The sequence below is a fragment of the Natronoarchaeum rubrum genome (assembly GCF_024494695.1).
The window spans coordinates 274,812-329,778 of sequence record NZ_JANHDP010000004.1 but is presented as its reverse complement, the minus strand read 5'-3'; the positions used below and the strand labels follow the sequence as shown (position 1 = coordinate 329,778).

The following is a 54,967-nucleotide window of genomic DNA, read 5'->3' as shown; positions in this document are numbered from 1 at the left end:
CCAGCGGTTCGGCGACGACGCCGTCGCGCTGGACGAGCGCCCGGGCGTGGGCGACGCACAGCTCGCGGTCCTCGGCCCAGGGGACGTGCAACCGGACGGCGGCCGGGTCCGTACAGCCGTCCTCCGCGCAGGCGTCGGGCATCGTTCGTGGTACGCTGCGGGCCCACAACAATCCCCCGGCGACCGTCGGCGTCGACGCCCTGGGGTCTGGGACCGCCCCTTCCGGTTTCGGGATGCTACCCGTTCGTGTGACTGTTACGCCCCGGCTATTCCAACATTTAAGTAGGCTCCCGAGTTGGTACTAGATAGCAATGGCCATTGACTCGAACTTCGAGGAGAACCGAGAGATCGTCGACGAACACGAGGGCCACGACGTGTGGGGTCCCGTCGACGAACCCGAACAGCTGGGCATCCACGGGACGCACGTCGCCGTGGACTTCGACATCTGTCTCGCCGACGGGGCGTGCCTGGAGGACTGCCCGGTCGACGTGTTCGAGTGGGTCGACTCGCCGGACCACCCCGAGAGCGAGATCAAGGCGGATCCCGCCAACGAGGCCCAGTGCATCGACTGCATGCTCTGTGTCGACGTCTGTCCGGTCGACGCGATCGACGTCGACGCCGGGCGCGCCGGGCGGACGTAGAGCGGACGGAGAGCGAACGATCGCAGCGAGAGCGACCGACGAGTTGTCGTGGGGGCGATGGGGATCGCCGGGGAACGGACACGACGATCGCACGCGGACACCGACGGTACGACAACGGAGAGAGGACACACGTATGTACTCACTGGTTCTGACCAAGGGCGTCCCGGACTTCCGGGAAGGACAGGTATCGTTCGACGAAGACGGGCATTTAGAGCGCGGCGAGACGCCGACCGTGATGAATCCCAACGACGAGTTCGCGCTGGAGGCAGCGCTCCAGACGAAGGTTCGCAACGGCGGTCGTGTGGGGGTGATGAGCATGGGGCCGCCGGGCTACGAGGACGTGCTCCGGGAGGCGATGGAGACGGTGTACGCCGACGAGCTGTTCCTGCTTTCCGATCGCGAGATGGCCGCCGCGGACACCTGGGCGACCGCGATCACGCTCGCGACGGGCATCGAGAAGCTCGCCGAGACCGAGCGCGGCGCGCCCGACCTCGTGTTCGCGGGGTTCAAGACCGCCGACGGGGAGACGGGCCACACCGGCCTGCAGACCGCCTGGGGTCTGGACCGGCCGATGATCACCCACGTCATCGCGATGGAGGTCGACGAGGACGACGGGCGGGTCCGCGCCAAGCGGCTCGTCGAGGGCGACGTCGAAGAGATCGAAACCGTCGAGGCGCCGCTGCCGGCCGTAATCGTCGCCGATCCCGAGTTCGAGCCCAGCTATCGCCGGGCCGAGCACCGGCTGACGCTGAAGGATCTGCAAGCGGAGACCGCCGAGCGGGCCGAGGACTACGAAGAGCACCTCACGACCTGGAGCCAGCAGGAGCTCAACCTCGATCCCGACTACATCGGGCTGGACGGCTCGCCGACGATCGTCGAGTCGGTCGACCCGATCCCGAAGGCGCCGGCCGAGCGCGAGGCCACGATGATCGACCCCGAGGAACCCGACCAGCTCGGGGAGGTGCTCGAAACGATGCAGCCGTACGCGGGGGGTGACTGACATGCCCGAAATCGATCCCAGCGACCACGACATCGCCGAACTCGGACCGAAGCTGACGGAGATCGAGGACGTCGAAGAACTCGAAGCGATCCTCGACGCCGAGCGCGAGGGCGAGGACCGTTCGAACGTCGTCACGCTGATCGAGGACCGCATCGAGAAGCTCGAAGACGAGGGCGACGACGCCGACGCCGGGGAGCTCGATCCGACCGAGCTGTCGACCGCCGAACTCGGCAACGCGATCCGCGATATCGAGGACGCCGCGGAGCTCGAAGCCGTCCTCGAAGCCGAGGAGGCCGGCGAGGATCGGTCGAGCGCCAAGAGCCTGATCGAGAAGCGCATCGACTCGGTCCGGGGGAGCGGCGAGGACGAGGACGACGAGGCGGCGCTCCCGCCCGAGGAGAAACATCCCGAGCTCGATCACCCGACCGCGGACAAGAAGCACGTCCGGTCGCTCGACGACGGCGTCTACGAGGACATGTGGGTGTACTGCGAGACCCAGCAGGGTCAGCTCATCGACGTCTCGAAGGAGATGCTCGGGAAGGGCCGCGAGCTGATGGACGGGTACAACGACGAGTACGTGGACGCGGAGGAAGACGAGGAGAAAGTCGTCGCGGTCGTGATCGGCGACGACATGCAAGAGCAGGCCGAGCTGGCGATCGAGTACGGCGCCGACGTCGCCGTCCACTACGACGACGAGCGCCTGGATCGGTTCCGCCACAAGCCCTACACGGAGCTGTTCGCGGAGATGGCCCGCGCGGAGTACGACTGGAAGGGGTACGACGAACCGCGGTACGTCCTGTTCCCGGCGACGAACAACGGGCGGGACCTCTCGGCGCTCGTCCAGGCGGAACTCGACTCCGGGCTCGCCAGCGACTGTTCGGGACTGTACATCGACGACACGATCATCTCGAACCCCGCGAAAGTCGGCCGGGGCGGCGACAAAAAGGAGTTCCAGCGCGTCCTGCACATGAAGCGCCCGGACTTCTCGGGGTTCGAGTACTCGACGATCCTCTGTCTGGACAACCCCGGCCGGGAGTTCCACCCGCAGGGGGCCTCGGTGATCCCGGGGAGCTTCGAACTGCCCGATCCCGACCCCCAGCGCGAGGGCGAGATCGTTCGCCACGAGAGCGATCTCGACGAAGACTGGCTCCGCGCCTCGGTCACCGATTACGACCAGCTTGAGGGCGGCGTCGATCTCACGGGCAACGAGGTGGTCGTCGCGCTCGGCCGGGGCATCGGCGACGACCCCACTCGCGGGATGGAACTCGGACTGGAGCTGACCGAGGCCTTCGAGGACGCCGATATGGGCATCACGCGCGGGATCGTCACCTCGTCGTACCAGTTCGAGGGCCACGTCGAGCAGTACGCCAAGGAGGAGCGCCAGATCGGCGAGACGGGGCAGGTCATCGAGCCGGATCTGTACATCGCGGCCGGTATCTCCGGGGCGATCCAGCACAAGGTCGGGATGGACGAGTCCGACACGATCGTCTCGATCAACACCGACGCGGACGCCGACATCCGTGACTTCTCGGACTACTTCATCGAGGGCGACCTGTTCGAGGTGCTCCCGACGCTGATCGACGCCGTCGAATCGGGCGAACTGGACGCCGCGGCGCTGGCGGGCGACGCCGAGCCGGCCGGCGCGGAGGGCAGCGAATCGATGGAGGCGGACGAAGCCGCCTCGCCCGCAGGAGGTGAAGACGATGACTGATCAGGCACCCCTCGACGCAGCGACCGACCACGAGCAGTACGGCACCGCGACCGATCACGAACACTACGAGGCGCTCGTCGTCGGCGCCGGGCCGGGCGGCGCCGCTGCGGCGGCGACGCTGGCGCGCAACGGCGTCGAGACGCTCGTGCTGGAACGCGGCACCGAGGCGGGCTCGAAGAACGTCTCCGGCGGGCTGATCTACGCCGAGGAGTCCGCGCCGTACACGATCAGCGATCTGTTCCCCGGCTTCCGCGAGCAGGCGACCGAGCGCCCGGTCACGGACTACTACATCCACAACGTCGCCGGCGACACCGTCAAGACGTTCGACATCACCGACCTCCACGAGCACGACACCGAGTGGTGCGACGCCGTGCTCCGGCGGCCGATGGACTCGTGGCTCGAAGATCGGGTCCACGAGATGACCCGCGAGACGGGCGGCGGCGTCCTGACGGGCGTGCGGGCCAACGGCCTGCTCCGGGAGAACGGCCGGATCGTCGGCGTCACCTGCGACGAACTCGACCCGATCACGGCGGACCTGATCGTCGCGGCCGACGGCGTCAACTCCGAGCTCGCCCGGGACGCCGGGCTGATGGACTGGGAGGAGCCCGACGAGTGGTTCCAGGGCGTCAAGGCGGTCGTCGACATGGAGCCCGACGCGATCGACGAGCGCTTCGACGTCGGCCCCGACGAGGGCGCGGCCCACCTGTTCTCGGGCGACCTGTTCGAGGACGTGCGCGGCGGCGGGTTCCTCTACACGAACGAGGAGTCGCTGTCGATCGGCACGGTGTTCCACCTCGACAGCCTCGCCGCCGAAGAGGCCGAGCCCCACGAGCTGCTCGACTCCTTACTGACTCACCCGCTGCTCGGTCAGTGGCTCGGCGACGAGTACCGCGAGCGCGAGTACTCGGCGAAGCTCGTCCCCGACTCGAAGAAGGTCGCCAGCACCTCGCCCCACCGCGACCGGCTCGTGCTGGTGGGCGACGCCGGCGGCCAGATGCAGGCTCAGGGGCCGATCATCAAGGGGATGAACCACGCCGTCACTGCGGGCGCGCTGGCCGCCGAGGCGTTCGTCGAAGCCCGATCGCGGGGCGACCCCCACAGCGCCGGCGAGCGCTACGAAAAACGCCTCCACGACGAGGGCGTGATGCAGAAGCTCCGACCGCCGCGGTACCGCGCAGTCAGCGCGCTCGGCGAGCGCGACGCGGTCGCGGACCTCACGGATCGGGTGCTGGAATCCTCTATCGGTCGGACGGCCGTCCGGGCGCTCGGCGGGAATCTGGAGCGGCTCTACAGCTCGCCGTACCTCTCGATGATGATCCCCGACACGAAGACGCCGTACGTCACGCTGCCGACCGTCATCGCCGAGGAGCTCGGTGAGCCCGTCGAGACGCGCAATGACGTCGAGCCGCCGGAGCTGGCCGACCGGATCGGCGAACTGACCTACGACACCGACGTCGGCAACCCCCACATCGAGCTGCTGGACAACTCCTACGAGGCCAGCGGAACCGCCGTCACGGCCTGTCCGGTCAGCGCGGAGGACTTCGGCGGCGGCTGCTACCGCGACGAGGAGGTCAAGACCAACGGGTCGACCGAGCGGCTGGTCAGCCTCGACACCCAGCCCTGCGTCGAATGTGGCACCTGCGCGGTCGTCGCCGAGACCGACTGGGAGCATCCCCGCGGCGGCAAGGGCGTCGAGTTCCGGGATGGGTGATCCCGTGGCGGACGCCGACAGACGGGACCGCGAAACCGCCGATCGCGGCGACGAGGCTGTCGAGGCTGCCGACGCGACTGACGAGTCGCCCGCGGAGCGGATCGACCGCCTGCTCGCTTGCGCCCGCGAAGAGCGCGAGAGGTTCGAGCCGCCGGACGACCCCGACGAGCGCGCCCTGGAGTACCTCCGGGAGGGGCTGTGGCCGACCGTCGAGACGTACGTCGACGCCCGAACCGGCGAGTTCCGGCGGTTCGAGCGCGAGGAGTGGGACCGCCTCGAGGCCTCGCTGCACGCCTGGCTCGCGCTATATGCTCGGTGCTACGGCGAGCGGATCGATCCGGACGTGCCGATCCGAACCGCGGCCGAGGCGTTCGTCGACACGTACGACCTGCGCGACACCGCCCGCGTGTTGACGGGCGTCCCGGAGTAGCGGCCCCGAAATCCGCCGACGACAGCGTTTTCATCGTCCTTGTATCGGGAACCCGCCAAAATCACCGCAACCTATTTGCCTTGCTATTCGGTATCATTAATCATGCAACTCTCGGAGACACTGGAGTTCGACCACGAAGATCGCCAGCAGATCTACGACTACGTGGAGCGGCACGGGACAGCAGACCCAGACGATGCCCAGCGCGAGGTGCTTCCCAACGACCGCGGGGGCTTTCGCCACCACCTCGCGATCCTCAAGCGCAACGGCTACCTCGAGCCGACCGCGGACGGCGATCTGAAGGTCGCCATCGAGGAGGAGGGCGAGGAAGAGTTCTCCGGCGAGGAGTTCACGTTCACGGTGCGGCCGGCCCGCCAGAAGGACCTGACCGGGATCGTGGGGGCGATGCGACAGGTCGTCGAGCGGGGCACGTACATCGTCGCCGAGACGGTCGCACAGGAGCTAGATCACCAGGAAGCGCTGTTGCGCCACAACGAGATCGAGTCGCGGATGTTCTTCGTCGCGACGGTCAACGACGAGGTAGTCGGCTGGGTCCACATCAACGCGCCCGAACTGGAGAAGCTCCACCACACCGCCGAGCTGACCGTCGGCGTCGTCGACGAGTACCGCGGGCGCGGGCTGGGCAGCCACCTGCTCTCGCGCGGGCTGGAGTGGGCCGGCAAGAACGGCTACGAAAAAGTGTACCAGAGCGTCCCGGCGACGAACGACGCCGCCGTCGAATTCCTCGAAACCCACGGCTGGGAGACCGAGGCGGTTCGCGAGGACCACTACAAGATCGATGGCGAGTACGTCGACGAAATGATGCTGGCCGTCGAGCTGTAGCCGAACTGTCGACTGCAGCCCCACGGTATCAGCGGTTCGCTTCTCCGAGGACTTCGCCTGCAAACGGTCGTTCGGCAGTGACCGCTCCGGCGCTTTCCGACGTCGTGGCGGGACCTCGTCGCCGCGGATCGCGACGACTTAATTCGGTCCCGAGTCAAAATATCCCGCCGCCGTCCGTCGATTTCGGGGCAAACGATAAAGAGGTCCGGGTGCGTTACATGTTCTCGTATGGGGACCGCCAAGTCGCTGCAGTTCGACCACAGAGATCGCCAGCGCATCTACGAGTACGTCGAGCGACGCGGATCGGTCGACCCCGAGACCGTCCGAGAGGAACTGCTGCCCGAGGACAGCAGGGGCTTTCGTCACCACGTGTCGATGCTCCGGCGCGACGGCCACCTGACGCTGACCGACGACGGCGAGCTGGCGGTCGCCTTCGACGACGCCGGCCACGAGGAGTTCGCCCGCGGCGATCAGGCGTTCGCAGTCCGCCCGGCGCGGCAGGAGGATCTGACGGGGATCGTCGGCGTCATCCGGCGGGTCGCCGAGCCGGGCGACCACATCGTCGCGGAGACGGTCGCCCAGGAGATCGACCGCGAGGACGCCCTGCTGCGGCACAACGAGGTCGAGTCGCGGATGTTCTTCGTCGCCACCGTCGAGGACGAGGTGGTCGGCTGGGCCCACTTCCGGGCGCCCGAGCTCGCCAAGCTGCGCCACACCGCCGAGCTGACCGTCGGCGTCCTGCCTGAGTACCGCGGGAACGGTCTCGGCAGCCACCTGCTCTCGCGCGCCCTGGAGTGGGCCGGCCAGAGCGGCTACGAAAAAGTGTACCAGAGCGTCCCGGCGACGAACGACGCCGCCGTCGAGTTCCTCGAGGCACACGGCTGGGAGATCGAGGCGGTCCGCGAGGACCACTACCGGATCGAGGACGAGTACGTCGACGAGCTGATGCTGGCCGTCGAGCTGTAGGCCGCGGCCCCGAACCGCAGCCGGTCGACGGCGGCGTCGCGAACCGACGGTCGGCGTTCGGTGGCCGCTACCCATTTGTTCGGGGGGTTCGTCGGGTAGCACGATGGCTACTGAGGCGACGTTCACCGTCCCCGCCGACGAGTTTCCGCTGGGGACGATTTTCGAGGAGCTGCCGGACGTGACGATCGAACTGGAGCGGATCATCCCGGCCCAGGACGTCGTGATCCCCTACTTCTGGGTCCGCGGCACGGACGCCGACGACGTGGCGGGCACGTTTCGCGATCATCCGGGCGTGGAGGACATACGGCTGGTCGATTCCGTCGGAGACCAGTATCTGCTGCGCGTCGAGTGGACCCTGAACTACGACGGCATCCTCAGCTCGTTGACGGAGACGGAAATTCCGCTCATCGAGGCCGTCGGCACCAACGAGCAGTGGACGTTCGACGTCCGCGGCGACGACCGGACGGACATCGCGGCGTTCCAGCGGCGCTGCCGGGAGCTCGACATCCCGATTACGCTCACGAAACTTCACGCGCTCACGCCCATCGAATCGGAGACCGAAGCCGCGCTCACCGACGCCCAGCGCGAGGCGTTAGTGCTCGGCTACGATCGAGGGTACTTCGAGACGCCGCGAGCCGTGACGATGGACGAACTCGGGGACGAGCTCGGAATCACCCAGCAGGCCGTCGCGTCCCGGCTTCGACGCGGCATCGAGAATCTCCTCGAGACCACGCTGCCGGAGACCGAACGTCGGGTGTAGTTAAAAACGAGTTGTATGAACAAGGGAAGACCGGAATCTCGCTTGGCCTCTACGGTTGCGTAATGGGAAGGGACGCGCCGACATTCGACGACGTTCTCGATCTGTGTGCCGATAGACGCCGCCGCATCGTGCTCGGCGTGCTGGTGACGCAAGAACGGTCGTTGACGATCAACGACCTGACGAAGGCGATCGTCAAGCACAATCACCACGAGCCGCTGGCAGAGGTCTCCGGCGAGACGCTGACCCAAATCAAGGCGGAACTCCACCACAGACACGCGCCGCGGCTGGCGGACGCCGGACTGATCAAGTACGATCGCGAGCGACAACTTGTCGAACCGACGGACCGGTTCGCTCAGGTGGAAACGCAACTGACGGAGGTTCTCGACGCCGATCCCGCGGCCGCGCCGCCCCTCGATCTCTGACGCGGCGCGTCGACGCCACCTCCCCGTGGCGCGTCTTGCCCCGCCCGCCGCACGATCGGAAGACGCCCGCGATAGGTTAGCGCTGCCGTCGACCGACTGCTCGCTTACTGGAGCGTCGACAGCGCGACGCCGTCGGGCATCGGCACCTCGACCGTCTCGGCGCCGACGTCGCGCGTCTCTGCGGGCGGGAGGTCGCCCTTGCGTTCAAGGAGTCGCGTCAGAAGCCTGGTGCCCGACTCCGTTCCTCGCATCTCAATCCTCGGCGATCTGGATCGCGCGGACGACGACGTACATGAGTATGATGCCGGTCCCGACCGCGAGGACGAACTGCGTCGCGAGCGTCAGCAAGAGCCCGAGCGCGGAAGCGACCCCGAGGAGGTCGGACAGCAGAACTCGCAGAAACACCGGCACGAGCGCGACCAGCCCGACGGCGGCGACGAGCTTCGCGAGCGGGATCGCTTCGTACAGTATCCGGTCGGTATCGAGTTCTCCCGACGACTGGAGGAAAAACGGTCTTGAAGTCGACATGTTCGAAGTGTACTGGCCCGTCTAGGATAAATCTTGCCCGTGGCCTACAGCGAGCCTCGCGGAACCGAAAGGCAATTTTCGGCGACGCGAGTAGGGTGTGCCAATGATCTCCATCGCGCTTGCCGGGAAACCGAACGCCGGCAAGTCAACGTTCTACACGGCGGCCACGCGGGCCGACGTCGACGTCGCGAACTACCCGTTCACGACGATCGACGCCAACCGCGGCGTCACCCACGTCCGAACTGACTGCCCCTGCCTCGATCGCGACGAGCGCTGTGGCAACGAAAACTGCCGCGACGGGAAACGGTACGTCCCGATCGAGCTGCTCGACGTCGCCGGGCTGGTCCCCGGCGCCCACGAGGGCAAAGGGTTAGGAAACCAGTTCCTCGACGAGCTGACCAACGCCGACGCGATCGTCAACGTGATCGACGCCTCCGGCGCCACCAACGAGGAGGGCGAACCCGTCGAGATCGGCGAACACGACCCGATCGAGGACATCGACTTCGTCGAGGAGGAGATGGACCTCTGGCTGGCGGGCATCATCGACGGCAACTGGGAATCGGTCGAGCGCAAGTCCCGCTCGCCTGATTTCGACATCGACGACGCGCTCGCGGACATGCTGACCGGTTTCGGCGCCACCGAGGCCGACGTGGCGGCGAGCCTGCGCAGCCTCGACTACCCGGACGACCCGATCCAGTGGACCGACGAGCACCGCGAGGAGCTGGCCCGCGACGTTCGCGCCCGGACGAAGCCGATCATCGTCGCCGCCAACAAGATCGACGTCGCGCCCGAGGAGAACGTCGAGCGCCTGCTCGAACTGGACAAGCCGGTGATCCCCACCACCGCCGAGGGCGAACTCGCGCTGCGCAACGCCGCCGACGCCGGGCTGGTCGACTACGACCCGGGCGACCACGACTTCGAGATCGTCGGCGACGTCAACGACCAGCAGCGCGACGCGCTGACCGACCTGCGCGACACCATCGCCCACTGGGACGGCACCGGCATCCAGGGCGCGCTGGACTTCGCGGTGTACGACCTGCTCGACCGGCTCACCGCCTACCCCGTCCAGGACCGGAGCAAGTGGACCGACGCCAAGGGCAACGTGCTGCCCGACGCCTTCCTGCTGCCCGACGGCTCGACGCCCGTCGACCTGGCCTACGCCGTCCACTCCGACATCGGCGACGGCTACCTCCACGCCGTCGACGCCCGCACGAATCGCGAGGTCGGCGAGGGCTACGAACTGGAGGAGGGCGACGTGATCAAGATCGTCAGCACGAACTGATTCGGGAGGCACGGATCGACCGTCTCGTCTTCTCCCGAGGGGATCGACGCGAATCGTCCCACCCAGCGTTTATTATCGTCCAGTTTGGTGCGAATTGTATGGCAGATCCGGACGGTGAGAACCGAGAGCTGTGGGACGCCTGGGCCGACGAGCATCAGGCGATGTGGAACGCTGAGACGGACGACGGCGGCCTCCCGCCGGTGTACTCTCCGTTGCCCGACCCCGGGTCGCTGGACGACTGGCAGGCCGAACGACTTCCTGCGTTCGAGGATCTGGATTTCGTCGAACTGGGTTGTGGCGGCGGGCAGGGAACGGTCGGCGCCGCCGACGAAGGGATCGGTACCGCCGTCGGCGTCGACTTCTCGACCCAGCAGCTCCGCCACGCGACCCGGTTGCGAAATCTGTACGGCGTCGACGCCGAGTTCGTCGTCGGCGACGTCTCGGATCTCCCCCTGGCCGACGACGCCTTCGATCTTGCGTACTCCGGATTCGTGTACTTCATGGTCGAAGATCTCGACGCCGCGCTCGGGGAAGCGCGGCGCGTGCTTCGGGAGGACGGCGTGCTCTCGTTCGAGGTTCCGCACCCGTTCCACGAACTGTTCGATCCGGACACGCTGGAGTTCGAGCGGAGCTATCACGCTGCCGGTCCACGTCGCGACAAGAACGACGAGGTACTCCACGAGGATATCGTCGTCTTCGACCGGACGATTGGCGAACTCCACACAGCTCTCGTTGAAGCCGGTTTCGAGGTCAAGCAGCTCTGGGAGTGGCCGCAAAGCGACGACCCGGACGACTACGACGACGAGGGCGCGAAAAGTACGTCGCCGGAACTGAAGGCGAAAGTACCACGAACGCTCGGATTTCGTGCCGTCGTCGACTGACTTTCCGACCATCGAACCCCGTAGCGATTCGGAGACGGGGCGTCTCCGGCGTCCCTACCGATGCCAGTAGACGTCGGTCGCCCGGTGCCGGGAGTTGTAAGCGTCCAGCCCGTCGCCCAGCACGCCGGTCAACTTTAGATCGTCGTACAGCGTCGAGTGCATGTAATCGAGGAACGTGATCGCCATCACGAGCTCGCCGTCTTCCCGCAGCAGGCTCGCGACGCCGGTGTAGGCGTGCTTGTGTCGGGTGTCGCTGACGAACATCGCGACGACCGGGGCGGTCGCCTCGTGAGCGGGGACGGCGTGGAGCGCCTCGGTCGAGCGGCGCGTCAGCTCGGTGCAGAACAACCCCGTCGCCTTGCCGCTCTCCAGCGCTCCGAAGCCGACCGGGGACTCGAAGTGCTTCCGGAGGTCGACCGTCCCGAACAGGACGTTGTCCTCGATCGACCCCGCGACGTACCGGGGCTTGTCGTAGCTGCTGTGCTCGCGGAACGCGGCCCGCAGCGCCGTGACGACGCGCTCGGGATCGGCGGGGTCGGCGTCGACGAACGCGCCGACGGTCTCGGCGTCGGCGTAGTCGTACCCGTCCCGGGTCGCTCCGGTCGCGAACGGGAGGCTATCGGCGTCGGCGATCCGCTCGAAGAACTCGTCGAATTTGGCGCCCTCGACGACGAAATCGCCCGCCCGGAGCGCCGGAACCGTCCGGACGAGTTCCTCGACGGGACCGCCCGCAAGCCCGTACTCGTCGTCGATCTCTGCGGCTTCCTCGGGTGCGGTGTCGGTCACCGAGCGCTCGGCGACGACGCCGTCGCCGTCGGTCACTGCGACGGTGTCGCCCGACAGTTCGACGGCGTGCTCGTCGAGTTCGGCGCGGTAGTCGTCGACGCGCATCCACTCGGTGAGCAGCGGTTTGAGATCCTGCTCGCGGACGTTCGTTCCGGTGACGACGCCGTAGCCGACCTGCGTGTTGTACAGCGCCTTGCCGCTGCCGACGGTCGCCACGCCGCCGCCGAGCAGCTTGAGCAGTTTGCGACGGTTCACGCCCGCCACCCCGCGAAGACGCCGCTCCGCGGTGCGGTCGCGATGGCCCGTTTGGTGTCGCTTCGTTCCGTCATGAATCTGGTGTCGAGCGTCGCTGCGTAGCTATCGTCGGAAACTGCTCCCTATTCGGATAAATGCTTTCTCCTCGGCGCCGGTGCCGAGCGGTCGATTATGCAGGGGTTGCTCGATCCGGGGAGCGATCCGGGGTGCAATCCGGCGGGTTCCGGCGGGCTACTCAGTCGTCCGTACTGGTAGGCGCACCGCCGGAGATCGCGTCGTTCGTCCCGGATCGCTTGTTCTCGCCCCAGTCGACGATGCGGATCGCACCCCAGACGCTGACGACCGCGAGCACGAGGCCCGCGATCACGTCGATCAGCCAGTGGATGCCCAGAATCATCGTCGAGAGCACAATGCAGGTCGCGACGAACGCCGATATTTTGAACCAGCGCGGATACTCCTCTCGGGACCGCCAGGCGATGATCGCGGCGGCCACCGCGAGCGAGGTGTGTAGCGACGGGAACACGTTCGTGTTCGCCGACACGGCGGCCGTCAGGTCCTGCGTCTGGGGGTACAGCTCGTACATCGGCTCCGCGACGGCGTCGGGCACCCGGTTTCTGGGTCCCCTCACGATGAACAGCGTGTAAAACAGCGTCCCGATGAAGTAGTTGAGCAGGTACGCCATCAGCAACTCCTTGAGGTATCGGCCGGAGGGCAACAAGAAGTAGGCCAGCAGGGGGAAGACGAGCAGGAACGGGAATCCGAACATGTACATGGCCGAGAAGAAATCGTAGGTCACGTTCGGCGTGAAATCCTGCAGGTGCGCGACGAACAGCCCCTCGATCGCGTAGATTTCGTCGGTGAGGTTCCAGTCCAGCGACTTCGATATTTCCAGGGTGGTGCCATGGGTCGCGCGCTTGCCGAGGAAGAACACGGCCGTCACGGCCAGATACGGCGCGACGTTGGTGAGCCTTTGTTCGAGACTGCCGGCAGTTCGGCGCAGTTGTTCGACGTCGATGCAGAGCGCGGCCGTCACCGCGAGACCGCCTGCGACGGCCAGCACGGTGACGATCAGGGCGTTCAGTAGTGCCATCGTTGGGTTCCTCCTTGGGTTCTTGTCGGCGAGGTGTGGGGCCGCGGTCTCGCCGTGGACCAGACGGCGGCGTGCTCACAGACTGCGAGCGCGTCCCTGGCTCGCCGGATCACGTCAGGATGTTCTCTGGCTGACGTATAATAACATCGGACTGCGGCGATCGAACGAAACCACCGCCCCCGGTTAGTGACCGCCGTCCGCGAGTCGTCGAGCGCGATCATCCCAGCGGCTGCCACCAGACCGCGGCCACGAGCACCGCCAGGAACACGTAGCTGCCGCGGATCAACAGCATCGTCGCGATCTCGGGGTCGGCCCGGCGCGCGATCGCGGCGACCGCGGCGAACGCGAGCGCGGCGAGCGCGCTGCCGGTCGGAAACGGGCCGGCGACGGCCAGTCCGACGACGAGCGCCAGCGCCGACAGCATCAGCGCGTACGCGACCGACCACGCCCGGTCCGGCCCGACCGCCACGGCGACGGTTCGCTTCCGGATCGACCGGTCGTAGTCGTAGTCCTGCGCGTCGTCGATCACCTTCACGCCCGAAAGCAGGGCGAGAAAGACGATCGCGAACGCGACCGGACGCGCGGCGAGCGCGCCGACCTGCGCGTAGTAGCCGCCGAGGATCGCCAGCGCGACGCCGGCCGGATAGCCGGAGGTGGCCGTGACGGGGTTCGTGTCGAGTTGGGGCGCGTGGTGGTACGCGATGAGCCAGCACGGCAGCGTCACCAGCGCGGCGCCGGCGTCGACGACGAGCCACAGCGCGACGACGCAGGCGAAAAACGTCGCCGACGACCCCGCGAGGGCGTACCGACAGCCCGCCGCGGTCAGCGGGTGGTCGTCGTCCTCGCCGCGGCCGTAGAAGTCGACGTAGCCGTCCTTGACGTGCGCCGTGTAGACGGCCGCGAAGATGGCGACGGCGTGGAGCGTCCCCGGCAGCGGGTCGAACCGCCCGGCGAGGACCGCGCCGAACAGCGACGCGGCGATCGGCGGCAGCATGAAGACCGGATGTATCTGCGAGCCCAGCGCCGCGAGCGCCGCTCGCGGGCCGTCGTCGTGCCGTGCGATGCTCATACGTACCGCTACACCTGTCAGCGCATAATGGTCCGGGTGGCGAGCGACGTCGGGCCGGCGAGCGTCGGCTGAGCCTGCGCCGGCGCTCGACGTTTATGATCTCTCCCGTCGTCAGTGCCACGTAGTGAGCTACCCGGACAGTCCCGCCGACACCGCGGATATCCTGCTCGTCGAGGACAACCCCGGCGACGTGCGCCTCACCGAGGAGGCGTTCAGAGAGGGACAGATCAAGAACACGCTTCACGTCGTCAACGACGGCGTCGACGCCCTGGAGTTTCTCCGCCAGCGCGGCGAGTACGCCGACGCGCCCCGCCCCGACATCGTGCTGCTCGATCTCAACCTCCCGCGCAAGGACGGCGACGAGGTGCTCGACGAGATCCGCGACGACCCCGCCCTCGAAGCGCTCCCGGTCGTCGTGCTGACGAGTTCGGAAGCGCAGGAGGACATCGTCCAGTCGTACGAACTCAAGGCGAACGCGTTCCTCACGAAACCCGTCGATCCCGAGGAGTTCATCGAGGTCGTCCGGACGTTTCAGGAGTTCTGGCTCTCGGTCGTCCGGCTGCCGCCCGAGGACGGGTGATGCGCCGATCCCGCCGGACCGGACCGCGGCATCCGCTCAGTCGATTCGACGGGTCACGTCCTGCATGATCTCGATGGCCTCCTTCAGTTCCTCCATTCCGGTCGCGTAGGAGATCCGGGCGTACCCCTCGCCGCGGACGCCGAAGGCGTCGCCCGGCACGACGACGACGCCGCTGTCGATCACTTCGTCGACCCACCCCTCGGGCACCTTCGGCATCGCGTAGAACGCACCCGTCGGCGTCGGTACCTCCAGCCCGGCGTCTTCGAGCCCGTCGAGCAGCACGTCGCGGCGCTCCTCGAAGGCGGCCACCATCTCGTCGACCCGATCCTGCGGGCCGGTCAGCGCCGCCTCGGCGGCGAACTGCGCCGGCGCGCTCGCGCAGGCCTGCATGTACTGATGGACGCGAAGCATCCGCTCGATCCGGCGGTTCGAGGCCTGCACCCAGCCCAGCCGCCAGCCGGTCATCGAGTAGGTTTTCGAGCAGGCGCCGACCGTGACCACCGAGTCGGTCTCGGCGAACTCCATCGGCGAGTGGTGCGCGCCGTCGAACACGATGCGCTCGTACACCTCGTCGGAGATGCAGACGACGTCGTGCTCGTCGGCGATCCGGGCGAACTCCCGAATATCGTCCTCGCCGGCGACCGCGCCGGTCGGGTTCGACGGGCTGTTGACGACGAACGCCGCGGTGTCGTCGGTGATCGCCTCCTCGACGGTTGCGGGATCGAGCGTCAGATCCTCGCGCAGTTCGACCGGCTTCGGGACGCCGTCGGCCAGCCGGGTGAGCGCGTCGTAGGAGACGAAGCCGGGATCGGGGAAGATCACTTCCTCGCCGGGATCGACGTGCGCCTCGATCGCGAGGTGCAGCGCCTCGCTGCCGCCCGCGGTGGCGATCACGTCGCCCGGGTCGACCTCGACGCCCTGATCGCGGGCGTACTTCTCGGCGATCGCCTCGCGCAGGCTCTCGATCCCCTTGTTTCCGGTGTAGCCGTCGGCCAGCCCCTCGGCGATCGCCTCGGTGGCGGCCTCGCGGGCGTGGGCCGGCGCCGGGAAGTCGGGCTGGCCCAGCCCGAGATTGATCGCGTCCTCGCCCGCGGCCTCGAACACCTCTCGGATGCCGCTGATCGACACGCCTTCGACGCGCCGTGCGAACTCCGTCATACCCCTACGGGCGCGGCGGGCGGGGATAATTTTGGTGGTTGCGGACGCGCTCGGTGCCGTCATCGCCGCGGGCGCGGCCGGCGCCGTCGTCTGCGCTCGCCGCGTTACTGGAACATCCGGATCGGCTGGGCTTGGGAACTCTCGTCGGTGGCGGCCTGCTGCATCCGGCGGGCGAGCTGTTCCTTTTGCGCGCGGATCTCCTCGGCGCGGTCGCGCAGCTCCGAGACGTCGGCGTCGATGTCGGCGAGCGGGCCGATCCCGCGCTCGATCAGGGCCGCGGCGGCCTCCGGGTCCGGGAACTGCGGGTCGCTCTCGACGATCAGTCCGATGCCGTCGACGCCCGTCTCTGCGGCACGTTCGAGCAGCGCCCCGGTCGGCCCGGCGACGGCGCCGTTCTCGCTCGGCGCCGCGACGTCGAGATTCGCCAGCCGATCGGCCGCGGCGTCGGTCGTGGCGACGCCGAACACCGGCGGCTCGTCGGTCTCGCTCTGGCCGGGATAGCCGCTGAAGTACACCGGCAACGCGTCTTCGGCGTCGATCCAATCGGTGACGCACTCGGCGAAGCCCGGCGCTGCAGACGCCGACACCGGCACGTCGCTCTGGAGCGCAACGAGGTTCCGCTTAGCGTCGGCGTACAGCCGCACTGCCGGTCGGACGATCCGATCGCCCTCCCGGTAGACGCCGACGCCCGGCAGGCCAGCGCAGTGGACGCTCGCGTAGTAGGTCATGTCGAACGTCTCGACGAGGTGGTCGGTCGCGAGCTTCCCGACCAGCCCCAGACCCGGCAGCCCCTCGACCAGCGTCGGCTCCTCGAAGTCCACGTCGGCGCGGCGCTCGATACGTGCCATGTTATCTGCTTGCACGCCATTCCGCTTAAGCGCCGCGGCGCCTGCGGCGGGCTGGCGGCGGCCCGGGCGGCCGCTCCGCTCCGAAACCCCCAAGCGGCCGCCGCGCGAAGCCGGCGCCAATGGAACCATTGGAGCGGTACCGACCGCTGATCGACGACTTCGAGGCGTTTCTCGACGCCTGCGAGCGGCCGCTGTCGTCGGCGGTGCGGGTCAACACGATCAAGGCCGACGTCGACCGGGTGCAGGCCGCCTTCGACGAGGCCGGCGTCGGCTACGAGCCCGCGGACTGGAACGAGCGCGTGCTCACGCTGGACACCGATAGCCCCGGGACGACCTGGCCGTCGATGCACGGCTGGATCCACGGTCAGGAGGAGGTGTCGTCGCTCCCGCCGGTCGTACTCGACCCGCAGCCGGGCGAGCGCGTCTGGGACGCCGCCGCGGCGCCGGGCAGCAAGTCGACCCAGCTCGCCGCGCTGATGGACGACCGCGGACTCGTGGTCGCCAACGACAACAACCTCGGACGGCTGTCGGCGCTGCGATTCAACGCCGAACGGCTGGGCGTCACGAACGCCGCCGTCACCAACCAGGACGCCCGGAACTTCTCGCTGAAGCCGTTCGACGGCAGCAGGGCACGCGAGGAGTCCGGCGCGTTCGACGCGTTCGACCGCGCTCTCGTCGACGCGCCCTGCACCTGTGAGGGCACCATCCGGAAGAACCCCGACGTGTTAGACGAGTGGTCGCTGGATCACGTCTCCAGCGTCGCGGGCGTCCAGAAAGGCATCCTGACGCGAGCGATCCAGGCGACGAAACCCGGCGGGCGCGTCGTCTACTCGACGTGTACGTTCGCGCCCGAGGAGAACGAGGCCGTGCTCGATCACGTGCTCGACGTCGAGGACTGTCGCGTCGTCGAGCAGGACGTACCGATGGACCACGCCCCTGGAATCACCGAATGGGAAGGCGAGTCCTACGACCCGAGCGTCCAGAAGGCCGCCCGGATCTACCCCCACCACAACGATACTGGCGGGTTCTTCTGCGCGACCCTGGAGGTGGGGACGTGAGCGACGACGGCGCGGGCGCTGACGACGCCGGTGACGCAGCGGCGTCGGGCGGCGAGGACGAGGCAACGGCGTCCGGCGGCGACGACCTCCGCCAGAACGTCGGCCGTCGCTTCGCCCGACTGCCGGCGACCGATGCCGAGCGCGAGGTCGAGGGGCGGGCGACTCGCGAGGAAGTGCTCGACTGGTGGGAGACGCGCTTCGGCATCCAACCGGAGACGTTCGCGGAGTACACGTTCTGGGAGAAAGGCGCCGGCAAGATCTGGGCGCTCGCGGGCGAGGTCGTCTCGCCGATCGAGGTCGAGGCGATCGGGATGAAGTTCTTGCGCACGCGCCAGGAGCACTGGAAGCCGACGACCGACGCCGTCCAGCGGTTCGGGCGCGACGCGTCGACGAACGTCATCGAACTCGACGCCGCGCAGGCCAGGGCGTTCGCGGCAGGCGAGGACCTCGAACCGGACTGGGACGGCGACTGGGGCTACCTGATCGCCGCTCACGAGATCGCCGGCGGCGTCGAGCCGATCGGCGTCGGCCTGTTCACTCACGGCACGCTGCGCTCGATGGTGCCGAAGGGGCGCCAGCGGGACCTGTAGCTCTCCGTCCGGTGACCGGATCCGAGGCGGGTCGGCAGGTATCGCGACTGCCGGCTATCCGATCGGTTCGACGTGTGACGTGTTTTTCCCGCTACCAGTACCCGGAAGCTTATGCCCACGTGGTGTACCGCATCGCACGTAGCGTTCACGCTACACAGCGAGTCATGTCAACGTTGAAGCGCTATCTCGACAAGTTCGTCCGTCGCGACGACCGCGGCGGCCTCTTCCGATGTACCGTCTGCGGCTGTACCTACAGCTCCAACGACGAATCCTGCGCCGAGTGCTGGAGTGATCGGCTCGTGCGGATCGAGTAGGACAAGTTCCGTCGGCTTTTTTCCGGCGTCGCGGTCGGTTACTTCGAGATGCCGTAGACGTCCCGCGTCCAGTCCTTCTTGCGCGAGTCGTACACCGCGTGGTCCCGGTCGAGGTCGTCGAGCCGCTCCCGGTCGGTGTCGTCGAGCGACCAGTCGAACAGCTCGAAGTTGTCGCGGACGTGCTCGGGCGAACTCGACTTGGGGATGGCGACGACGTCGTTCTCGATCGCCCACCGGAGCACGATCTGGGCGGGCGTCCTGTCGTACTCGTCGGCCAGTTCCTGGACGGTGTCGTCGCCGAGCACCTCGGTCCGGGCCAGCGGCGCCGCGGCCTCGACCACGGTATCGGACTCGCGGGCCGTCTCGATCCAGTCGGGGCGCTGGAGGTAGGGATGGTACTCGATCTGGTTGACGGCGATCGGTACGTCCGAGACGTGGTTCGCGGCGCCGAGCTGGTAGGGGCTGAAGTTGGAGACGCCGACGTTCCTGACTTTGCCCTCCTCGTGGAGTTGGGCCATCGCGTCCAGCGTCTCGCGGAGCGACACCGCGGGATTGGGCCAGTGGATCAGGTACAGATCGAGATAGTCGGTGCCCAGTTTTTCGAGGGACTCCTCGCAGGAGCGGCGCACCGACTCGTATTCGAGATTCTTCGGGAGTACCTTCGAGGTGAGGAAGACGTCGTCGCGGTCGTACTCCGCGAGCACCTCGCCGATCTCCGCCTCGTTCATATACCCCTCGGCCGTGTCGACGTGGGTGTATCCGGCGTCCAGCGCCGCACGGACGCCCTCCTGGACGGTTTCGCCCCCGATATCCCACGTTCCGTAACCGATCATCGGCATCTCGTCGCCGCTCGGCAGCGTCACTGTCGGTGCGGTCATACGGTCGAACAGAGGAGGGGTTCGCCCTAACCGCTAGGGGTTCCGGCACGCTCGTCGGGAGCGGGCTTGACGCCGACGCGGCCCGCTTGACGCCGACGCGGCCCGCTCGACGCCGAGGTGGGCCAGCCGGCCGCACAGCGACGGCGCTCAGTCGGCGTGGCGGACGATGTGAACGTCGTAGCGCGGATCCTCCGAGAGCGGGTTGCCGACGCTGGTCAGCGGCGTCGAGACGCGCCCGGCGTTCTCGCTGCCGACGAAGATGATCGACGCCTGCAGGTCGGCGGCGACCTGCCGGATCGTCCGGGTGACGTCGGTCGTCAGCGTCGCCCGGTAGTCGGTCTCCTCGGTCTCCTCGCAGCGGAACCGCGCGTCGGGCGCGACGTCCTCGACGCGCTGGCGGAGCCGGGTACAGATCATCTCGGTGTCGAACTGCTCGCCGGGGTCGAGCCAGCCCCGATCGCGGGCGAACTCGGCGTCCGGCGGGATCACCGCCAGCGCGACGACGTCCTCGCCGGTGAACTCGCCGAACTCCGTCGCGCGATCGAGCGCCGCCGTCGAGAGCTCCGAGCCGTCGAACGGCACCAGGAGAGTCATGGTTCCACGCTCGTCGGGGCGGATGTTAATCCTTTCTACGGCCGGGTGCGCACGTCGCCCGCTCCAGCCTCAATCCTCGCGCTCGCGGATCGTCCCGCCGGACAGTCCGTCCCACTCGACGCGGTAGCCCAGCGCCGACAGCGCCGCGCTGGCGTCGGCGACGCCGGCGTCGTCGAGCGCGGCCTCGGCGTCACCGTAGGCCATCCCCGCCTCGATATCGTCGGCGAGGGCGTCCAGAACGGCGGGCCGGATCAGCGTCCGCCCGACCAGCCTGTGCTCGGGGAACGACTTGTCCTCGATCGCGGCCTCGCTGACGCCGTGTCGCGCCGCGAGTTCGTCGATCCCGATCACGTCGTCGTCGGGGGCGAGCTCGTCGGGCAGATCGGCGGCGCTCGCCGCCACGAGATCGTCCTCGTACGCCCTGAGCGCGTCCCTGACGTCCTTGATCCGGACGGTCCCCGAGTAGGGGATCGCGCGGTGATCGCGAGCCTCGATCTGCTCGCCCGCGCCGAGGCTCTCGTCGACGGCGACGAGCAGCTCCTCGTCGTCGACGTGGTCTAGCTTTTCGAGCTTCGAGTCGACGTACTCGGGCGTCCAGAACCCCATGATCTCGAAGTAAACCGTGAAGTCGGCGTGGCGATAGCCGAACGAGAAGTCGGGGATCATGACGCTCTCGCCGGCCGCCAGTGGCTCTGGCTCGCGGGTGAGTTCCCAGTCCAGATCGAGCGACTCGAAGCGCGCGGCGAAGTCGGCCTCGACGCCGCTGTCGTAGCTGACCTCCGTGACGGGTTCGACGCCGGGCACCCGGACCGGGTCGGCGTCCGAGAGGCGCAACTCGCGTTCGGTGCCGCGGTCGTCGATCGTCGCCGAGAGGTTCCACTCGTCGGCCTTGGCGATCGTGCGCAGCAGTCGAGCGAAGCGGGTGCCGTAGCGCCGAGTCGCGCGGAACAGCCGGTCGGGGCCCGTGACGACGACCTCGCGTGCGCTGTTGGGCCCTTCCCCGCTGCCCGACGCCGCTTCGCCCTCGAGCGTCCGCACCTCGTACATCAGCCGCAGGCGCTTGACAGCCGATACCAGCGCCTTCGGGTCAGACGAGCGTACGCGGATTTCGGTCGCGTCGAACAGCGCCGTCTGAGCCAGCGAGAGGTTGTACTGGGCGAGCAGCTCGTCGGGATCCCAGCGCGCGTCGACCGAGTCGAGCACCTGTCGCGGTTCGAGGTCGGCGTACAGCGATCGATCGAGAGCGTCGGGCTCGGCGTCCAGATCGTCGGCGGCTCGGTCGAGCGCCCGCGACCGCTCGGCCGACGTGACGACGCCCTCGGCCTCGGCGGCCGCGAACGCCGCCGTTCGGGCGCGCACGGGCTCGATCGGCGCCCGCGTCTCGAAGGTCGCCTCGCGCTCCAGTAGCTTCGCGAACCCCCGGACCAGCTTGAAGTCCTCGGCCTCGCGTTCGAGGTCGGTCAGCGCCGTAGTCAGCTCCTCCCTACGGTGGCCGACGTGCCCCTGGTACGTTCCGAGGACCTTCGCGGCCAGCGGGCGGTGGCGCCGCTCGGCGAACTGCGGCTGGTAGCCTCCGCCCGCTCGCGAGACGCGCAGAAGGTCCTTGGTCAGCATTCACCGTACGTCGGCGGCGGGGCGACAAAAACGATACGACGGACCGGTCGGTCGCGTCCTCGAACTGGACGCCGACCTCGCTGCGGCGTCACTCAGCCGCCGGCTCCTCGAACTCGCGAAACACCGCGCGGAAGTCCCGGTCCTCGAAGCGGTACAGCGTCGCTTCGAGGTCCGTTTCGATCTCCTCGATCCGGCTCTGGAGTCGCTCGTACGCCTCGCTCTGCCGGATTTCGGCGCCCTCGACGTGCTTTTCGAGCACGGTCCGCTTCGAGACGTTCGCGAAGTACTCCTGGAGCCCGTCCCGGTACTTCGTCCGGTCGAGCAGGCGCTCGATCGTCTCGACGAGATCGTCGCGATCGACGGGCTTGACGAGGTACTCGTCGAACCCCATCTCGACGATGTCGACGGTGGGATCGATCGCCGTGACGATCGCGACGGGACACTCGGCGCCCCGTTCCCGCAGGGCGGCGAGCACCTCGTCGCCAGACACGTCGGGCATCCGCCGGTCGAGCAACACGACGTCGACCTCGTCGTCCCAGGCGGCCAGCGCGGCCTCGCCGCCGGCGGCGACGCTCACGCGGTACCTGTCGTCGAGCCACGAGGCGTAGAGCTCGGCGACCTGCTTCTCGTCCTCGACGATCAGCACGTCTACCGGCGGCCCGCTGTCGGCGTCGTCGTGCCGGTTGCCGTCGGCGTCGTCCGCCGACCCGTCGCTCATGGCGATCGCTCCGTGCCGACCCGATCGGTCGTCGATCCGGCACCATCCGCGGTCGGTCGTCGGTCCGTGCGACTCGCTCCGGTGGCACTCATGCTACAACTGTGGGGACGTTACCCACGGTGCGTTATAGCTCTGGTGGCGGTTTCGATCGAAGCGACCCCGCTACGTCTCGATGTCGACGATCTCGATCGCGCCCGCCCTGACGTCCTCGACGACGGCGTCCCAGTTCCCGACTTCGACGGCGCCGTCGGCGGTCGACAGCGTCAGGGACGCCACCTCGACGTACGGCTCCAGCGGAGAGCCGCCGGTCTCGTCCGAGCGGCGGTACGTCACGTCGGCGATCTCCCCCTCGATCAGGCGGTCGGGGTCGTCCAGCGGCCTCACCGCCGCTCGGACACGACCGCCGTCTTCGACGATCGGGGCGACCGACTCCAGACACTCGCGAATGTCGGTGTACGTCGCCCGCTCGGGGCGATCACGCTGGATCGGGTCCCAGACGGCCCACAGCGCCGTTCGGAAGAACCAGTCGGCCATCTGTGCGAACCAGACGTCGTCGAGGAACAGCCCCTGCTCGCCGACCGACAGCGGTCGGCCGGGCGCGAACAGCACCTCGCGGTGGTCGATCACGACCAGCATCGACGTCGGGAGGTCCCTGACGCGGGTCTCCGTCGGGACGCCGTCGACTAGGTCGGTCAGCGCGTCGCGGTCGTCGTCCGCGTCCAGCTCGTCGCCGTGGAGCGTCAGCTTCACGACGACGCCGTCGTCGCGGGCGTCGGCCAGCGCGTCCGCGAGTTCGGCAAATTGGGCGGGCGTCGCAGCGATCTTGATGCCAAACTCGGCTTCTGCGATGCGCTCGCGGGCGAGCCGGAACAGCGTCTCGAAGCGCTTGACGACGCTGATCTGGCGGTCGGCGATCGGCGGCTCCTCCCAGCGCTCCTCGACGGCGTCGGCGGTCGACTCCAGGTGGTCGGCGGCCGCCGACAGTTCGTCGACCACGGCGTCGGGATCGACCGCCTGCGCGTGGAGCCCGCCGTCGTCGAACGTCTCGACGTATCCCTGTTCTGCCAGCGACCGGATCACGTCGTAGATGCGCGCTCGGGGCACGTCCGCGGCCTGCGCGACGTCGACGGCCGGTGCGCGACCGAGATCCAGCAGCGCCGCGTACGCGTCGGCTTCGTACTGCGTGAGCCCGATCGCCATGAGCCCGTCGCGAAGCGCTCGTTCGTCCATGCGCCGACCTTTCGCGTCGAGGATATTAATCGCGGTTGTCTTGGCGGCGGGGCCGTCTCGGCGACGATCGTGCCGGCGCCCCGCGCCGTCCGCGAGCGCGCCCTACTCGTCGAGAAACTCCGCCAGTAGCTCGTTGAACGTCTTCGTGTGCTCCCTGGGCGGCCAGTGCCCGCAGTTCGAGAGCACCTCCAGCCGGGCGTCGGGAACGCTCGCGGCGGCGTTGCGCGACCACGACGCGGGAAACACCGGATCGTCGGCGCCGTGGACGAACAGCGTCGGCGCCGCGACGTCGTCGAGGCGGTGGGAGTAGTCGGTGCGAAAGCCCGAGCGCCGGACCTCGTGGCGACGCCACCGACGGTAGGCTTTCCCGGCCTGGGGGTGCTGGAGCAGCCGATAGTACTCGTCGATCACGGGCGCCGAGAGCGTGCCGACGTCGGCGACGATCCCCCTGAGGCTCTGCTTTGCGAGCCAGCGATTGCGTTTGAGAACCGACAGCGAGAGCTGGTTGAGCCTGGGTACTCGCGAGAGGGCGAACGTCCCCGCACCGTTGGGAAGTTCGCTGCCCAGGCCGTAGCTGTCGACCAGCGCGAGCTTCCTGACTCGGTCGGGCTCGCGGAGGGCGTAGCCCAGCCCGACGCCGCCGCCCAGCGAGACGCCGACGACGTCGACCGCGTCGAACCCGAGCCGCTCGACGACCGCCGCGACGACGTCGACGTGGAACGCCGTGCTGTAGGAGACGTCGGGCCGCGCGCTGTTGCCGTACCCCGCCATGTCGAGCGCGACGACCCGGCGGTCGCCGGCCAGCGGGCCGATCGTCGCCCCCCACGAGAGCGACGCGGCGTCGACGACCCCGCCGTGGAGCAGGAGGACCGGCGTCCCCCCGCTGCCCGCCGAGAGGTAGTGTAACTGTAGCCCCTCGACTTCGACCCACTCGTCGACGGGCGCTACTTCGGAAGGGTGCTCCGTCGCCATCGTGTGAGTCGTCGTCGTGCGCCCGGAAATACCTTGCAACGGCTGGGGGTCGGGTTGGAGTCGGCGTCGGGACGCCGCGGTCGCTTCGGCGTCCTCGTGCGGCGAAGACTCGGAGGACGCCGCGACGGGTGAATCAGTCGGTGTGAGCGCGTTCGAACCGGCTCGCCGAGAGGAGTAGTTCCTCGACTTCGGGGAGGTGTTTGACGTTGTAGACGACCTTCGTGTCGGTCGTGATCGGCGACGTGATACACGACAGCCGGATCCCGCGGTCGAGCATCTCCTGGGTGAGGACGTGGCTGGTCGGCGGGGGTATCTCGCCCTCGATGACCGCGACCGCGCAGTTCGAGCAGGCGCCGCCCCGGCAGGCGAAGGGCCACGCACGCCCGCTGTTTTCGGCGGCCTCCAGCAGCGACTCGCCGGGGTCGACCGTGATCTCGCCGTGGTCGGATCGAGTCAGGTCCGCCGCCTCCGCCTTCTCGAACAGGTCGTCGTCGTCGATCGACCAGCCGTGGTCGTCGAGCACCTCGTAGTTGAGATACTCGACCCGGTGTTCGGGCGGTTCGGGCTCGGCGTCGACGCTCGGCTCGGCGTCGGCGCTCTCGGCGTCGAGGTCCGCGCGGCCGTCGCCGTTCTGGATCCGCTCGTAGGCCGTCTTGACCGTCTGGAACTCCTGTGCGGACCCGCCCTGATCGGGGTGGGCCTCCTTGACTCGCTGCCGGTAGGCGTCGACGAGTTCGTCCTCGCTCGCGTCGGGATCGACACCCAGAATCTCGTATGGGGACGCCACGGGCGCCACTAGCGAGCGGACGAATATATTCTCTCGCCCGGCGGCGATATCTCCCCGTCGTCCTATTCCACGGTCGTGCGAGAGGCGCAGTCGCGATCACCCCGCTCGAACGACGCCGGGCGCGGTCCCCAAACGCCTAAGACGGACGTTTTCGCCACGTTTTCACGGGGGACTGTAATGTCAGTACGCAGTCGTACGCACGACGCCGATATCGCGCGCGGTGCAGGGGGAACTGTCTGTGATCGACCGACCGTCGACAGCCGGAGGCGGTGATTCGTGTCCGCAGACGCTGTCGATTCGGAGGGCGAAACGTCGGCGGCGGAAACCGCGGCGCCGAACCGCGAGCGTCGAGAGTCGGACGCCGGGCAGTGGCGGCGCGTCGGCACGGCCGCGCTCGGCGGCGCGCTCGTGGTGACCGGACTCAGGCGGCGCTCGCTCGGGGGGACGGCGATCGCGCTCGTCGGCGGCTGGCTGTCCGCGCGCGCCGTCTGGGGGCTGGTCCGTCCGGACCGGGCCCCCAGCGCGTCGGCGAGTCAGGCCGAGCCGGAACTCGACGACGATTCGCTGACGATCGCCGAGTCCGTCACGGTCGCGAAGCCGGCCGACGAGCTCTCGGAACTGCTGAGCGACGCCGAAACACTGTCGCGGATCGCGGAGCCGGTCGCCGAGGTCGAATCGACTGGGGAGGACCGCCAGCGCTGGACCGTCGGCGCCCCGCTCGACAGGAGGGTATCCTGGGAGGCGGAGCTGATCGCCGAGGACGCCGCCGACGACCTGCGCTGGGAGCCGGTCGACGAGTCGGCGCTGTTCGACGAGCTGTCGGTGGAGTTCCGCGAGGCGCCGGGCGACCGCGGGACGATCGCGACGCTGCGACTCGAACTCGATCCGCCGGGCGGCGAACTCGGACGGTCGGCGATCGAACGCCTCGACGTCGTCCCCGAGTCGCTCGGGGGCGTCGCGCTCGATCGGTTCAAGAGCCTCGCCGAGACGGGTGAGATCCCGACGACCGAATCCAATCCCTCGGCGCGCGGTCGGGGTGATCTGGTGTGAGCCGAGAGACGATGGAGGCCGTCTGCTGGCACGGCGACCGGGACGTCCGCGTCGACGAGGTGCCCCGGCCGGAGATCGTCAATCCGACGGACGCGATCGTCGAGATCACGGCCACGGCGATCTGCGGCTCCGATCTGCATCTGTACAACGACAGAGTGCCCTCGATGCGCGAGGGCGACGTGCTGGGTCACGAGCCGATGGGCGAGGTCGTCGATGTCGGCGACGAGGTCGAGACCCTGGAGATCGGCGACCGGGTCGTCGTCCCGTTCACGATCAGCTGCGGGGAGTGCTGGTTCTGCGAGCAGGGGCTGTACTCGCTGTGTGACAACTCCAATCCGAACGCCGAGATCGCCCGCAAGATGATGGGCCACTCGCCGGCCGGCCTGTTCGGCTACTCCCACATGATGGGCGGCTACGCCGGCGGGCAGGCGGAGTACCTGCGGGTGCCCTACGCCGACGTGGGGCCGATCAAGATCGACTCCGACCTGTCCGACGAGCAGGTGCTGTTTCTCTCGGACATATTCCCGACGGGGTACATGGCGGCCGAGAACGCCCAGATCGAGGAGAACGACACCGTCGCGGTCTGGGGCTGCGGCCCGGTCGGGCAGTTCGCGATCCAGAGCGCCCGGATGCTCGGCGCCGAGCGCGTCGTCGCCATCGATCGGGTGCCCGAGCGCCTGGAGATGGCCAGCGAGCACGCCGACGCCGAGACGATCGATTACGCCGACGAGGACGTGTACGACCGATTGATGGAGCTGACCGGCGGGCGCGGCCCCGACAGCTGCATCGACGCGGTCGGGACGGACGCCCACGGCGTCGGCCTCGAAGGCGTCACCGACCCGGTGAAACGGGACGCGAAGCTGCAGGACGACCATCCCTACGTGCTCCGCGAGGCGATCGAGTGCTGCCGGAAAGGCGGCACGCTGTCAGTGCCGGGCGTCTACGTCGGGCGCGCGAACGTGCCGTTCGGCGCCGCGATGAACAAGGCGCTCACGATCAAGACCGGCCAGACCCACGTCCAGCGCTATCTCGATCCGCTCTTGGAGACGATCGAGGACGGCGAGATCGACCCGTCGTTCGTCGTCAGCCACGAGGAGCCGCTGGACGCCGCTCCCGAGATGTACGAGACGTTCAACGACAAGGACGACGACTGCATCAAGGTGATCCTGACGCCCTGACGCGGCGTCCGTCAGCGTATTATCTTCGCCGGCTCGCCACGCCTTCCTCCGCGGTGTCGTCCGCGATCACCTCGTACAGCAGCGCCCGGTCGGTCTCCTCGCTCGGTCGGAGGATCCGTCCGAGCCGTTGGGTGAACTCCCGCTCGCTGCCGCTGCCCGAGAGCACGACCGCGACGCTGGCGTCGGGCACGTCGATCCCCTCGTCCAGCACGTTCGAGGTGACGACGCGCGTGTACTCGCCCGCCCGAAACTTCTCCAGAATATCCCGGCGCTCCCGGGTCGCGGTCCGGTGGGTGATCGCCGGGACGAGAAAGCGCTCGGCGATGCGGTAGGCGAAGTCGTTGTGGGCCGTAAAGACGATCGTGCGCTCGCCGCGGTGGCGATCGAGAATCTCCGCGAGAGCGTCGATCTTGCCGTCGCAGCTCATCATGATCTCGCGGGCGCGCTGCTTGGCCAGCAGCGCCTCGCGCGCGGCCGGGTCGTTTCCGGAGCGCTTCACGAGTTCCTGATAGTCGCTACCGCTCCTGAGCTGGATGTTCGATCGGGCGAGGTAGTCCGTGAACGTCCCCTGATTGGCGTCGTAGTTCTCGCGTTCCTCGTCGGTCAGTTCGACCGAGAGCCGCCGAACGTCGTACGGCGAGAGGTGTTCGCCGGCCAGCTCGTCGGGGTCGAGCGAGTGGACGACCGGACCGACCAGTTCCGCGACGACCTCGTGGGCGTCGTCCGGGCGCTCGAACGTCGCCGTCAGGCCGAGCCGGGCGGGCGCCGCGAGCAGGCGGGCGATCTCGCGGTACCCTTCGCCGCCGAGGTGGTGGACCTCGTCGAAGACGACCAGCCCGAAGCGATCGCCCAGCTCGTCGGCCCGGAGATACGCCGAGTCGTACGTCGCGACCGTGATCGGCCCGACGCGCTGGACGCCGCCGCCGAGCTGGCCGATCTCGACGCCGGCGGCGGACCCCGTGCGGACGCCGCTTTTTCGTTGGCTTCCCCCTCCCCCGAACTCGGTTTCGAGCTCCTCGCGCCACTGTTCGAGCAGGTCGATCGTCGGTACCACGACGAGCGTCGGCGTCGACAGGTCGGCGATGGCGGCGACGCCGATCACCGTCTTGCCGCTCCCCGTCGGCAGTTCCAGCACGCCGCGACGCGGCGCCGAGACGCCGCGTTCCGTCTCCGCGTCGGTCGCGCTTTCCGCAGCGGCGCCGCTCTCCGCGTCGGCGGCGGACGCTGCTGCGCCGCTGCCCTCCCGCCACGCGTCGAGCGCGTCGGTCTGGTACCCGCGGAGCTGGTAGCTCGACGCCAGTTCGGGGACTTCGGGGAGATCGAGCACCCGATCGTCGACCCCGCGCTGGGCGAGCGCGTCGCGGACCGCGCCGTACCGGTGTGCCGGCGCCCGATAGCTCTCCGAGCGCGGATCGTACTCGGCGTGAGGGACGGCGTCGGCGCCGTCGCCCTCGATCCGGAGCGTCCCCTCCTCGAACGAAAGCGCGATCACGACCGGTCGTAGGCGTCCTTCGGTAAAAAGCCACGCTACCCGCATCGACGGAGTTCCGTCTCGCGAGCCCGCCGGGGCGGCCGTCGGTGCGTTCCTGAACCCTTATACTTGCCCGGGGGTTTGTACCGGCCATGAGCGAGGACGAGGGAACGGAGGCCGCGCCCGTCGAGCCCGAGGTCGACGCGGACGGCGAGGCGGACGTCGAGATCAGCGAGGATCTGGTCGCGAAGGTCGCGTCCCACGACGCGGAGCTCGGTCAGGAGGTCAAGTCGCTGGCCGAGATCGCGATCGAGCTGAACCACGCGGTCTCGGATCTGGAGAGCGATCTCGAAGAGGTCCGCTCCGAGCGCGACGAACTCGAAGCGGAACTCGAGGAGGCGCGCGAGGAGGCCGAGGACTACGAGGACAAGCTCCAGCGCAAGCAGGCCGACTTCAAGAACTACAAGGAGCGCCAGCAGCGCGAGCAAGAGCGCATCAAGGAGCGGGCCACCGAGGACCTCGTCGAGCGACTCGTCGAGGTCCGCGACAACCTCACGCGGGCGTCCGAGCAGGACCACGACAACGTCGAGAGCATCCGCGAGGGCGTCGAGATGACGCTCAAGCAGTTCGACCGCATCCTCGAAGACGAGAACGTCACGACGGTCGAACCCGAACCCGGCGACGATGTCGACCCCCAGCGCCACGAGGTGATGATGCGGACCGACAGCGAGCAAGAGGAAGGCAGCATCGTCGACGTGTACCGGCCGGGCTACGAGATGGCCGACAAGGTGCTCCAGTCCGCGCAGGTGACCGTCTCGACCGGCGAAGCCGCCGACGCCGAGACCGAAGACGAGGGCGACGACGCCGAGTCCGAGGCTGTCGACGAGAGCGACTCCGACGACGCCGAAGTCACCGACGCGGGAGACGACGAGGTGGCCGAAGAGGACTCCGAGGAGGTCGATGCCGACGAGGAGGATGCCGGTGAGGACGATGTTTCCGGCGACGACAACGATGCCGGTGAGGACGAAGACGCCGGTGACGACGACGCAGAATCCGATTCGGAGGACGCCGGCGACGACGGAGATGCCGATGCAGAAACGGAAGAAGAGGGCACGGACGAAGCGGACGCCGCCGACGAGAACTTGTCAGACAACGAGGAGGCGGCCGACGACACCGACGCTACCGAGGAGGAATCGGAGAGCGACGCCGAGGCGTCGACCGAGGAGGACGCCGAGGCCGAAACTGACAGCGATCAGAGTGAAGTCGAGCCCGCTGCCGAAGACGACGAGTAGGCGATTCGGGTTCCGCTTCGACGCCGTCCCGAGTCCCATAAAAACCGCGAAACTGACGGTCCGTCGAGAACCGTTCACAGCCCCGTCTCCCCGGTTTTAATTCGCATATCTGCCACTGTGTAGAAAGGTTTATACGGAACAGCACACAAAGCTCTTGCAAGATGGCCAGCAACAAGATTCTCGGTATCGACCTCGGTACCACGAACAGCGCTTTCGCCGTGATGGAAGGCGGTGACCCCGAGATCATCGTCAACAGCGAGGGCGAGCGGACGACACCCTCTATCGTCTCCTTTACCGACGACGAGGAGCGCCTCGTCGGCAAGCCCGCGAAGAATCAGGCGATCCAGAACCCCGAGCGCACGATCCAGTCGATCAAGCGCCACATGGGCGAGGAGGACTACACCGTCGAGATCGACGGCGAGGAGTACACGCCCGAGCAGCTCTCGGCGATGATCCTCCAGAAGATCAAGCACGACGCCGAGGAGTATCTCGGCGACGAGGTCGAGAAGGCCGTCATCACGGTCCCGGCGTACTTCTCCGATCGCCAGCGTCAGGCCACCAAGGACGCCGGCGAGATCGCCGGCTTCGAGGTCGAGCGCATCGTCAACGAGCCGACCGCGGCCTCGATGGCCTACGGGCTCGAGGACGATCAGGACCAGACCGTCCTCGTGTACGACCTCGGCGGCGGGACGTTCGACGTCTCCATTCTCGATCTCGGCGGCGGCGTCTACGAGGTCGTCGCGACCAACGGTGACAACGACCTCGGTGGCGACGACTGGGACGAAGCGATCATCGACTGGCTCGCCGACGAGTTCGAGAACGAGCACGGCGTCGACCTGCGCGAGGACCGCCAGGCGCTCCAGCGACTCAAGGACGCCGCCGAGGAGGCCAAGATCGAGCTCTCCTCGCGCAAGGAGACCGAGATCAACCTCCCGTTCGTCACGGCGACCGACGACGGCCCGATCCACCTCGAAGAGAGCCTGACTCGCGCGAAGTTCGAGTCGCTCACCAGTGATCTGATCGAGCGCACCGTCGAGCCGACCGAGCAGGCCCTCGAGGACGCCGGCTACTCCAAGGACGACCTCGACGAAGTGCTGATGGTCGGCGGCTCGACGCGGATGCCCCAGGTCCAGGAGCAGGTCGAGGAGATGACGGGCAAGGAGCCCAAGAAGAACGTCAACCCCGACGAGGCCGTCGCGCTGGGCGCGGCGATCCAGGGCGGCGTGCTCGGCGGCGAGGTCGACGACCTCGTGCTGCTCGACGTCACGCCGCTCTCGCTCGGGATCGAGGTCAAGGGCGGCATCTTCGAGCGCCTCATCGAGAAGAACACGACGATCCCGACCGAGGAGTCGAAGATCTTCACCACCGCCGCGGACAACCAGACCTCCGTGCAGGTTCGCGTGTTCCAGGGCGAGCGCGAAATCGCCAACGAGAACGAACTGCTCGGCGAGTTCCACCTGACGGGCATCCCGCCGGCGCCGGCCGGAACGCCCCAGATCGAGGTCTCGTTCTCCATCGACGAAAACGGCATCGTCAACGTCTCCGCCGAGGACAAAGGCTCCGGCAACTCCGAGGAGATCACCATCGAGGGCGGTGCCGGCCTCTCCGACGAGGAGATCGATCAGATGCAGGCCGAGGCCGAGGAGCACGCCGAGGAGGACCAGCAGCGCCGCGAGCGCATCGAGGCCCGCAACGCCGCCGAGGAGTCGATCCAGCGCGCTAACACGCTGCTCGACGAGAACGAGGACGCGGTCGACGACGCGCTCCGGGAGGACATCGAGGCCGAGATCGAGGACGTCGAGGCCGTCCTCGAAGACGACGACGCCACCAAGGAGGACTACGAGGAGGTCACCGAGAGCCTCACCGAGGCCCTCCAAGAGATCGGCAAGCAGATGTACGACCAGCAGGGCGCCGCCGGCGGCGCCGCGGGCGGTGCGGGCGGCATGGGCGGTGCGGCCGGACCGGGCGATGCAGATCCGACCACGGGCACCGACGGCGGTCCCGAGGCCGGCGACGGCGACGAGTTCGTCGACGCCGACTTCGAGGACGTCGACGACGAGGACGAGGACTGAAAGGACGAGTCCGAGTCGTCGGCTCGGGAGACGAACGAAGTGAAGTCTCCCGGTGTCTCGAAAAACGAACGAAGTGAGTTTTTCGAGTTTGACGAGAGCGACTCGTCGCGTTACTCCTCGTCGCTCTCGTCGGCTCGATAGACGAGCGGAGCGAGTCTATCGGTGTCTGAAAAAGCGAGTGTAGCGACCTTTTTAAGTTGGACGACGCCGCCGACGGGTAACGCGAAACGGCACTCTCGTCGGTTCAGGCGGGTTGCATTTTTTGCGGTCGCTACGACCGGTCAACAGCCTTCGGCAGTGGCGTCCAGCTGCCGCGCCGAGATTCGGCCGTCGCTCTCGGCGGTGACCTCATAGCCGGCGTACGAAAAGGTGATCCGGCCCGAGACGGGCGCGGCGTCAGAACCGGCCGGCCGGAAAACGGCGTCGAGCGCCTCGGGATCGACGGCGTTGTACAGCGGTTCGAGCGTCGCGTCACAGTCGGCAGCGGCGTCGGGAGCCGGGGAGATATCGGCGGCCTCCGCCACCGCCTTGACGACGCCGCGGCTGAGTCGTTCGTCGCGGGCGCAGCGGTACGTGACCACAGGATCCTGTCGATCTCCGCTCGTCATGCTACGTCTAGCACGTCCGAATCGTTCAACCGCGTTGTTGCATACGTAAGGCGTTCATTGCTCGTCCTCGCGGTGTTCGCGGACGAGCGTGCTTTCGATGAGGTTGCGGTAGCCGCGCCGGAGCCGGGCCGACAGCGCCTGTCGGGAGATGCCGAACTGCGCCGCGAGCGCATCCTGATCGGGGCGCCCGACGTCGTCGTAGTACCCCTCGCGGTAGGCCAGAACGAGCGCCTCGCGCTGCTCGGGCGTGAGGTCGTACTCGTCGCCGGGCGACATCTCCGAGAGGCGGCTGAGCCGGGTGAGATCCACGGGGATATCGTGGTCGTCGCAGTAGCGCCGGAACTCGGCGAACTGGTCCATCGAGGCGGCCCGCAGCTCGAACACCCAGCCGTCGATCGAACCGGTCGCGGAGAGGACCGTCACGTCGGTGGCGCCGACGGCCGCCATGATTCCCATGTACTCGGGGTCCCACTCGGCGTTAAAGAGCCCCCTGTCGCCGACAATCTCCATCAGCGTGGCGGAACGGAGTTCGGGCAGGTTGTCGAACAGGTCGCGGATCGCCGCCAGATCGCCGTCAGGGTCGGTCACCCAGAAGAATGGCATCACGGTGTCGCCCGTCGGAACGACCCGATCCAGCTCCAGCGTCGCGTCGGGACGCTCCTCGAACACCCGCCCGAGCGGGAAGTCTGCGGCCGGGAGCGTGAACTCGGCGATGGCGGTCATAGTAGCAGGTGGCTTCGCCGCGGCGTAAAGAACCCGGGGCCGCGCCGACGGGGCGGTTGCTAGCCGCGGGACCGGTCACCCGAAGCTCTCGACTTTCGCGCTATCGAAGTCTGCACCCGCCGATTCGAGCGCGTCCCGGACGTCTTCGACGAACTCCTGAAAGCCGAACACGTACACCTGCCCCTCGTCGGCAACCTCGGCGACGGCGTCGGACAGCGAGTCGTCGCCGACGATCGCGACGTGCGCGCCAGCGTTCGCGAGCGCCGAGAGTCGCTCCTCGTGAGCGGGCTCGTCGTCGCGGTAGACGATCGAGACCTCGCCGCCGGCGCTGGCGGCCGCCTCGCCGAGACCGACCGCGGGGCCGACGCCGGGGCCGCCGGCGAACACGACGACGCTGGGTTCGTCCTCGTAGTAGACTTCGCCGAATGGTCCCTCGATCGTGACGTCGTCGCCGACCTCGCGGTCGGCCAGCCACGGCGAGAGGTCGCCCTCGGGATCGACGCCGACCGTGATCTCGAACGTCTCGCCGACGCCCGGCGAGGAGAGCGTGTAGTACCGCGAGAGCTCCTCGCCGTCGATCGTCGCCCGCACGAGTACGAACTGCCCGGGCTCGGCGTCGAACCCTGTCGGCGTCTCGAACGTGATCGCGATCGTGTCGGGACCGACGGTGTCGACGGCGCTGACCGTCGCCGCTGTCTCGTCCATACCTGGCCTAGCAGCGGTGGCGGCCTAAGGACTTGCGTTCGGCGTACGACGGCGTCGCGATTCGGAGCGCGCACGACGGATCCGGGCGATCGTTTCCGGTCGTCGTTCCACGGGTGTCCACACTCGCGTGATCGTGAACCCCACACAGTGTGCGTGTGTTCACCTTGGGCACGTATCGTCCCCGGAACGCACCTATAAGTGTTGTTGTTCGCGCAATTGTTTTGGAAACGAAAGCGAACGCAGTCGACGTTTCAACCGGCCCATCTGGTGGTGTTCCAGAAGGTTTTTCATTTGGCGCGGGCTACCTCCGCGCCACTACCATGGCCGAGGATTTAAACTGGGCAATCGGCGGGGAAGCCGGTGACGGGATCGACTCCACCGGCAAGATCTTCGCCCAGGCGCTCTCGCGCGCTGGACGGCACGTGTTCACATCGAAGGACTTCGCGTCCCGGATCAGAGGGGGATACACGGCGTACAAGATCCGGACGTCGACCGAACAGGTCCAAAGTGTGGTGGACCGACTCGATCTGCTGGTCGCGCTGACACAGCGGACGATCGACGAGAACCTGGACGAACTCCACGAAGACAGCGTCATCATCTACGACGGCGAGCGCTCCTGGGACGCCGAGATTCCCGACGAGATGCACGCCGTCGACGTGCCGCTGAAGTCGCTGGCCGAGGACGCCGGCGGGGCGATCATGGCCAACACGGTCGCGCTGGGGGCGGCCTGCGAGATCGCCTCGTTCCCGATCGAGAACCTCGACGAATCGCTGGAGAAGCGCTTCGGCTCGAAGGGCGAGAAGATCGTCGAGAACAACAAGGAAGCAGCTCGCCTCGGTCGCGACCACGTCCAGGAGAACTACGACGAGTTCGACTACGAGCTCGAGACGACCGACAACGACTACGTCCTGCTGAACGGCGACGAGGCGATCGGCATGGGGGCGATCGCCGCCGGTTGCCGGTTCTACTCGGGCTACCCGATCACGCCCGCGACGGACGTGATGGAGTATTTGACGGGTCGGATCGACCGGTACGGCGGCACCGTCGTCCAGGCCGAAGACGAGCTCTCGGCGATCAACATGGCGCTCGGCGCTGCTCGCGCCGGTGCGCGAGCGATGACCGCAACGTCCGGACCGGGGATCGACCTGATGACCGAGACGTTCGGGCTGGTCGCGACCTCCGAGACGCCGCTGGTCATCTGTGACGTGATGCGCTCGGGCCCCTCGACGGGGATGCCGACCAAACAGGAACAGGGCGATCTGAATATGGCGCTGTACGGCGGCCACGGCGAGATTCCGCGCTTCGTCGTCGCGCCGACGAACGTCGCGGAGTGTTTCCACAAGACCGTCGAGGCGTTCAATCTCGCCGAGCAGTACCAGACCCCGGTGTTCCTCGTCGCGGACCTGGCGATGGCGGTCACCGAGCAGACGTTCGCGCCCGAGGAGTTCGATATGGACGAGGTCGAGATCGACCGCGGCAAGGTCGTCGACGACGAGTCGGTCGACGAGTGGCTCGACGGGCAGGGTCGGTTCCGCGCCCACGCCGACACCGAGGACGGCATCAGCCCGCGGGCGCTCCCCGGCACGGTCGACGGCGCCCACATGTCGACCGGTCTGGAACACGACGAGCTCGGCCGACGCACCGAGGACACGGACATGCGCGTCCGGCAGGTCGACAAGCGCGAGCGCAAGGTCGAGACCGCTCGCGAACGCGAGGACTGGTCGCCCCGGGAGTTCGGCGCCGAGGACTCGGAGAACCTCGTCATCTCGTGGGGCTCGAACGAGGGTGCGATGCAGGAGGCCATCGAGTTCCTCGAGGACGACGGCATCGACGTGCGATTCCTCTCGGTGCCCTACATCTTCCCGCGGCCCGACCTCTCCGATGAGATCGGGGCAGCCGAGAACGTGATCGTCGTCGAGGAGAACAAGAAAGGGCAGTTCGCCGACCTGCTCGAACACGACGCGCTGGAGCGGGTGCAACGGGTCAACAAGTACAACGGCGTGCGGTTCAAGGCCGACGAGCTCGCAGACGATATCAAGGCCGCGCTCGCGGGAGACGCGGAGGTGAAAGCATGAGTTCAGACGTTCGATTCACAGACTTCAAATCCGACAAGCAGCCGACCTGGTGTCCCGGATGCGGCGACTTCGGGACGATGAACGGCATGATGAAAGCGCTGGCCAACACCGGCAACTCCCCCGACGACACGTTCGTGGTCGCGGGGATCGGCTGTTCGGGCAAGATCGGGACGTACATGCACAGCTACGCGCTCCACGGCGTCCACGGCCGCGCGCTGCCGGTGGGTGCCGGCGTCAAGCTCGCCAACCCCGACCTCGAAGTGATGGTCGCGGGCGGCGACGGCGACGGCTACTCGATCGGCGCCGGCCACTTCGTCCACGCGGTGCGCCGGAACGTCGACATGACCTACGTCGTCATGGACAACCGCATCTACGGGCTCACCAAGGGCCAGGCCTCGCCGACCTCGCGCGAGGACTTCGAGACCTCGACGACGCCGGAAGGCTCGAAGCAGTCGCCGGTGAACCCGCTGGCGCTCGCGCTGGCCTCGGGTGCGTCCTTTATCGCGCAGTCGTTCAGTTCGGACGCGATGCGCCACACCGAGATCGTCCAGGAGGCCATCGAGCACGACGGCTTCGGCTTCGTCAACGTGTTCAGCCCGTGCGTGACGTTCAACGACGTCGACACGTACGACTACTTCCGCGACTCGCTGGTCGATCTCTCGGAGGAAGAGGACTACGACCCGACCGATCGCGAGCAGGCCAAAGAGACGATCCTAGACGCCGACAAGGAGTACATGGGCGTGCTCTACAAGGACGAGGACTCGGTGCCCTACAGCGAGCGTCACGGACTCGACTCGGACATGTCCGAGATTCCCGACGGCGCGCCCGAGGACGCGATGGACCTCGTTCGGGAGTTCTACTGATCCTGCCGCGGTACTGAAGCTTTTTACTCTTCCCGCGCAGGTCGTGAGCGTGTCACCCCTGTCGCTGGAAATCACCTGGCTGGCCGCGCTCACCGTGGGCGCCGGCTTCGCGAACCTGTCGCTTCTGTGGTTCGTCCGCCGGTACCGCGACCGGCCCGGCGGGACGTGGTTCGTCGCGCTCGTCGGATCGATGGCCGCGGTCTGTTTCAGCTACGGCGTCGGGCTGACGGTGTTCGAGCCGGTCGCGCTCCGCGCCGGGCTGGAGGCGCTGTTCTGGCTGACGGGGGGCTGGGCGGCGTTTTGCTGGTTCGCGTTCGCGCTGGCCTACACCGGGCGCGGACGCCTGCTCCGGTCGGCGCCGGTGGCCGGCGTCGTCGTCGCAGTCGGCGTCCTGACGCTGGTCGTGTCGACGAACTCCTTCCACCACCTCGCGTGGAGCGAGTTTCGGGTCGCGCCGGCCTACGGCGCGGCGACCGCGAGCTACGACCGGGGCGTCGGCCTCGTCGCCGGCTTCGCCCTGATCGCGGCGCTCATCGCCGCCTCGCTCGTCGTCCTCCTGGAGACGATCGTCAGCTACGGGCGCCTGTTCCGACTCCAGACGATCGCGCTCGCGCTCACGCCGGTGCTTCCCACGCTCGCGCTCGTGTCGTACGTCTTCGAACTCGGGCCGGCACCGCGCGTGAACGTGTTGCCGCTGACACTCGTGCCCCACATGCTGCTCGACGCCTACGCGCTGTACGGGGGTGACATGTTCGAGTTCGATCCGGCGACCCGACGCATCGGCGAGCGCACCGCGATCGACGACGTCGACACGCCGGTCGTCATCGTCGACGACAGCGGGCGGATCATCACGTTCAACGCGGCCGCCGGCCCGCTGCTGGACGCCGACGACGAGGCGATCGTCGGCGATCCGCTGGACGACCACCTCTCGGCGACCGTCGATCTCGACCGGAACGAACAGGACGTCGAACTGCTCGAAGGCGGACGGCGCCGCCACTACCGCGTCACCGCGTCGCCGTTCTACGGCGCCGACGAACGCCGGCTGGGCTACACGGTCGCGCTGCAGGACGTCACCGACATCGTCCAGCGCGAGCGCCACTTCGCGGTGCTCAACCGCGTGCTGCGACACAATCTTCGGAACGACCTGACGGTCGTGACGGGACACGCCTCGCGGCTCGAGTCGGGAATCGACGACCCGGAGCTCGCCGACGCGGCGTCGATCGTCGTCGACGAGAGCCGGCAACTGCTCGATCTCGCGGATCGAGCGCGGGAGCTCGACCGCTCCGTCCGCGAGGGAACCGAGCCGTCGGTCGTCGATCTCCGATCGCTGATCGAGCGGCAGGTCGCCGAGGTCGACGCCGCGGTGCAGGTCGCTTCCGGTCCCGGCTCGGAGACGACTCGTCGGGCCGACGCCGAGATCGACGTTCCGCAGTCGCTTCAGGTTCGCACCGATCCGACGCTGCTCGGCCTCGTCGTCGGCAATCTGCTCGAAAACGCCGTTCAGCACAACGACGCCGCCGAGTCGGTCGTCACCGTGCGAACGGCCGACACGGCCAGAGACGGGCGAGCGATCCGACTGGAAATCGCCGACAACGGCCCCGGCATCCCACAGACGGAAGTCGCGGTGCTCGAAGACGGGTCCGAGACGTCGCTGGAACACGGCAGCGGGCTGGGGCTGTGGGTCGTCAAGACGGGCGTGACCGCGCTCGGCGGCGACCTCTCCTTCCGCGCGGACGAGCACGGGACGACGGTCGAACTCGTGGTTCCCGGGCTGGTCGACGAGGATGCGGACGAGCGGTAGAGCCCAATTCCGGGCCACAGCTGCCGTCCGGAGCGGTCTCGGGGGGAACCGCGCGCCGGCGACTTGCGTCAATTATTTCCCGACAGGGAGCCACCCTCCGGGTATGTTCGGAGGAGGCGGCGGCGGTATGGACCCCCGCAAGATGAAGCAGATGATGGAACAGATGGGCGTCGACATGGAGGAGCTCGACGCCAACCGCGTGGTCATCGAGACCGACGACGCCGACCTCGTGTTCGAGGACGTCGACGTCAACAAGATCGACGCGCGCGGCCAGGAGACCTACCAGGTCGTCGGCTCGCCGGAAGAGCAGGAAGCCGGTAGCGCGGCCGGCGCGATCGAGAGCGAGTCCGGCGGCGACGACGCCGAGGAATCGGCCGGCGTCCCGGACGACGACGTCGAGATCGTCGCGATGCGGACCGGCGCCAGCGAGGACGCCGCCCGCGAGGCGCTCGAAGCAAACGACGGCGATCTCGCCGCCGCGGTCGACCAGCTAGAGTGACGGTCCTGGTGGTCCGCGGGGACCGCGAGTTTCTCGTCGAGCCGGGCGAGGACTTCGGCACCGATCTGGGCGTGCTGGACGTGCCCGAGGATGTCCAGCCCGGCGACACGATCACGACCCACCTCGACGAGCCGTTCGAGGTCCGGCGGCTGCGCTCGCCCGACCTGTTCCACCACATGGAGCGGACGGGCGCGCCGATGATGCCCCGCGACATCGGGCTGGTCGTCGGCCACGTCGGCGTCCAGTCGGGCGACCGCGTTCTGGACGCCGGCACCGGGACCGGCGTGCTCTCGGCGTACCTGGGTCGCATGGGCGCCGAGGTGACCACGTTCGAGCAGAAGGCGGAGTTCGCCGAGGTGGCTCGCGAGAACATGGCGCTGGCGGGCGTCGCCGATCGCGTCGACGTCAACAGCGGCGACGTAGTAGAGGCGATCGACGAGCGCGACGACTTCGGAGAGTTCGATCTGCTCACGCTGGACACCCAGGACGCCCCCGATGTCGTCGAACGCGCACCGGACCTGCTCGCCGACGGCGGGTTCGTCGCGGTATACTCGCCGTTCGTCGAGAACACGCGCGAGGTCGTCGAGGCGGCCCGCGACACCGGGCTCTCGAACGTCGAGAGTCAGGAGACGATCCAGCGCGAGATGGACTTCGACGATCGCGGCTCCCGACCCTCGACCCGCGGCGTCGGCCACACCGGCTACCTGACGTTCGCGCGGAACGTCTGAGGGTGCGGTACGGTCATAATTTCGGAGTCGCGCGAGGGATTTATAATGCTCCGATGACACGTTGGCGGTATGATTGGAGTCGTCGTCGCCTTCATCCTGTTCCTGCTGTTCCTCCAGTGGACGTTCGAGTACGTGCTCAAGAGCCGGGTCAGAGTGTGTACGGACTGTGGAAACTTCTTCAGTAAGCAGGGCTGGCTCTTTGGCTATCCCAGCCCGCCCGATTCCTGTCCCGAGTGCGGGAAAGACGTTTCCGGCCTCGACTGAACTCGCCCGCACCGCGGGGGACGCCGCACCGGCGCCCCGCTACGCGACGCCGCCGATCAGCTCCAGCAACTCGGATTCGTAGCGTTCCGGCTCGACGCCGACGCCGAGCCCGCCGTCGCCGACCGGATGGGCACCGCCGGCGATGGTGAAGCCGTCCTCGCGCCAGACGGCGAGTAGCCCCTCGATCGGGATGGCCGTCCCGTCGCACTCGTAGCTACCGGTAAACGCTGTCGCGCTCGCGTGCCCGCCGGCGTTGACGCTGACGCGGCGGCGGCCGCCGTGCTGGATGTCGGTGAGCCCACGATCTTCGAGTCGATCGGCGAACGCGCCCTGGGCGGCCGAGGTCACCGTCTGCTGGAGCAGCGCCTCGACGCGCGCCGAGAGCGCCGGGTCGAACGCCAACTGCGTGGCGAAGAAGAATCGCGTGATGTCCTTGCCGGTCGCTCGGTGCAGTCGCTCCCGGAGCGCGGCGTCCTCGTAGACCAGCGTGTACCCCTCGACGGCGACCACGGGCAGGCTGAACAGCGTGTCGACCGACGCTTCGACGCACTCCCACGCTTCGATCCCCTCCGCGGTCACCTGCGGTGGCGTCGCGGCCATCGATACAGTCTACGATGTCCAGCCTATTGATGTCTGGTATATGTTAGCAAACATTGGACCGTTGACAGCATCCGAGCGAGCGAAGCGAGCGCGGTTGCACGCGAGCGCCTTTTTTGGTCGAAATTTTTGGCGGGGTCGAGCGACCGATCGGAGATCGGTCGCGGTGCTCCTGCAAAAAGGTCGTTAGTGGTCGTCTTCGCGCCACTTGTGCTCGCACTCGGTGCAGACGAAGAAGCGAGTCTCGGACTCGTCTGCCGCGCGGATCTGCTGCATGTACCAGTACGCGCGGTCGTGCCCGCACTCGGGACAGCGCGCGTCGGTCTTGGGCAGGCCGCTACCGCCCTTCTCGGTCTCGATGATCTCGCTGGCCTCCTGGTCGTCGGTGATGACGTAGTTGGCGTCCGGATTCTTGGGCTGCTTGTTGCCGCAGCTGTCGCAGATCCAGAGCTCGTCGTCGGCTTTCATCATCGAACCGCACTCGTCGCAAAACTCCATTGTTGAGCATTCCTATCGGCGGCGGGGTTTTAACACCCGCGGTCGCCGTTCGACTGCTCGACGGCGGCGTCAGGACGGCCAGATCCGCCGGCCGCGACGAGCGCTACCCCTCGCCTTCCGACTGGTACGGTTCGCCGACGGCTTCCCGCGGCAGCGCGTTGTTGAGGGCGCTGTTGAGTTCGTCCACCGACTCGAAGGAGTCGCTGGCGGTCTCCGAGACGACCTCGCCGAGGTTCGCCTCGCCGTCGGCGAGTTCGAGCGTCACGTCCGAGAGTGCGTCGGCGGCGTCCGCGCGCACTACGGGGTAATCGAGCTCGTCCAGTACCTCGTCGACGCGGCTGAGTCTGGTAGTGCGACCCATGGAAACGTCTACGACGGCACCGCCCTTCTACGTGTGCCCCGTCCGACGCCGGATCCAGAACTGGCAAGTACGGGCGCCCCGATACCACCACGCGATGACGCTCTCGGAGGAGGCTCGCGACCGGCTCGCCGACGTCGTCGAGCTCCAGCCGACGAAGAACGGCGAGTTGCAGGACCGGTGGGCCCTCGACAGCGGCAGCGAGGTCCACCAGTTCCTCGAATCGGAGCTGAGCGATTACTACTACCGCGACGACAACAGCCTGATCCGGGCGACCGCCGAGGCCAACGACATGGTCGATGTCGAGCCGGGCGTCGAGGGCGAGGAAGACGAGGTGCCCAGCGTCGTCCGCGTCCCCGAACTCCAGGCGCAGATTCTGGACGTGCTCGCCGGGCCGGACGAGCGCTCCGAGAGCGTGGTGTCGGTGCTCCACTCGCTGCGGGAGGCCTACGACGTCGACCCCGACACCGAGGACGTCCGATCGGGACTTCAGAGCCTGCGGCGCAAGGGCGTCGTCGAGGTCGAGTACCGGAGCGTCCCCACGTTCCGGCTGACCGCCGAGCGCGACGAGATCGAGGTCGAAGTGTCGGATTGAACGTCGTTCTGCGGCCGCTTTCTCCCGATATCCGGGTCGACGCCACCGACGCCGCGGCGCTCACTGACCGCGGCGTCTCACAGACCCGGACGATGCCGCCGCCGCCGCTCTGCGAGCAGTTGCTGCAGCCGCTTCCCGGGTCCGCCCTCGATCGGCCACCCGCGCTGGCGCCACGCCGGCGGCTCAGGTTCGTACTCCGGACAGGATCCCGAGCACTCCGCGCTGGTCTGGGTGCACTCTTTGGCGTCACAGCGGGGCAGCAGTTGGCCATCGGCGTCGAGCAGTCGGAAGTGCCGGCAGTCGGGCCGCATCGAGTCGACGAAGGAGCGCCAGCCCCGCTCGTAGGCGCGCTCGGCGATCCGGAGCCGGAGCTCGCGCTTTCGCTCGGGGGCGACGTACTCGAACGTTCCCGCGGACTGGACGTACTCCGAGTCGGCGTCGTCGGCTCGGTCCTCGATCCGGGTGCCCGGCGCGTCGGCGTCGAGCGTCCGCGGGTGCCAGGCGACCGACGCCGACCGCTCGGCGGGATCGACGGCGAGTACGCCTGCCTCGACGGGGATGTCCTCCAGAATCGCGGGCTCGACGCGCTCGCCGGTCGCGGTCGTCGCGACCCACGCCTCGTCGGCCAGCGCGAGCGCGACGTCCCGCTCCAGTTGCGGGCGCAGGGCCCGGGCCGCGCTGGCGTCCAGATCGGGCTTGTTCTCGATCGCGACGATCCGGTCGATCCAGTCCGGATAGACCCACTTCCGGCGGATCTCGATGCGGTTGCCGTTCCGTCGCACGTCGAGAATGTCCCGATCGTCGGCCTCGTGGATCGCCTCGCGCACGTAGCGCCAGGCGTAGCCCGGATCGGGCAGGCAGTCACGGTACCACGCCCAGTCCGCGGGCGCCGACCGGACCACGTGCAGCAGGTCGCCGTCGAGGCGCTCGGCGCCGAAGTTCGCGCGCCGCCGGAGCGCCGCCCGGTCGGCTTCGATCGCGATCGTGTCCCAGCGGCGCCGCTTCGTGCCGAGCTGGCGGGCGACCAGCACCGCGCGCTCGGCGTCGCGCTCGTCGCCCGGGGGCCACTCGCGCTCGACCCACCGACAGACCAGCAGCTCGAACTCGAACTCCGAAGCCGGCTCGGCTGTCACTGCTCGCACAAGGGGGTCGATCGGATAAAACGGTTCGGTGGGTGTCGTGCGGCGGCGACCAGTGGTCGACGTCTACCGTGTCACTCGTCGGCGCCGTCGCGAACCTGCACGGCCATCCCGGCGTCGAAGTCGAGCATGGCATCCGCGGAGAGCTCGGCCCGACCGACCGCGAGCAGGCGCCCCTCTCGGTGGACCACGAGTACCTCGTCGCCGGGGCGGATTTCCGGATCGGCTTCGGTGACGAACTTCGCGAACGTGTTCTTGCCTTCGCGGACGAACGGCTCGCTGTCGTCTCCGACGACGACTCTGTTCTTCGGGTGATCGAGGCCGGCGAGTCGGCGCCCGCCCTCCAGTCCGAGCGTGAATCGGCCGTCGACGCCGAGCGTGACGAGCCGACCGCCGTCCGCGAGCACCTGACTCGGGCGTCCCGAACTGCTGCGCTTGACCTCGTAGTCGTCGTCCTGCGGGAAGAGCAGCGCCCCGGCGCCGGCGCCGAACTGGTAGTCCGCCACGCGCCGGAGATCGTCGCCGTCGTCGCCGAGGCCGCCCGCGCCCGAATCGTCGGTCATACGCCCGGTTCGGACTCGGGGTGCGAAAGGGCTTCGACCCGTCCGTGGTCGTTGGCACCGTTTCACTCACTGCTCGTCATTTGTCATTCGTTACCACCCTACCCGCACGCATTCGGAGAGAAAGCTATAAGCCGCGGGGACGTAATCCAACGTACAGTTATGGATACGACGAAAGTCGGTTTGGGGGCGTTCCTACTGGTTGTCTCCAGCGTGCTCCTGCTGGCGATCGGCGCGAACGGAACCGGGATTCCCGTACTCCTCGGCGGCGTCGCCGCGCTCGGCATGGCCGCAGGATCGCTGCTGATCGGCGTCACGAACGACGGCCCCACCGTCTAAACGCGCACTTCTTCGGCAGTTCTCCACCCCGAGTAGCGATCGCTTCGGGGAGTCGAGCGGCGAGTCGCGTCCGGTCGGCAGTTCGCGAACGCTACGCGGGAACCAGACGCCGACGGTTCACAGCAGGAACGTCTCGGTCCGCTCGCTCAGGTCGAGGAACGAGTCGGCGGCCTCCTTGAGTTCGTCGGCGGTCGAGGACTCGAAGCTCATCACCTCGACGCGGACGCCCTCGTGGCGCAGGTGCGAGCAGAGCCGCGAGAAGTCGCCGTCGCCGGTACAGAGCACGACGGTGTCGACGTGGTTGGCCAGCGTGACGGCGTCTAAGCTCATTCCGACGTCCCAGTCGGCTTTCTTCGAGCCGTCGCTGAACGTCTTGATGTCCTTGATCTTCGTCTCGAAGCCGATGTCGGTCAGCGCCTCGAAGAAGCTCTCCTCCTCGGGCGAGTCCGCGCGAATCACGTACGCGATCGCTCGCGTGAGTTCGCGACCCTGAACGCTCTTCTCCAAGAGCGACGAGTAGTCGATGTTGTTCGAGTAGAGACTCTGGGCGCTATGGTACAGGTTCTGGGCGTCGACCAGCACGGCGACGCGCTGCCCGGAGTGGATGTCGGTCATGCTTGCCGTTCGCCCGGGCGGCAATAAATACCTTCGTTCGTCAGGGGCGCCCCGACGATGGCGTCAGTAGCTTCGCAGCCGCCGGATGCGCTCTTCGGTGTCGGGGTGGGTCGAGAACAGCTTCTTGAGCCCGCCGCCGTCGCCGAAGATACAGAGCGCGCTGACCGAGTCGTCGATGTTGCTCTCGCGACCCTGCGCGCCGCGCTGGATCTTCTCCAGCGCACGGGCGAGGGGCTCGCCGCTGCCGATCACGTCGGCGGCGTCGCTGTCGGCGATGTACTCCCGGTACCGGGAGATCGCGAGCACGAAGATCATCACGAACATCTGGGTCAGCATACCGGCGATCCAGCCCAGCACGAGGTCGGCGATCTCGTTGTCGCCGGTCGCGATCACCAGCCACTGGACGGCGATGCCGACGATGCCGGCGACCGACTGTCCCAGCGTCATCGTCACCACGTCGCGGTTCGCGATGTGGGCGAGTTCGTGTGCGAGCACGCCCTCCAGCTCGTCCTGCTGGAGCGTGTGGATCAGTTCCGTCGAGACCACGACGGTCCCGTTGCCCTTTCGGCCCGTTGCGAAGGCGTTGGGAACGCCCATCTGGGCGACCATCAGGCGAGGCTTCTTGATCCCCATCTCCTTCGACATGTCCTCGACCGCGCGGTGGATCTCACGGTACTGGTCTTCGGGCATATCGTCGGCGCCGACGCTCCACAGCGCCATCTTCGTCCCGAGCAGATACTGGAACCCGGCGAACCCGACTGCGAGCACTAGTACTGCGGCCAACGGCAGGTTGAACACGATCGTCGCTACTCCCGCTGCGAACGCAAAGAACGCGAACAGGATGGTGCTGACGACCGCCATCCGTACCTTCAGGCCGAGGTGTCTCATACGCGAGGGTGTTCCCACTCGCACCTGATAAATTCCGCGACGTGGAGAGATGCCGACGCTCTCGGCCGTCCCGGTACCAGAAACGATAAGTCGGGGCGCCACGGTGACACTACCGTGAGCAGTCCCGCTCGTCGCTCGGCCGGACGCCGCGCCGCGAGCGGGAGCGCCGCCGCTATTCTGAAAAAACCGGCCCGATAGAGCGCTCGCGGCGAGGCTGGCGACCTCGTCGGGGGTGCGCGTCGACCGGTCGATCATTCGATTGAAACCCCTGCAGCGCGACACAGCATCCGAGAACGACACCCGATCGAACACACCACACACATGACACAGGAGCTATTCAGCGGCGTGTTCCCCGCGATGGTCACGCCCTTCGAGGACGACGAGAGTATCGATCACGAACGACTGCGAGCCGACGCACAGCGACTGGAGGCCGCGGGCGTCGACGGACTGGTTCCCGTCGGCTCCACGGGCGAGAGCGCGACGCTGACCCACGACGAGCACGTCGAGGTCGTCGAGACGGTCGTCGACGCCGTCGAGGACGTGCCCGTGATCGCGGGCACCGGCTCGAACAACACCCGCGAGGCGCTGGAGCTGTCCGAGCGCGCCGCGGACGCCGGCGCCGACGCGCTCCTTCTCATTTCGCCGTACTACAACAAGCCCGAGCAGCGCGGGCTGGTCGAGCACTACCGGACGATCGCCGACGCGGTCGACCTGCCCCAGATCGTCTACAACGTCCCCTCGCGGACGGGCCGAAACATCGAACCGGATACCGCGGTCGAACTCGCCCGCCACGAGAACATCGCGGGCTTCAAGGCCGCCAGCGGCGACCTGAACCAGATCTCCGAGATCGTCGAGCGCACGCGCGATCAGGACTTCGCGGTGCTCTCGGGCGACGACGGGCTGACGCTGCCGATGCTATCTGTCGGCGCGACAGGCGGGATCAGCGTCGTCGCCAACGTTGAGCCCGAGCGCGCCTGCGCGATGGTCGGCGCCGGCCTGTCGGGCGACTTCGAGCGGGCCCGCGCGATCCACCACGAGCTCGCCCCGCTGACCCGGGCGCTGTTCTGGGAGACCAACCCGATCCCGGTCAAGGAGGCGATGCACATCCGCGGGCACTGCCCGCCGACGCTTCGCTCCCCGCTCTCGCGGCTCGCCGAGGAGTACCGCATCGACCTCGCGAACCTGCTCGACGACCTCGACGAGCAGCGGGCGGCCAGCCCTGCGGAGGTCGAGGGATGACGCGCGTCGCGGTCGTCGGCGCTACCGGCCGCACCGGCGGCGAGGTCGTCGACGCCGGCGTCGAGCGCGAGGACGTCGACGTCGTGGTCGGCTTCGCGAGCGAGGCCGGCGAGCGATCGGACGTCCCTGTCCGGCCCGTCGCCGAGATCGGCGACGCGCTGGCCGAGCACGATGTCGACGCCGTCGTCGACTTCTCGACGCCCGAGGCGACGCTGTCGGTCGCCGACGCCTGCGTGGAGGCCGGCGTCGCGCTCGTGATCGGCACCACCGGGTTCGACGAGGACGCCGAGGCGTCGCTGCGCGCCGCCAGCGAGCAGATCCCCGTGCTCAAGGCGACCAACTTCTCGCGCGGGATCAACGTCCTCCAGCGGGTCGTCGGGGAAGCCGTTGCGGCGCTGGACGGCTACGACCTCGAACTGATGGAATCGCACCACAACGGCAAGGTCGACGCGCCCTCGGGCACCGCCAACTCCATCTTAGAGACCGTCCAGGAGGAGCGCGACGTCGACCCCGTCTACGGCCGCGAGGGCCACGCCCCGCGCGACGAGGACGAGATCGGCGTGTTCGCCCGGCGCGCTGGCGACATCCGCGGCGAGCACGAGCTGATCCTGGCGGGCAACGACGAGGTCCTCAGCCTCTCCCACCGCGCGGAGGACCGCGGCGTGTTCGCCGCCGGCGCGCTGGACGCCGCCGTCTGGCTCGCGGGACGAAACCCGGACTGGTATACCTTCGGCGCGGTAATCGACGAGTCATGAGCCTCGAATCCGACATCGACGACCTGTGGCAGCGCAAGCAGAGCGGGCTGACGGCCGCCGACGCGACCGACGAGCACCTCGACGTACTCGACGAATTCCTCGCTGCGCTGGAAGCCGGCGACGTGCGCGCCGCCGAGAAGAGTGGTGGAGAGTGGGAGGCCAACGAGTGGGTCAAGCAGGGCATCCTGCTCAACTTCGGCCTGCGCGAGACGGTCGCCCGCGAGTACGGCGGCGTCGACTACCACGACGTGCTCCCGCTGCGCGAGACCGCCGACCTGAACGAGCGCGGCACGCGCAACACGCCCGACGGGACGGCGATCCGACGCGGCGCCTACCTCGGCGAGGACTGCATCATGATGTCCCCCTCGTTCGTCAACATCGGCGCCCACGTCGGCGACGGGACGCTGATCGACTCGTGCGACACGGTCGGCTCCTGCGCCCAGATCGGCGAGAACGTCAAGCTCGGCGCGAACACGCTGATCGGCGGCGTGCTCGAACCGGTCGAGGACGCCCCCGTGATCGTCGAGGACGGCGTCTCGCTGGGCGCCGGTTGTCGCGTCACGAGCGGCTTCGTCGTCGGCGAGAACAGCGTCGTCGGCGAGAACACGCTCCTGACGCCCCGGATCCCCGTCTACGACCTCGTCGAGGAGGAGGTCGTCTACGGCGAACTGCCGCCCGAGCGCCGGGCGTTCCAGCGCTTCGTCGAGTCCTCGGTCAGCGACCACGAGATGATCGAGGGCGGCGCGTTCAAGCCCGCCGTCGTCGCCACCCACATCGAGGACGAGACGCTGGAGGCCACCGAGCGCGAGGACGCGCTCCGGGAGTGATCCGGTCGATATGAGCGACGACGACAGCACAGAGATCGACTGTACGATGCCAGAGAATCCCGAGATCAGACGCCTCACCGACTGGAACGCCGAGCGGCTGCGGCGACTCCTCTCGGAGTACGCCAGCCCGCTGTACGTGCTGGACCTCCAGCGGGTGCGCGAGAACTACCGCCGGCTCGCCGCCGCGTTCCCGGACGCCGACGTCCACTACGCCGCGAAGGCGAACACCGCCCGGCCCGTCCTGCGGACGCTCCAGTCCGAAGGCGCCGGAATCGAGTGCGCGTCGGCGGGCGAGACCGTCCGCGCGCTCGACGCCGACGTCCCGTCCGAACGCGTCCAGTACACCGCCGTCAACCCTCCGACCGAGGATCTCGACACCGTGGTCGGGCGCTGGGCCCAGGGGGCAGACGATCTGACGATCACGATCGGCGCGCTGGACACGCTCGACCGGCTGGAATCCAGAGGCTACGACGGACGCCTCTGCGTCCGCGTCAACCCCGGCGTCGGCGCCGGCCACCACGAGAAAGTCGCGACGGGCGCCGACGCCAAGTTCGGCGTCCCTTACGAGCGCGCCGGCGAGGCGCTCGCGGAAGCCGACGATCGCGGCTTCGACGTGGTCGGGATCCACGCCCACGCCGGCAGCGGCATCTCCGGCGAGGACCTCCAGTCGCACCGCAAGCTCGTCTCGCGGATGGGCGAGCTCGCGCGAAACTCGCCGGTCGACCTGGAGTTCGTCGATATCGGCGGCGGCTTCGGCGTTCCCTACAGGGAGGACGAGGACCCGCTGGATCTCGACGCCGTCGCCGAGGCGACGCGCGAGGCGCTCGGCGAAGTCGACGCCACTCTGGAGATCGAACCCGGCCGCTATCTGGTCGCGGACGCCGGCGTCCTGCTGACCGACGTCAACACGGTCAAGGAGACGCCCGACGGTCGCGTGATCGGCGTCGACGCCGGCATGACGACGCTGCTGCGGCCGGCGATGTACGACGCCTACCACCCGATTCGGAACGTCGCGCCGGACGCCGCCGACCGGCCGGCGATCGCACAGACCGTCACGGGGCCGATCTGCGAGAGCGCCGACGTGTTCTGCACCGACCGCTCGATCGCGGAGTGTCGCCGCGGCGACGCGCTCGCGATCGGCAACGCCGGCGCGTACGGCTACGAGATGGCCAGCCAGTACAACTCACGGCCCCGCCCCGCGACGGTCGTGCTGTCGGGCGAAAAGGAAGCCATCGCCCGGCGACGCGAGACGATCGAGGACGTGACGCGACTGGAGCGGGAGGTCGAGTGGCTGTGATCCCCTTCGAGAAGTACCACGGCACCGGCAACGACTTCGTCGTGATCGAGGCCGCCGAGGCCGCGGCGATCCCCGATCTGTCGTCGTTCGCCGTCGAGCACTGTGACCGCTCGGACGGCCTCGGCGCCGACCGCGAGGACGCCCACACGGGCGCCGACGGCGTGCTCGTGCTCGATCTCGACGCCGACGCCGATCCTGCGCGCGTCGAGATGACGCTGTACCAGCCCGACGGCGGCACCGCGGCGATGTGCGGCAACGGCGCCCGCGTCGTCGCCGCCTGGGCCCACGAGCGCACGGGCGAAACGGAATTCGTCATCGAGACGGGCGCCGGCGACCGCGCCGCGACCGTCGAGGAGGCGGGGAACGGAGAGTTCCTCGTCAGCGTCGAGATGGGCGACCCGGCGTTCGCGCCGGCCGACGTCCCGCTCGCCGAGTCGTACGACGAGCCGATGATCGAGGCGGCGGTCGGCGAACTGGCCGTTACGGCGGTCAACACCGGCGTACCTCACACCGTGGCGTTCGTCGAGGACGTGGACGCCGTCGATCTGCAGGAGATCGCGCCGTCCGTCCGCCACGCCGACGCGTTCCCCGAGGGGACGAACGTCAACCTCGCCGCCGCCGATGGGGACGGCTTCCGCCAGCGCACGTTCGAGCGCGGCGTCGAGGGCGAGACCGACGCCTGCGGAACGGGAGCGGTCGCGATCGCCGCGGTCGCTCGACGCCTCGGCCGCGCCGAGGGCGAGGCGATCCGCGTCAGCCCGCCCGGCGGCGACCTCGACATCCGCGTCCCCGACGACGGCCCGGCCGTGCTGCGCGGCCCGGTCGCGTTCGAGTACGCCGACCGAGTCGATCCGCTGGGCGACGCGCTCGGAGGCGGGTTCTGATGGGCGCCGAAAGCGAGCGCGGCGCTGGCGGGAGCGAGGGGTTCGACCCGATCGAGTTCCTCGACGAGGCGGTGCGGATCGAATCTCACGAATCGGTCGACGAGATGCGATCCGTCCTCGTCGAGACGCTCGCCGAGCACGGCGTCGACGCGACGGTCGACGAGGCCGGCAACACCATCGCGACGCGAACCGGGAAGTCAGCAGACGGCGCTTCTGGTACTCACGTCGTACTCAACACCCACATCGACACCGTGGTTCCCCACGTCCCCTACGACCGGGACGACGAGCGCATCTACGGCCGCGGGTCGTGCGACGCCAAGGGCCCGCTGGCCGCGCTGCTCGCGGGCTTTTTGACCGTGAATCCGGGCGAAGGCCGGTTCACCCTCGCCGTCTCGCCCGACGAGGAGACCTTATCGACCGGCGCGGCGGCGCTCGACGTCGAGGAACTCGTTCCGGGTTCCGCACCGCCGGACGCCGTGATCGTCGGCGAGCCGACAGGGTTAGACGTCTGCAACGCGGCGAAGGGGCGGTTCCAGGGCACGATATCGCTGGGCGGCGAGAGCGCCCACGCAGCCGAACCCGACGACGGCATCAACGCCGTCGCCGCGGTGCGGGAGCTGATCGACGCCGTCGAGACGTTCGACGAGCGCGAGGAGACGCCAGACCCGCACGACTCGCTCGGCGCGCCGACGCTGACGCCGACGACGATCGAGGGCGGCGCCGCGACCAACCAGGTGCCCGCCGACTGCGAGGTCGTCGTCGATCGCCGGTCGGTGCCGCCCGAGACCAGCGAGGGGTTCCGGTCGGCGCTCGAAGCCCACGTCCGCGAGCGCGTTCCCGACGACGTTGCGGTGGAGTTCGCGCTGACCGACCGCGAGAGCCCGTTTCTGGAGGCCTTTGCGACCGACGCCGACGACCCGCTGGTCCGGACGCTCGCGGACGCCGCCGGCGGGGCGGTGCGGCCGTTCACCGCGGCCACCGAGGCGTCGTACTTCGCGGCGCACGCGCCGACGGTCGTGTTCGGCCCCGGCTATCTCGCCGACGACGAGGGCGCCGTGGCGCACTCCGAGCGCGAGTACGTCCCGATCGAAGAAGTCGAGCGGGCGGCCGAGGCGGTGACGCGGACGCTCGGCGCGCTGGTCGACCGCGACGACTAAGGCCGCCTCCGTCTTTCGGCGCCGATTCGCTGTTTCTCGACCTGCGACCGAGCACAAAGCATACACCGGTGGTGTCAAACCAGCTAGTAATGAAGCGCAGACAGGTCCTCGCGGGCGCGGCTGGCGCCCTCTCCGTGACGCTGGCCGGCTGTGCCGATCCGACCGCAGTGCTGATCATGACGGGGGTCTCCGACGAGAGGATCGCCGAGCGCGCGTCGGTCTCGCCTCCGGATCAGACGTCGAGACGGATCGTCCGGACGGCCGCCGAGAACGGCTCGGCGACGGCGTCGGGCACCCGGCCGCCCCTCGACGTCGACGATCCGATCGCGTTCGACGGCGCGTACTACGAGCTCTCGCGCTCGGAGACGCGGATCGGCGAGGAACTGCGAGTCACGATCAACGTTGATCCCGGCGCGAGCGCGCCCGACGCGGCGACGATCGCGTTCGCGGATCTTCCCGAGCCCGACAGGGAGCTGTTCGGCCGGATCGTCCCGCCGCCGGAGGGTCGCGAGGGTGTCGTCGGCGCCTCGGCGGTCTACGACGACGCCGACCGCGAGGCGTCGGTGCTCGTTCCGGAGGCCGAGTACGGCGCGGTCGAGCGCGACGGCGAGCGCTTTTCCTTCGAAGTCGTCGGCAGGGACGAGGTCGACGCCTACGAGTACCGCTACGAGGCGACGCGCGTCGCCGAGAACGCCGCTGCGTTCGCCGAGCGGATCCGCTCGGCGCACCTGTTCGAGCTGTCGGGCCTGAGCGACGCGGAACGGGAGATCGTGGAGGAAGCGATCGACGGCGGCTACTACGACGGCTCGGTCAGCGACGCCTTTTCATCGCTCGCCGAGCGGTTCCGCGACCACGACGCCGTCGAGCCCTCCGACTGGGGCGGCGAGTTCCTCGTCCGATACGACGGCACCGACTACTGGGCCGACCTCCAGCACCCGCCGAGCGACGCCGAGTGAAACCGCGACGCACCTCCGGGCGTCCGGAGCGCGGCGCAACGACTTTCCCCGCTCCGCGTGACGTTGATCCGATGAGCGCTATCGAGGTCTCCGGGCTCACGAAGGACTACGGCGACGTGCTCGCCAACGACGACGTCACGTTCGACGTCGCGTCGGGCGAGGTGTTCGGCTACCTCGGCCCCAACGGCGCCGGCAAGACCACCACGATCCGGACGCTGATGGGGTTCCAGTCGCCGACCGACGGCACGGCGACCGTGCTGGGTGCCGACGTGCGCGAGGAGTCAGATCTGGTCGCCACCAAGCGCCGGATCGGCTACCTGCCCGCGAATCCGGCGTTCGACGACACCGCGACGGGCCGCGAGGTGCTCGACCTCCACGCGTCGATCAAGGGTGATCGGCGGCGCGACGAACTGCTCGAACTGTTCGAGCCGCCGCTCGATCGGCCGATCCGGGACTACTCGACGGGCAACGTCCAGAAGCTCGGGCTCGTGCAGGCGTTCATGCACGACCCCGACCTCGTCGTGATGGACGAGCCGACCGCGGGACTGGACCCGCTGCTCCAGCGCCGCTTCAACGAGTTCGTCCGCGAGGAACGGGAGCGCGGGACGACCGTCTTTCTCTCCTCGCACGTCCTCAGCGAGGTGCGCCAGATCTGCGACCGCGTCGGCATCATCCGCGAGGGCCGCATCGTCGCCGTCGAGACGGTCGCGGACCTGCTCGGACGGTCGGGCAAGTCGGTCCACTTCCGGGTCGCCGGCGACGTCGATCCCGACGCGGTCGATCTGGCGGGCGCGCACGACCCCGTGATCGAGCGGGTCGAAACGCCCGACGACGATGGAGGGCGGATGACCGAAGTCGCCTTCACCTACACCGGCGACGTGAACGAACTCGCGGACTTCCTGGCGGGGTTCGATCTGCTGGAGTTCGACGTCGAGGAAGCGCCGCTCGAAGACGTGTTCATGCGATTTTACGGGGACGACGACGGTGAGCGGACGGACGGAGGTGAGCGATCCGCGAACAGATCGCGATCCACGTCCGATCAGCGATCGGACGGAGGGGATCGGTGATGCTGGAGATCGCCCGCTACGCCGGCCGCAAGCGACTCAAGGGGTCGGCCGCGATGACCGCCGGTATCGCCGCGCTGACGACGATGTACGTTCTGCTCTTTCCCTCGATCACCGGCGCGGCCGATCTGGACGAGATCATTCAGGCGTACCCGCC

At 68.3% G+C, this 54,967-nt stretch carries 62 protein-coding genes (2 of these 62 only partly in view); 36 read left to right on the top strand and 26 right to left on the bottom strand.

Annotated features, from left to right (window positions below; genetic code table 11):
- Positions 1-142: the 5' portion of a DUF8014 family protein gene (locus NO931_RS12410; RefSeq protein ID WP_256392650.1), read on the bottom strand. It extends 26 nt beyond the left edge of the window; only the first 142 of its 168 coding nucleotides appear in the window; it begins with the start codon at positions 140-142; its stop codon lies off the left edge, out of view.
- A gap of 169 nt (positions 143-311) precedes the next feature.
- On the opposite strand from NO931_RS12410, the gene NO931_RS12405 reads away from it, so the two are divergent.
- The 9 genes from NO931_RS12405 to NO931_RS12365 all read left to right on the top strand — a co-directional run bounded on the left by NO931_RS12405 (position 312) and on the right by NO931_RS12365 (position 8,481).
- Positions 312-641 (top strand): 4Fe-4S dicluster domain-containing protein, encoded by a 330-nt coding sequence (locus tag NO931_RS12405; RefSeq protein WP_256392649.1) that lies wholly within the window; start codon positions 312-314, stop codon positions 639-641.
- A gap of 133 nt (positions 642-774) precedes the next feature.
- The gene (locus NO931_RS12400; RefSeq protein ID WP_256392648.1) at positions 775-1,641 is read left to right on the top strand and encodes an electron transfer flavoprotein subunit beta/FixA family protein; all 867 of its coding nucleotides are present in this window, start codon (positions 775-777) and stop codon (positions 1,639-1,641) included.
- 1 nt (position 1,642) lies between these two features.
- On the top strand, positions 1,643-3,352 hold the full coding sequence (locus NO931_RS12395; protein WP_256392647.1) for an electron transfer flavoprotein subunit alpha/FixB family protein: 1,710 nt from the start codon (positions 1,643-1,645) through the stop codon (positions 3,350-3,352).
- Positions 3,345-5,063 carry an FAD-dependent monooxygenase gene (locus tag NO931_RS12390; protein WP_256392646.1) on the top strand — a complete coding sequence of 573 codons (1,719 nt, stop codon included), beginning with the start codon at positions 3,345-3,347 and terminating at the stop codon, positions 5,061-5,063. The genes NO931_RS12395 and NO931_RS12390 overlap by 8 nt, the downstream gene beginning before the upstream one ends.
- Positions 5,056-5,493, top strand: coding sequence for a DUF8055 family protein (locus NO931_RS12385; protein ID WP_256392645.1), 438 nt, complete (start codon positions 5,056-5,058; stop codon positions 5,491-5,493). Before NO931_RS12390 ends, NO931_RS12385 begins: the two co-directional genes overlap by 8 nt.
- Before the next feature lie 102 nt (positions 5,494-5,595).
- Entirely contained in the window at positions 5,596-6,333 is a 738-nt protein-coding gene (locus tag NO931_RS12380; RefSeq protein ID WP_256392644.1) for a GNAT family N-acetyltransferase, read from the top strand.
- A 228-nt stretch (positions 6,334-6,561) separates the two neighbouring features.
- On the top strand, positions 6,562-7,299 hold the full coding sequence (locus NO931_RS12375; protein WP_256392643.1) for a GNAT family N-acetyltransferase: 738 nt from the start codon (positions 6,562-6,564) through the stop codon (positions 7,297-7,299).
- A 103-nt stretch (positions 7,300-7,402) separates the two neighbouring features.
- Positions 7,403-8,059, top strand: coding sequence for a helix-turn-helix domain-containing protein (locus NO931_RS12370; RefSeq protein WP_256392642.1), 657 nt, complete (start codon positions 7,403-7,405; stop codon positions 8,057-8,059).
- A 62-nt stretch (positions 8,060-8,121) separates the two neighbouring features.
- Entirely contained in the window at positions 8,122-8,481 is a 360-nt protein-coding gene (locus NO931_RS12365; RefSeq protein WP_256392641.1) for a DUF7344 domain-containing protein, read from the top strand.
- A gap of 104 nt (positions 8,482-8,585) precedes the next feature.
- Here the strand turns inward: NO931_RS12365 and NO931_RS12360 are convergent, their stop codons facing one another.
- Positions 8,586-8,732: a hypothetical protein gene (locus NO931_RS12360; RefSeq protein WP_256392640.1), complete on the bottom strand. Its 147-nt coding sequence runs from the start codon at positions 8,730-8,732 to the stop codon at positions 8,586-8,588.
- A 1-nt stretch (position 8,733) separates the two neighbouring features.
- Positions 8,734-9,009, bottom strand: coding sequence for a hypothetical protein (locus NO931_RS12355; protein ID WP_256392639.1), 276 nt, complete (start codon positions 9,007-9,009; stop codon positions 8,734-8,736).
- A 103-nt stretch (positions 9,010-9,112) separates the two neighbouring features.
- Here NO931_RS12355 and NO931_RS12350 point away from each other — a divergent pair, with 103 nt between their 5' ends.
- Positions 9,113-10,291 carry a redox-regulated ATPase YchF gene (locus NO931_RS12350; RefSeq protein ID WP_256392638.1) on the top strand — a complete coding sequence of 393 codons (1,179 nt, stop codon included), beginning with the start codon at positions 9,113-9,115 and terminating at the stop codon, positions 10,289-10,291.
- A 98-nt stretch (positions 10,292-10,389) separates the two neighbouring features.
- Positions 10,390-11,172, top strand: coding sequence for a class I SAM-dependent methyltransferase (locus tag NO931_RS12345; RefSeq protein ID WP_256392637.1), 783 nt, complete (start codon positions 10,390-10,392; stop codon positions 11,170-11,172).
- A gap of 54 nt (positions 11,173-11,226) precedes the next feature.
- On the opposite strand, the gene NO931_RS12340 is transcribed toward NO931_RS12345, so the two are convergent.
- From NO931_RS12340 to NO931_RS12330, 3 genes are all read right to left on the bottom strand, one after another.
- Positions 11,227-12,213 (bottom strand): hypothetical protein, encoded by a 987-nt coding sequence (locus tag NO931_RS12340; RefSeq protein ID WP_256392636.1) that lies wholly within the window; start codon positions 12,211-12,213, stop codon positions 11,227-11,229.
- 235 nt (positions 12,214-12,448) lie between these two features.
- Positions 12,449-13,303, bottom strand: a complete 855-nt coding sequence (locus NO931_RS12335) for a phosphatase PAP2 family protein (RefSeq protein WP_256392635.1) — start codon at positions 13,301-13,303, stop codon at positions 12,449-12,451.
- A 217-nt stretch (positions 13,304-13,520) separates the two neighbouring features.
- Positions 13,521-14,372 (bottom strand): UbiA family prenyltransferase, encoded by an 852-nt coding sequence (locus tag NO931_RS12330; RefSeq protein WP_256392634.1) that lies wholly within the window; start codon positions 14,370-14,372, stop codon positions 13,521-13,523.
- 124 nt (positions 14,373-14,496) lie between these two features.
- Here NO931_RS12330 and NO931_RS12325 point away from each other — a divergent pair, with 124 nt between their 5' ends.
- Positions 14,497-14,952: a response regulator gene (locus tag NO931_RS12325; protein ID WP_256392633.1), complete on the top strand. Its 456-nt coding sequence runs from the start codon at positions 14,497-14,499 to the stop codon at positions 14,950-14,952.
- Positions 14,953-14,988: 36 nt separating this feature from the next.
- Here NO931_RS12325 and NO931_RS12320 read toward each other — a convergent pair whose 3' ends face one another.
- Positions 14,989-16,110, bottom strand: coding sequence for a pyridoxal phosphate-dependent aminotransferase (locus tag NO931_RS12320; protein WP_256392632.1), 1,122 nt, complete (start codon positions 16,108-16,110; stop codon positions 14,989-14,991).
- Between the two features lie 104 nt (positions 16,111-16,214).
- Complete coding sequence (locus NO931_RS12315; RefSeq protein WP_256392631.1) at positions 16,215-16,958, bottom strand: proteasome assembly chaperone family protein; 744 nt, start codon at positions 16,956-16,958, stop codon at positions 16,215-16,217.
- Between the two features lie 119 nt (positions 16,959-17,077).
- On the opposite strand from NO931_RS12315, the gene NO931_RS12310 reads away from it, so the two are divergent.
- The 3 genes from NO931_RS12310 to NO931_RS12300 all read left to right on the top strand — a co-directional run bounded on the left by NO931_RS12310 (position 17,078) and on the right by NO931_RS12300 (position 18,920).
- The gene (locus NO931_RS12310; protein ID WP_256392630.1) at positions 17,078-18,016 is read left to right on the top strand and encodes an RsmB/NOP family class I SAM-dependent RNA methyltransferase; all 939 of its coding nucleotides are present in this window, start codon (positions 17,078-17,080) and stop codon (positions 18,014-18,016) included.
- Complete coding sequence (locus NO931_RS12305; protein ID WP_445668785.1) at positions 18,013-18,606, top strand: DUF7122 family protein; 594 nt, start codon at positions 18,013-18,015, stop codon at positions 18,604-18,606. The genes NO931_RS12310 and NO931_RS12305 overlap by 4 nt, the downstream gene beginning before the upstream one ends.
- A gap of 164 nt (positions 18,607-18,770) precedes the next feature.
- Positions 18,771-18,920, top strand: coding sequence for a hypothetical protein (locus tag NO931_RS12300; protein ID WP_256392629.1), 150 nt, complete (start codon positions 18,771-18,773; stop codon positions 18,918-18,920).
- Positions 18,921-18,958: 38 nt separating this feature from the next.
- Here NO931_RS12300 and NO931_RS12295 read toward each other — a convergent pair whose 3' ends face one another.
- The 7 genes from NO931_RS12295 to fer all read right to left on the bottom strand — a co-directional run bounded on the left by NO931_RS12295 (position 18,959) and on the right by fer (position 25,713).
- On the bottom strand, positions 18,959-19,798 hold the full coding sequence (locus tag NO931_RS12295; protein ID WP_256392628.1) for an aldo/keto reductase: 840 nt from the start codon (positions 19,796-19,798) through the stop codon (positions 18,959-18,961).
- Between the two features lie 147 nt (positions 19,799-19,945).
- On the bottom strand, positions 19,946-20,392 hold the full coding sequence (locus NO931_RS12290) for a universal stress protein (protein WP_256392627.1): 447 nt from the start codon (positions 20,390-20,392) through the stop codon (positions 19,946-19,948).
- Positions 20,393-20,461: 69 nt separating this feature from the next.
- Positions 20,462-22,006: a DUF790 family protein gene (locus NO931_RS12285; protein WP_256392626.1), complete on the bottom strand. Its 1,545-nt coding sequence runs from the start codon at positions 22,004-22,006 to the stop codon at positions 20,462-20,464.
- A gap of 88 nt (positions 22,007-22,094) precedes the next feature.
- Positions 22,095-22,724 (bottom strand): response regulator, encoded by a 630-nt coding sequence (locus NO931_RS12280; RefSeq protein ID WP_256392625.1) that lies wholly within the window; start codon positions 22,722-22,724, stop codon positions 22,095-22,097.
- Positions 22,725-22,886: 162 nt separating this feature from the next.
- Entirely contained in the window at positions 22,887-23,954 is a 1,068-nt protein-coding gene (locus NO931_RS12275; RefSeq protein ID WP_256392624.1) for a TrmB family transcriptional regulator, read from the bottom strand.
- Positions 23,955-24,056: 102 nt separating this feature from the next.
- A complete protein-coding gene (locus NO931_RS12270; protein WP_256392623.1) occupies positions 24,057-24,926 on the bottom strand; it encodes an alpha/beta fold hydrolase in 870 nt (289 codons plus the stop codon).
- A 133-nt stretch (positions 24,927-25,059) separates the two neighbouring features.
- Complete coding sequence (fer, locus tag NO931_RS12265) at positions 25,060-25,713, bottom strand: ferredoxin Fer (RefSeq protein ID WP_256392622.1); 654 nt, start codon at positions 25,711-25,713, stop codon at positions 25,060-25,062.
- Between the two features lie 276 nt (positions 25,714-25,989).
- Between fer and NO931_RS12260 the strand changes: the two genes are divergently transcribed.
- Together NO931_RS12260 and NO931_RS12255 are read left to right on the top strand one after the other, a co-directional pair.
- On the top strand, positions 25,990-26,763 hold the full coding sequence (locus NO931_RS12260; RefSeq protein WP_256392621.1) for an SRPBCC family protein: 774 nt from the start codon (positions 25,990-25,992) through the stop codon (positions 26,761-26,763).
- A gap of 11 nt (positions 26,764-26,774) precedes the next feature.
- Positions 26,775-27,941 (top strand): zinc-dependent alcohol dehydrogenase, encoded by a 1,167-nt coding sequence (locus tag NO931_RS12255; RefSeq protein WP_259371542.1) that lies wholly within the window; start codon positions 26,775-26,777, stop codon positions 27,939-27,941.
- A 19-nt stretch (positions 27,942-27,960) separates the two neighbouring features.
- Here NO931_RS12255 and NO931_RS12250 read toward each other — a convergent pair whose 3' ends face one another.
- On the bottom strand, positions 27,961-29,433 hold the full coding sequence (locus NO931_RS12250) for a DEAD/DEAH box helicase family protein (RefSeq protein WP_256392619.1): 1,473 nt from the start codon (positions 29,431-29,433) through the stop codon (positions 27,961-27,963).
- Positions 29,434-29,564: 131 nt separating this feature from the next.
- Here NO931_RS12250 and NO931_RS12245 point away from each other — a divergent pair, with 131 nt between their 5' ends.
- Together NO931_RS12245 and dnaK are read left to right on the top strand one after the other, a co-directional pair.
- Positions 29,565-30,704, top strand: a complete 1,140-nt coding sequence (locus tag NO931_RS12245) for a nucleotide exchange factor GrpE (RefSeq protein ID WP_256392618.1) — start codon at positions 29,565-29,567, stop codon at positions 30,702-30,704.
- Between the two features lie 161 nt (positions 30,705-30,865).
- Positions 30,866-32,776, top strand: a complete 1,911-nt coding sequence (gene dnaK / locus NO931_RS12240) for a molecular chaperone DnaK (RefSeq protein WP_256392617.1) — start codon at positions 30,866-30,868, stop codon at positions 32,774-32,776.
- Positions 32,777-33,057: 281 nt separating this feature from the next.
- On the opposite strand, the gene NO931_RS12235 is transcribed toward dnaK, so the two are convergent.
- The 3 genes from NO931_RS12235 to NO931_RS12225 all read right to left on the bottom strand — a co-directional run bounded on the left by NO931_RS12235 (position 33,058) and on the right by NO931_RS12225 (position 34,812).
- Entirely contained in the window at positions 33,058-33,384 is a 327-nt protein-coding gene (locus tag NO931_RS12235; RefSeq protein ID WP_256392616.1) for a HalOD1 output domain-containing protein, read from the bottom strand.
- Between the two features lie 54 nt (positions 33,385-33,438).
- Positions 33,439-34,107, bottom strand: a complete 669-nt coding sequence (locus NO931_RS12230) for a helix-turn-helix domain-containing protein (RefSeq protein ID WP_256392615.1) — start codon at positions 34,105-34,107, stop codon at positions 33,439-33,441.
- 75 nt (positions 34,108-34,182) lie between these two features.
- A complete protein-coding gene (locus NO931_RS12225; protein WP_256392614.1) occupies positions 34,183-34,812 on the bottom strand; it encodes a ferredoxin--NADP reductase in 630 nt (209 codons plus the stop codon).
- Between the two features lie 320 nt (positions 34,813-35,132).
- Here NO931_RS12225 and NO931_RS12220 point away from each other — a divergent pair, with 320 nt between their 5' ends.
- From NO931_RS12220 to NO931_RS12195, 6 genes are all read left to right on the top strand, one after another.
- The gene (locus tag NO931_RS12220; RefSeq protein WP_256392613.1) at positions 35,133-36,887 is read left to right on the top strand and encodes a 2-oxoacid:acceptor oxidoreductase subunit alpha; all 1,755 of its coding nucleotides are present in this window, start codon (positions 35,133-35,135) and stop codon (positions 36,885-36,887) included.
- Entirely contained in the window at positions 36,884-37,750 is an 867-nt protein-coding gene (locus NO931_RS12215) for a 2-oxoacid:ferredoxin oxidoreductase subunit beta (RefSeq protein WP_256392612.1), read from the top strand. The genes NO931_RS12220 and NO931_RS12215 overlap by 4 nt, the downstream gene beginning before the upstream one ends.
- A 49-nt stretch (positions 37,751-37,799) precedes the next feature.
- Positions 37,800-39,551 carry a histidine kinase N-terminal 7TM domain-containing protein gene (locus NO931_RS12210; RefSeq protein WP_256392611.1) on the top strand — a complete coding sequence of 584 codons (1,752 nt, stop codon included), beginning with the start codon at positions 37,800-37,802 and terminating at the stop codon, positions 39,549-39,551.
- 103 nt (positions 39,552-39,654) lie between these two features.
- Complete coding sequence (locus tag NO931_RS12205; RefSeq protein WP_256392610.1) at positions 39,655-40,050, top strand: nascent polypeptide-associated complex protein; 396 nt, start codon at positions 39,655-39,657, stop codon at positions 40,048-40,050.
- On the top strand, positions 40,047-40,778 hold the full coding sequence (locus tag NO931_RS12200; protein WP_256392609.1) for a tRNA (adenine-N1)-methyltransferase: 732 nt from the start codon (positions 40,047-40,049) through the stop codon (positions 40,776-40,778). Before NO931_RS12205 ends, NO931_RS12200 begins: the two co-directional genes overlap by 4 nt.
- A 69-nt stretch (positions 40,779-40,847) precedes the next feature.
- The gene (locus tag NO931_RS12195) at positions 40,848-41,042 is read left to right on the top strand and encodes a hypothetical protein (protein WP_256392608.1); all 195 of its coding nucleotides are present in this window, start codon (positions 40,848-40,850) and stop codon (positions 41,040-41,042) included.
- A gap of 39 nt (positions 41,043-41,081) precedes the next feature.
- Here NO931_RS12195 and NO931_RS12190 read toward each other — a convergent pair whose 3' ends face one another.
- The 3 genes from NO931_RS12190 to NO931_RS12180 all read right to left on the bottom strand — a co-directional run bounded on the left by NO931_RS12190 (position 41,082) and on the right by NO931_RS12180 (position 42,498).
- Positions 41,082-41,642: a DUF6517 family protein gene (locus NO931_RS12190; protein ID WP_256392607.1), complete on the bottom strand. Its 561-nt coding sequence runs from the start codon at positions 41,640-41,642 to the stop codon at positions 41,082-41,084.
- Positions 41,643-41,825: 183 nt separating this feature from the next.
- Positions 41,826-42,137 (bottom strand): transcription factor S, encoded by a 312-nt coding sequence (locus tag NO931_RS12185; RefSeq protein WP_256392606.1) that lies wholly within the window; start codon positions 42,135-42,137, stop codon positions 41,826-41,828.
- A gap of 103 nt (positions 42,138-42,240) precedes the next feature.
- Positions 42,241-42,498: a DUF5789 family protein gene (locus NO931_RS12180; protein WP_256392605.1), complete on the bottom strand. Its 258-nt coding sequence runs from the start codon at positions 42,496-42,498 to the stop codon at positions 42,241-42,243.
- Positions 42,499-42,592: 94 nt separating this feature from the next.
- Between NO931_RS12180 and NO931_RS12175 the strand changes: the two genes are divergently transcribed.
- Positions 42,593-43,090, top strand: a complete 498-nt coding sequence (locus tag NO931_RS12175) for a DUF5797 family protein (protein ID WP_256392887.1) — start codon at positions 42,593-42,595, stop codon at positions 43,088-43,090.
- A 77-nt stretch (positions 43,091-43,167) separates the two neighbouring features.
- Here NO931_RS12175 and NO931_RS12170 read toward each other — a convergent pair whose 3' ends face one another.
- Entirely contained in the window at positions 43,168-44,223 is a 1,056-nt protein-coding gene (locus NO931_RS12170; protein WP_256392604.1) for a DUF5787 family protein, read from the bottom strand.
- An 80-nt stretch (positions 44,224-44,303) separates the two neighbouring features.
- Positions 44,304-44,792, bottom strand: a complete 489-nt coding sequence (locus NO931_RS12165; protein WP_256392603.1) for a PUA domain-containing protein — start codon at positions 44,790-44,792, stop codon at positions 44,304-44,306.
- Between the two features lie 159 nt (positions 44,793-44,951).
- Here NO931_RS12165 and NO931_RS12160 point away from each other — a divergent pair, with 159 nt between their 5' ends.
- Positions 44,952-45,128, top strand: coding sequence for a hypothetical protein (locus tag NO931_RS12160; RefSeq protein WP_256392602.1), 177 nt, complete (start codon positions 44,952-44,954; stop codon positions 45,126-45,128).
- Between the two features lie 117 nt (positions 45,129-45,245).
- Here NO931_RS12160 and NO931_RS12155 read toward each other — a convergent pair whose 3' ends face one another.
- Entirely contained in the window at positions 45,246-45,743 is a 498-nt protein-coding gene (locus tag NO931_RS12155; RefSeq protein WP_256392601.1) for a LabA-like NYN domain-containing protein, read from the bottom strand.
- Positions 45,744-45,806: 63 nt separating this feature from the next.
- Positions 45,807-46,631 carry a M48 family metallopeptidase gene (locus tag NO931_RS12150; protein ID WP_256392600.1) on the bottom strand — a complete coding sequence of 275 codons (825 nt, stop codon included), beginning with the start codon at positions 46,629-46,631 and terminating at the stop codon, positions 45,807-45,809.
- Between the two features lie 321 nt (positions 46,632-46,952).
- On the opposite strand from NO931_RS12150, the gene dapA reads away from it, so the two are divergent.
- The 9 genes from dapA to NO931_RS12105 all read left to right on the top strand — a co-directional run.
- Positions 46,953-47,870, top strand: a complete 918-nt coding sequence (dapA, locus tag NO931_RS12145; protein ID WP_256392599.1) for a 4-hydroxy-tetrahydrodipicolinate synthase — start codon at positions 46,953-46,955, stop codon at positions 47,868-47,870.
- Positions 47,867-48,625 carry a 4-hydroxy-tetrahydrodipicolinate reductase gene (gene dapB, locus NO931_RS12140; protein ID WP_256392598.1) on the top strand — a complete coding sequence of 253 codons (759 nt, stop codon included), beginning with the start codon at positions 47,867-47,869 and terminating at the stop codon, positions 48,623-48,625. Before dapA ends, dapB begins: the two co-directional genes overlap by 4 nt.
- Positions 48,622-49,452 carry a 2,3,4,5-tetrahydropyridine-2,6-dicarboxylate N-succinyltransferase gene (locus NO931_RS12135; protein WP_256392597.1) on the top strand — a complete coding sequence of 277 codons (831 nt, stop codon included), beginning with the start codon at positions 48,622-48,624 and terminating at the stop codon, positions 49,450-49,452. The genes dapB and NO931_RS12135 overlap by 4 nt, the downstream gene beginning before the upstream one ends.
- Before the next feature lie 10 nt (positions 49,453-49,462).
- The gene (lysA, locus tag NO931_RS12130; protein ID WP_256392596.1) at positions 49,463-50,749 is read left to right on the top strand and encodes a diaminopimelate decarboxylase; all 1,287 of its coding nucleotides are present in this window, start codon (positions 49,463-49,465) and stop codon (positions 50,747-50,749) included.
- Positions 50,746-51,633, top strand: a complete 888-nt coding sequence (gene dapF / locus NO931_RS12125; RefSeq protein ID WP_256392595.1) for a diaminopimelate epimerase — start codon at positions 50,746-50,748, stop codon at positions 51,631-51,633. Before lysA ends, dapF begins: the two co-directional genes overlap by 4 nt.
- Positions 51,633-52,790, top strand: coding sequence for a M20 family metallopeptidase (locus tag NO931_RS12120; protein WP_256392594.1), 1,158 nt, complete (start codon positions 51,633-51,635; stop codon positions 52,788-52,790). Before dapF ends, NO931_RS12120 begins: the two co-directional genes overlap by 1 nt.
- An 89-nt stretch (positions 52,791-52,879) precedes the next feature.
- Complete coding sequence (locus NO931_RS12115; RefSeq protein ID WP_256392593.1) at positions 52,880-53,746, top strand: hypothetical protein; 867 nt, start codon at positions 52,880-52,882, stop codon at positions 53,744-53,746.
- Positions 53,747-53,817: 71 nt separating this feature from the next.
- On the top strand, positions 53,818-54,813 hold the full coding sequence (locus NO931_RS12110) for an ABC transporter ATP-binding protein (protein ID WP_256392592.1): 996 nt from the start codon (positions 53,818-53,820) through the stop codon (positions 54,811-54,813).
- Positions 54,813-54,967, top strand: partial view of an ABC transporter permease gene (locus tag NO931_RS12105; protein ID WP_256392591.1) — the beginning only. It continues 634 nt past the right edge of the window; the window shows 155 of its 789 coding nt (coding positions 1-155); it begins with the start codon at positions 54,813-54,815; the stop codon falls past the right edge of the window. Before NO931_RS12110 ends, NO931_RS12105 begins: the two co-directional genes overlap by 1 nt.

Coding starts and splice junctions, on each gene's coding strand:
- dapB (WP_256392598.1), top strand. CDS start 47,867: ATGACGCGCGTCGCGGTCGTCGGCGCTACCGGCCGCACCGGCGGCGAG.
- NO931_RS12220 (WP_256392613.1), top strand. CDS start 35,133: ATGGCCGAGGATTTAAACTGGGCAATCGGCGGGGAAGCCGGTGACGGG.
- NO931_RS12135 (WP_256392597.1), top strand. CDS start 48,622: ATGAGCCTCGAATCCGACATCGACGACCTGTGGCAGCGCAAGCAGAGC.
- dapA (WP_256392599.1), top strand. CDS start 46,953: ATGACACAGGAGCTATTCAGCGGCGTGTTCCCCGCGATGGTCACGCCC.
- NO931_RS12235 (WP_256392616.1), bottom strand. CDS start 33,384: ATGACGAGCGGAGATCGACAGGATCCTGTGGTCACGTACCGCTGCGCC.
- dnaK (WP_256392617.1), top strand. CDS start 30,866: ATGGCCAGCAACAAGATTCTCGGTATCGACCTCGGTACCACGAACAGC.
- NO931_RS12280 (WP_256392625.1), bottom strand. CDS start 22,724: ATGAGCGACGGGTCGGCGGACGACGCCGACGGCAACCGGCACGACGAC.
- NO931_RS12330 (WP_256392634.1), bottom strand. CDS start 14,372: ATGAGCATCGCACGGCACGACGACGGCCCGCGAGCGGCGCTCGCGGCG.
- NO931_RS12175 (WP_256392887.1), top strand. CDS start 42,593: ATGACGCTCTCGGAGGAGGCTCGCGACCGGCTCGCCGACGTCGTCGAG.
- NO931_RS12155 (WP_256392601.1), bottom strand. CDS start 45,743: ATGACCGACATCCACTCCGGGCAGCGCGTCGCCGTGCTGGTCGACGCC.
- NO931_RS12255 (WP_259371542.1), top strand. CDS start 26,775: ATGGAGGCCGTCTGCTGGCACGGCGACCGGGACGTCCGCGTCGACGAG.
- NO931_RS12180 (WP_256392605.1), bottom strand. CDS start 42,498: ATGGGTCGCACTACCAGACTCAGCCGCGTCGACGAGGTACTGGACGAG.
- lysA (WP_256392596.1), top strand. CDS start 49,463: ATGAGCGACGACGACAGCACAGAGATCGACTGTACGATGCCAGAGAAT.
- NO931_RS12195 (WP_256392608.1), top strand. CDS start 40,848: ATGATTGGAGTCGTCGTCGCCTTCATCCTGTTCCTGCTGTTCCTCCAG.
- NO931_RS12165 (WP_256392603.1), bottom strand. CDS start 44,792: ATGACCGACGATTCGGGCGCGGGCGGCCTCGGCGACGACGGCGACGAT.
- NO931_RS12310 (WP_256392630.1), top strand. CDS start 17,078: ATGGAACCATTGGAGCGGTACCGACCGCTGATCGACGACTTCGAGGCG.
- NO931_RS12245 (WP_256392618.1), top strand. CDS start 29,565: ATGAGCGAGGACGAGGGAACGGAGGCCGCGCCCGTCGAGCCCGAGGTC.
- NO931_RS12350 (WP_256392638.1), top strand. CDS start 9,113: ATGATCTCCATCGCGCTTGCCGGGAAACCGAACGCCGGCAAGTCAACG.
- NO931_RS12295 (WP_256392628.1), bottom strand. CDS start 19,798: ATGACCGCACCGACAGTGACGCTGCCGAGCGGCGACGAGATGCCGATG.
- NO931_RS12120 (WP_256392594.1), top strand. CDS start 51,633: ATGGGCGCCGAAAGCGAGCGCGGCGCTGGCGGGAGCGAGGGGTTCGAC.
- NO931_RS12380 (WP_256392644.1), top strand. CDS start 5,596: ATGCAACTCTCGGAGACACTGGAGTTCGACCACGAAGATCGCCAGCAG.
- NO931_RS12370 (WP_256392642.1), top strand. CDS start 7,403: ATGGCTACTGAGGCGACGTTCACCGTCCCCGCCGACGAGTTTCCGCTG.
- NO931_RS12375 (WP_256392643.1), top strand. CDS start 6,562: ATGGGGACCGCCAAGTCGCTGCAGTTCGACCACAGAGATCGCCAGCGC.
- NO931_RS12400 (WP_256392648.1), top strand. CDS start 775: ATGTACTCACTGGTTCTGACCAAGGGCGTCCCGGACTTCCGGGAAGGA.
- NO931_RS12320 (WP_256392632.1), bottom strand. CDS start 16,110: ATGACGGAGTTCGCACGGCGCGTCGAAGGCGTGTCGATCAGCGGCATC.
- NO931_RS12110 (WP_256392592.1), top strand. CDS start 53,818: ATGAGCGCTATCGAGGTCTCCGGGCTCACGAAGGACTACGGCGACGTG.
- NO931_RS12150 (WP_256392600.1), bottom strand. CDS start 46,631: ATGAGACACCTCGGCCTGAAGGTACGGATGGCGGTCGTCAGCACCATC.
- NO931_RS12190 (WP_256392607.1), bottom strand. CDS start 41,642: ATGGCCGCGACGCCACCGCAGGTGACCGCGGAGGGGATCGAAGCGTGG.
- NO931_RS12365 (WP_256392641.1), top strand. CDS start 8,122: ATGGGAAGGGACGCGCCGACATTCGACGACGTTCTCGATCTGTGTGCC.
- NO931_RS12185 (WP_256392606.1), bottom strand. CDS start 42,137: ATGGAGTTTTGCGACGAGTGCGGTTCGATGATGAAAGCCGACGACGAG.
- NO931_RS12335 (WP_256392635.1), bottom strand. CDS start 13,303: ATGGCACTACTGAACGCCCTGATCGTCACCGTGCTGGCCGTCGCAGGC.
- NO931_RS12385 (WP_256392645.1), top strand. CDS start 5,056: ATGGGTGATCCCGTGGCGGACGCCGACAGACGGGACCGCGAAACCGCC.
- NO931_RS12215 (WP_256392612.1), top strand. CDS start 36,884: ATGAGTTCAGACGTTCGATTCACAGACTTCAAATCCGACAAGCAGCCG.
- NO931_RS12315 (WP_256392631.1), bottom strand. CDS start 16,958: ATGGCACGTATCGAGCGCCGCGCCGACGTGGACTTCGAGGAGCCGACG.
- NO931_RS12160 (WP_256392602.1), top strand. CDS start 44,952: ATGGATACGACGAAAGTCGGTTTGGGGGCGTTCCTACTGGTTGTCTCC.
- NO931_RS12345 (WP_256392637.1), top strand. CDS start 10,390: ATGGCAGATCCGGACGGTGAGAACCGAGAGCTGTGGGACGCCTGGGCC.
- NO931_RS12355 (WP_256392639.1), bottom strand. CDS start 9,009: ATGTCGACTTCAAGACCGTTTTTCCTCCAGTCGTCGGGAGAACTCGAT.
- NO931_RS12390 (WP_256392646.1), top strand. CDS start 3,345: ATGACTGATCAGGCACCCCTCGACGCAGCGACCGACCACGAGCAGTAC.
- NO931_RS12290 (WP_256392627.1), bottom strand. CDS start 20,392: ATGACTCTCCTGGTGCCGTTCGACGGCTCGGAGCTCTCGACGGCGGCG.
- NO931_RS12405 (WP_256392649.1), top strand. CDS start 312: ATGGCCATTGACTCGAACTTCGAGGAGAACCGAGAGATCGTCGACGAA.
- NO931_RS12230 (WP_256392615.1), bottom strand. CDS start 34,107: ATGACCGCCATCGCCGAGTTCACGCTCCCGGCCGCAGACTTCCCGCTC.
- NO931_RS12205 (WP_256392610.1), top strand. CDS start 39,655: ATGTTCGGAGGAGGCGGCGGCGGTATGGACCCCCGCAAGATGAAGCAG.
- NO931_RS12225 (WP_256392614.1), bottom strand. CDS start 34,812: ATGGACGAGACAGCGGCGACGGTCAGCGCCGTCGACACCGTCGGTCCC.
- NO931_RS12115 (WP_256392593.1), top strand. CDS start 52,880: ATGAAGCGCAGACAGGTCCTCGCGGGCGCGGCTGGCGCCCTCTCCGTG.
- NO931_RS12270 (WP_256392623.1), bottom strand. CDS start 24,926: ATGGCGACGGAGCACCCTTCCGAAGTAGCGCCCGTCGACGAGTGGGTC.
- NO931_RS12275 (WP_256392624.1), bottom strand. CDS start 23,954: ATGGACGAACGAGCGCTTCGCGACGGGCTCATGGCGATCGGGCTCACG.
- NO931_RS12360 (WP_256392640.1), bottom strand. CDS start 8,732: ATGCGAGGAACGGAGTCGGGCACCAGGCTTCTGACGCGACTCCTTGAA.
- NO931_RS12395 (WP_256392647.1), top strand. CDS start 1,643: ATGCCCGAAATCGATCCCAGCGACCACGACATCGCCGAACTCGGACCG.
- NO931_RS12285 (WP_256392626.1), bottom strand. CDS start 22,006: ATGCTGACCAAGGACCTTCTGCGCGTCTCGCGAGCGGGCGGAGGCTAC.
- NO931_RS12300 (WP_256392629.1), top strand. CDS start 18,771: ATGTCAACGTTGAAGCGCTATCTCGACAAGTTCGTCCGTCGCGACGAC.